We start from the raw sequence: 55,925 nt of genomic DNA, 5'->3' as shown, positions 1-55,925 counted from the left end.
TCGCATTCTTCTCGTCGGCAGCGTCTTTGGGCAGAAGCAGAATCTGGACTTCCTGCTCCAGTGCCTCAATGCGCTTTTCCACTTCCGGCAGCTCTTCCAGCGCCAGCGCGCGCATCTCGGCATCTGTGGCGGCGTCGTCACGCATAGCCGCCAGATCGACCGCTTCCTTGCGGGCGTCGGTCAGTTCGCGAATCTTGCCGACCACCTCCTGCAGCTCGGAATATTCCGATGCAAGCTTCACATAGGTTTCCGAATCCGGATTATTGGCCATCTGGCTCTCGATCATCGAGAACCGCTTCAAGAGCTGGTCCATCCGGTCCTGCGGCAATGCGATCATGTCATGTCCTAAAAATTGTCAGCAACGTGCAAAAATGCAAAACGAGACGCTGCGCAATCCTGCACCGCGACCGTCCAGTCAGGCTAATTTGCTTCGCTATAACGGAATATCGTTGTCTTCGGCAAATCTCATCAGCATTTCACGCAGCGAATGCGCGCTGTTCGGCTTGTCCAGCTCTTCCGCCAGCAAGGCCGTGAGCTTGCCCGCATCCAGCTGATCGAGCATAGCCTTGACCGGGCCGATTGCTGCCGCCGACATCGAGATCGACCGAAACCCGATACCGACCAGCGCCATGGCTGGAAGCGGCCTGCTGGCCATTTCACCGCATAGAGTAACCGATTTGCCGTGGCGATTGCCGGTTTCCACGATGAAGCGCAGTGCCCGCAGGAATGCAGGCGACAGCTGGTCGAAGCGCCCCGACATCAGCGAGTTGCCGCGATCTGTTGCCATCAGAAACTGGAAGAGATCATTCGAACCGACGGAGATGAAATCGACGAGCGACATCAGTTCCTCAAGCTGCCAAAGCAGCGACGGCACCTCGATCATCGCTCCCAGTTTCAGACACATGGGCAACTGATGGGCAAACCGCGACAAATGACGGACCTCACGATCGATGATCTCCCGCGCGGCCTTCACCTCGCTGACTTCCGTGATCATCGGCAGCAGGATTTTCAACTCGCGTCCGCCCGCCGCCTTCAACAGCGCACGCAGCTGGGTACGCAGCAATCCCGGACGATCGAGCGTCAGGCGTATAGCACGCCAGCCGAGTGCTGGATTTTCTTCCTGCACGGTCGAACTGAAATAGGGGAGAACCTTGTCACCGCCGATGTCCAGCGTCCGGAAAGTCACCGGCTTGTCGCCTGCCGCCTCGATAACCGAGCGATAGAGGCGTTCCTGCTGTTCGGCACGCGGAAATGTGGAGGCCACCATGAACTGAAGTTCTGTACGAAACAGGCCGATCCCCGCCGCACCCGAAGCCGACAATTGCGGCAGATCGACGAGAAGCCCGGCATTCATCAGAAGCGAGATATCGACACCGTCCTTCGTGACGGATGGCTTGTCCCGCAACTCACGGTAATGGGCCTGACGCCGCGCCCGGAAACGAACCTTTTCGGCATAAGCTGTTTCCAGATCGGCTTGCGGGCGCAGATGCATGATGCCTTCATCACCATCGACAATTGCCGCATCGTTGTTTTCGGCCATCGAGACAATGCCTTTGGCCTGTCCGACCACGGGAATACCCATCGCGCGGGCGACGATCACCACGTGGCTCGTGGCCGCACCGTCTTCCAGAACCACGCCGCGCAAGCGCTCGCGCGGATAATCCAGAAGTTCGGCAGCTCCCATGGAGCGCGCAACGATGATCGCGTCCTTGACCAGCGATTCGGCGATAGTCTTGATGTCGCGCCCCATCAGCTGGCGTAGCAGACGGTTCGCAAGATCATCGAAATCCGACAGGCGCTCGCGCATATAAGGATCGGTTAGATGCACCATGCGCGCGCGTGTATCGCTCTGCACTTTTTCGACTGCCGCTTCGGCAGTCAGACCGTTGTGAATGGCTTCTTCGAGCCGTCGCACCCAACCGCGATCATGGGCAAACATGCGATAGGCTTCGAGCACTTCGCGATGCTCGCCCTCCACCGCCACATCGCGGCGCGACAGCATGTCATCGATCGATATGCGCAGGCTGCCAAGCGCCTCGTCCAGCCGGTTCAGCTCTGCCTGGCTATCCTCGTTGAAAAGATTGGTGACGACGATGCGCGGCTCATGCAGCACCACATGGCCAAGGCCGATACCGTCGTTGAAAGCCTGTCCTGTCACGCTCATCGGGCGACCGAGATCAAGCTCTATGCCCGGACGGGCCAGACGCAGCCCGTCACCGGTCGCGATGATTTCAGCAAGGACCATGGCGGTGGTTTCAAGTGCTTCGACCTCGTCTTCCCGATAAGCCCGCTTGGTCTTGTTCTGGACGACAAGAACGCCCAAAGTACGGCCAGCGCGCAGGACAGGAACGCCAAGGAAGGAATTATAGGCTTCTTCCCCGGTTTCAGGGAGGTAGGCAAAGGCCGGGTGGCTCTGCGCATCCGTCAGGTTGAGCGGGCGGGCACTTGCGGCAATCGTGCCGACAAGCCCCTGGCCGAGACGAAGCTGGGCAAGGTGGACGGCCTGCGGATTGAGGCCTTCGGTCGCATAGAGTTCGAGAACGCCATCGGCACGTAATATGTAGAAGGAGCAGACTTCCGCGACCATATTCTGGGCGATCTCGCGAACGATCCGGTCAAGGCGCGCCTGCGGTTCCAGCGGCTCCGCCATCAATTCACGCAACCGCTTGAGCAGTACGCGGGGACCAGTTGTCAGCTCACGCATGATCGTCGGGGGCTCCTTTCAGGTTGCTGGCGTGCTTTCGCCAGCCGATTCCCAATACCCGCCCGCGAAGCGTTACGCCAATCCCTTTGTGAGCATTTTTGACACCCGCGTCCAGAACAAATAGTCGCGCCTCGCAAATAGTTGCAGGACCGCGCACCATTTCCGGCACGCGGCCCAATATACAACCATGTTTCAAAACAGGGTGTGAACCGGCTGATTACTTGTCGAGGCCGTAGACCGCGTGCAGCGTGCGCACGGCCAGTTCCGCGTAAGGACCGTCGATCAGGATCGAAATCTTGATTTCAGACGTCGTGATAGCGCGGATATTGATGCCTTTTTCAGCCAGCGCCTTGAAGGCGGTGGCAGCAACGCCTGCATGACTGCGCATGCCGATACCGATGACCGAAATCTTGGCAAGACCGGTTTCGGACTGGATATTGTCGAAGCCGATCTCGCCCTTGACCTTGTCCAGTACCTTCAGTGCCTTTTCGATATCACCGGTCGGAATGGTGAAAGTCATGTCGGTCTTGGAGCCGTCTTCCGACACATTCTGTACGATCATGTCGACATTGATGTACTCTTCGGCAAGAGGTCCGAAAATTGCCGCCGAAACGCCCGGCCGGTCGGCCACACGCCGCAGCGAAATCTGAGCTTCATCCTTCGCAAAGGCGATACCTGTGACGACCTGCTGTTCCACGATTTCATCCTCGTCGCAAATAAGGGTTCCGGGCGGATTGATCGGATCACCCATGCCCGGCGCATCTGGGTCCGTAAAACTCGAGCGCACGAACGTGCGTACCTTGTGCACCATAGCGAGTTCGACCGAACGCACCTGCAGAACCTTGGCGCCGAGCGACGCCATTTCCAGCATTTCCTCGAAGGAAATCTTCGAAAGACGCTTCGCCTTCGGTTCCAGGCGCGGGTCGGTCGTGTAAACGCCATCTACATCCGTATAGATATCGCAGCGATCAGCCTTAACACCAGCGGCAATGGCGACGGCAGACGTATCCGAGCCGCCGCGCCCAAGCGTTGCAACACGATTATCAGGCCCGATGCCCTGGAAACCGGCAACGACGGCAACCTGCCCCATCTCCATACGACGGATGATTTCCGATCCGTCAATGTCCTGAATACGGGCAGCGCCATGAGCGTTGTCGGTCTTGATCGGGATTTGCCAGCCCTGCCACGAACGCGCATCGACGCCGATGGACTGCAGCGCAATCGCCAGAAGGCCGCTCGTCACCTGCTCGCCAGAAGCGACGATGGTATCATATTCGCGGGCATCGTAGAAAGGCGAGCTTGCGCCGCAGACTTTCGGCATATTCTGCACCCAGCCGACCAGCTCGTTGGTCTTGCCTGACATGGCCGAAACGACGACGGCAACCTGATTGCCCGCCTCGACCTCGCGTTTGACGTGGCGCGCCACATTATAGATGCGTTCCAGATCGGCTACCGAAGTGCCGCCGAATTTCATCACGATGCGCGCCATTTAAGGTTACGTCCCGCTGTTTAGAAAAATTACACTCTCACCCGCCCAAACCTTATATTGTTGCGACAGGCAAACCCGGGGTCACATAGCTAAAATGCCGTGCTTCCGCAAGGCCGCGATTCGTATCGGGCCTCCTCAGAGCAAAATTGATTTGTTCCTTGACTTTGGAGTACTACCTTGAGAGCAGAACTGCACGCTTCCGCCGCTGGAGAATGAAATGACCGAGACCGCCCGCACCACCATCGACGCTTCGGAAATTGAGCATTTTTCGCGCATCGCCGCGGAATGGTGGAATCCGCAGGGCAAGTTCCGCCCCTTGCACAAGTTCAATCCGACGCGGCTTGCCTATATCAAGGAAAAAATCTGCGCCAAATTCAACCGTGATCCCAATGCGCCGCGCCCATTCGAAGGCCTGCGCCTGCTCGATATCGGCTGCGGCGGCGGGCTTCTCTGCGAGCCGATGGCGCGCCTCGGCGCAACCGTGATCGGAGCGGATGCCTCCACGACAAACATCGAAGTGGCCAAAATCCACGCCGCACAGAGCGGTCTTGAGATCGATTATCGCGCCACGACCGCAGAAGCACTGGCCGATGCCGGTGAAAAATTTGATGTGGTCCTCAACATGGAAGTGGTCGAGCACGTCTCCGATGTGGACCTGTTCATGTCGGCAACGAGCGAAATGGTGAAGCCCGGCGGACTGATGTTCGTCGCCACAATCAACCGCACGCTGAAGGCTTACGGCCTGGCAATCATCGGCGCAGAATATGTATTGCGCTGGCTACCGCGCGGCACGCATCAATATGAAAAGCTGGTGCGTCCGGAAGAACTGGAAGCAGCACTTGCGAAAGGCGGTCTGCGCCTCATCGACAAGCTTGGCGTGACCTATAATCCGCTGGCCGACAGCTGGAGCCGCTCCCGCGACACCGATGTGAACTATATGGTGCTTGCCGAACGGCCCGCCTGATCTCAACCCCTTTGCGCACGCGTTGTCATGGCAACGCCTGCGCAAATCACCAGCGCACCGATCCAGGTCAGCGGCGGATAATGTTCGCCGAGAAACAGTGTTCCCGAAATAAGCCCCAGTGCGGCTGCGACATAGCCGATCTGGCTGAGATAGACCGGCCCGCCAACCGCCTGCAATCTGAAGAACAGGGCGAACATGCCCGCCGATGCGATAGACTGGGCCAATGCAGCCCATGGGGCGAATGCAAGCGTCTCAATCGGAAACTGGCCAGTGAATATGAGTATTCCCGCAAAAAGCATCAGCGCCGATGCCAGATGGCTTCCAGCAGCAAGCTCGGTCGGATCGGAGTTCTTCGGCCAGTCGAGCGTGCGATAGACATTGCCGATGGCGAGAAATACCGGAATGAGCAATGCCGCGGCGATCCATAATAGATCGGCTGGCTTCCCCACCTCGCCGCGCGTCATCGCCACCATCACTGCACCGATGAACCCCACTACTATACCGCCGATCCCGAGGGCATTGGGACGCCGCAATCCGAACCCCATCGACAGGACAAGCGTGATGACCGGCGACAGTGTGTACATGATGCCGGTAAAGCCTGCGCCAAGGCGCGGAATGGCGGAAAGAATGAGAAGATTGGGCACAGCATAGGAGATGAAGGCGGTGCAGATATAGTAACGCAGCCGCCCGCCCGAAAAGCCGATCTTCTTTCCCTGCAGGCGAAGAACAGCGAACAGAATGATTCCTGCGCTCGCCGAGAACAAAAATGTCCAGATCGCGGGCGGAATACCGGCCTGCGCGGCGATCTTGCCGAGCGGCAGTATGAGGCCCAGCAGGATACCGGTTGCAATCAGCAAAAAAGGCGCAGAATCCGTCAGTTTCATGCGCCTTGTCTCCTATGCGGCAATCAGTTCTTGTCTTCTGGAAATACCGGCAACGGCAGAACGTCGACACCGTCTTCAAGCAGCGAATGCACATCCTCGCGCGACGCTTCGCCGTAGATACCACGTGTTTCGGTCTCGCCGAAATGAATCTTCCGGGCTTCCTCGGCAAATTTGTCGCCGACATAATCCGCATTCTCGCGAACCTTGCGGCTCAATTCCCGCATCTCGTCCAATATCTGCTTCTGGGTATCGCCCAGCGCCATGGCAATCTTTTCCTTGCCCCGGCTTGTCGAAACAGCCGGCGCCATCAGCGACTTCTGAACAGCTTGCGAATTGCACACCGGACACGCGACAAGCTTCATTCCCGACTGCTTGTCGAAATCGGCATTGTCGCGAAACCAGCCCTCGAATTCATGGCCCTGATCGCAATGAAGCGAAAAGCGGATCATGGAACTTACGTATCCTCTTTCTGTTTCGCGGAGCAGGTTCGTACATCGAACTCCCGCGCATTCTTCAGGTTCGGTATCTTGGCACGTGCGGCTGCACTTTCCGTCACGTCGATGTCAGCCAGAATGATGCCCGGTTCATCGTGATCAGCTTCAGCGAGAATCTTTCCCCATGGCGAAACGATGATCGAGTGACCATAGGTTTCCCGCCCGTCCTCATGCAGACCACCCTGCGCGGCAGAAATCAGAAATGCACCATTCTCAATGGCACGCGCACGCTGCAAGATGTGCCAGTGGGCCTCTCCGGTCTGTTTCGTAAAAGCAGCCGGACCGGTAATCACATTGGCACCGGCAAGCGCCTGGGCACGGAATAATTGCGGGAAGCGGATATCGTAACAGATCGCCATGCCGAGACTTGCGAAAGGCAGTTCGGCAACAATGGTTTCCTTGCCCGGCTCATAGGTTGCTGATTCGCGCCAGCTTTCACCATTGTCCAGATCGACATCGAACATGTGGATCTTGTCATAGCTTACGAGCTTCTCGCCCGAAGGCGTGAAAATTCCGGCGCGATTGGCAATCTTTCCGTCTCCGGCATCGATAGCGGTTGAACCGATGTGCAGGAAGATTCCGTGTTTCGCCGCCAATGCCGAAGCGGCCTTGAAAACCAGATCATTGGCTTCGTCACGCAGGCTCGCTTTGAGCGCTGCACGATCGCGCATCATCGCACCGGTCATTTCCGGCGATTGCACGTAAATCGCGCCTTGAGCTGCCGCTTCAGCGACGAGTTTCTCCAAAGCCTCGATATTGCGGACAACATCTGTGCCGGAACGCATCTGTACTGCAGCGGCGCGGAACGTGCTCATCGGCTTCTCCCCTATCCGACAGAATCCTAGGCCAGTTCGCCAGTCTTGAGCAGACTGTCAAGTTTGCCCTGATCTTCCAGTGCGAAAAGATCATCGCATCCGCCGACATGAACGGACCCGACGAAAATCTGCGGGAAGGTATTGCGGCCCGAACGTTCCTGCATCTCAGCGCGCAATTCCGGCGCTGCACCTGCATCGATTTCATGAAACTCCACGCCCTTGCGAGCCAGAAGTGCCTTTGCCCGGGTGCAATAAGGGCAACCGATACGCGTGTAGATCGTTACATCAACCATCATAAACTCCAATCGTTTTGGCCACTATATAAGCGGCAAAGGCGCACTCTGGAAGCCCCGAAGCTTTTCAGGAACCTATGTAAACTTTTGTCGAGCTCAATCCGGGAGAACACGGCTGAACGTCAGCACATCGACGCTTTTTGCGCCGCCGCGCAATAAGGCCCGCGTCACCGCCTTGACCGTAGCGCCGGTCGTATAGACGTCGTCGATCAGCAGAACCCGTCGCCCGCGAACATGAATTTCATGCTCCGGCGGCACACGAAACGCGCCGTCCACATTACGTTTTCGTTCCTTGATACCAAGGCCGATCTGCTGATCTGTCCGGCGCACACGCTTCACGCCTTGCGGCGCAAAGGGTTTCGATTCCAGTTTCGCCAGTGCGCGGGCGAGTTCCGCCGACTGGTTGAAGCGCCGCTGCCAGAACCGCCAGCGATGCAGGGGCACTGGCAGTATCACGTCACATTCATCCAGCAATTCGCGACCCGCGCGCTGCATCCAGCGCGCCATCCAAGGAGCCAGATCGGTCCGGTCATGAAACTTGAGCGAAACCGCCATCCGCTGTGCCGCGCCCCGATGCAGAACCGCAGACCGGAGACGCCGGAAAGGCGGAGGATCGGCAATGGCTTCAGCACTCATGAAATTCTCACCGAAATCATGACTGAAGGGTATGCCCAGCACAGGACAGTAAGGCTTTTCTATAAAGCGCAGCTCCGGCCAGCATTTCGGACACAGCGTCCCGGGTTCGGACACATGCATCCGACAGCCGATACATGTCGGCGGAAACAACATGTCCGCCGACGAGCGAACAGCCCTGCTGGCAAACCGCCGAAGCCTTTCGCCCGCGTTGCGCAAAAAGGTTTGATGCGTTCTATCGTCATCCGCCATTGCATTCGCCCCCGTTCGAATGCATCTATCCCCGCAACGATTGTACTGAACCTTGCTCGAAAGAGAAGACGGATTCCATGCCTGCGCCGACTGATGATAGCGCGATCTTTGATCGCGATCTCCTGCTCTCGTTTCGCCGCCGCGCCTTTGCGCGCGCAGAACCCGGCGCAGATTTCCTGTTACAGCGCATTGCCGACGACCTCGGCGACCGCTTGGACGCCGTGGAGCGCCATTTTCCCATCGCAGTCGATCTGGCTGGCCACACCGGCGCGGCGGCTGCAGCCATCGCACAATCTGGCAAGGCCGACCTGATTGTCCGCATTGAACGCGACAAAGGGTTTTTGCAAGGCCCCTTTCCGGCTATTGTCGGCGATGAGGAAATGTTGCCACTGAAACCCGGCAGTGCCGATCTTATAGTGTCGCTGATGGCACTTCACGCCACCAACGATACGCCGGGCACAATGGTGCAGATCGCCCGCGCCCTGAAGCCGGACGGGCTTTTCCTGGCTGCTCTGAGCGGCAGCGGAACGCTGGGTGAATTGCGCGAAAGTCTTCTTCAGGCCGAAATCGAACTGACGGGCGGCGCCTCCCCGCGCATCTTCCCGTTTCCCGACGTCCGCGACGTGGGCAGCCTTCTGCAGCGCGCAGGCTTCGCCCTGCCTGTAACCGACGTCGATAACATCACGGTGCGCTATGATTCGCTGTTCAATCTGATGGCCGATCTGCGCGCCATGGGCATGCAGAACATATTGCGGGACCGTTCCCGCAAGCCGGTTTCAAAACGGCTTTTCCTGCGCGCTGCCGAAATTTATGCAGAGCGGTTCTCCGATCCGGACGGGCGCATCCGCGCCACTTTCTCCATCATCTGGTTATCGGGCTGGGCGCCACATGAATCGCAGCAAAAGCCATTGAAGCCCGGCTCTGCTAAAGCATCGCTGGCAGAAGCGCTAAAAAAGGCCGAAGAAAAATAATCAACAATCGCCGCTATGGCTGCCGTTTGCCTCAATGATGCAGACGGAATTGGGGCTTGGCTGAAGCACACTCTTGCGCACCGTATAGGTCTGGCCTGCCGCGTGCGGCTGGCTACCGGTATCACGCTTGATCGAACCGGTCATGGTGCGGTCGATCCCGACTGGAAGCACTGACTGAGCTGCAACCCTGTTTGCCTGATCGTTGAGAACCGGCACAATGATGAGAGCCAGAGCAACAACGGCAGAGCCGAACAACAGCACAACGCGCAGTAATCCACGACCGGCCTTTGTTAGCGGCTTGGCCGTATATTCGTTGTGATCGGCACTAAAATAATTGTTGTCGAAACTCATGCTTCAAGACTCCGGGGCAACTCGTAAACGAGAATGCCCCAACGGAGTGAATCATAGATTAACTGGCCAGCGGAATCGTAAGAAATTGCCAACCTTTTTCCACAGTCGTGGACAGAGCTTCCTTTACAGAAGATCCAACAGGAACGGGATCAGCGGTTCGTCGGCCGGCGGCATCGGATAGTCGCGCATATCCTTTGGGCGAACCCATTTGAGCGCTTGCCCTTCAAGCCCCCGCGCGATGCCTTCATAACGACGGCAGACATAGAGCGGCATCAGCAGGTGGAAGTCATCATAGGTGTGGCTGGCGAATGTCAGCGGAGCAAGGCAGGCCACCTTCGTGGTAATGCCGATTTCTTCCTGCAATTCTCGGATCAGCGTTTCTTCCGGTGTTTCGCCCGGTTCCACCTTGCCGCCGGGAAACTCCCACAGGCCGGCAAGCTGCTTGCCTTCCGGGCGCTGCGTCAGCAATACCCGGCCATCCAAATCCACCAATGCGCAAGCCGCGACCAGAAGAATGCGGCGTCCCTTCACCTCGGTCATTTCTCGTTGCTCTCCCGATAGGCATAGCGATAGGCCTCCTGAAAGCCGAAGCTCTCGTAAAGCGCAAGTCCGGCGACATTGTCCGCCTCGATCTGCAGCCATGCCGTCTTTGCACCGAGCTTTGCGGCCCATTTGAGCGCAGAACCCACAATCGCGTGGCCATATCCCTTACGCCTTGCATCGCGCAGGGTTCCGACATCGAACAGACCCGCCATCACGCCATCCTGCACGCAAAGCAGGTTGGATACCGCTCGTCCGCCTTCTTCCAGCACGAACATGCCATTGTTCGGTCGAACGCTATTGAGGAGTTCGGAAAATCCGGGCCGCATGTCCTCTGGTCTTTCATGGATCGAAAGCGAGGCATCCACGAAGCGCCCGATATCCTTCAACGGTATCTGGTCGATGGCGCCCGACAGATCGAGTTCTTCGAGATTCGCCGTCATCACGATGGTTTCGTCCCGGCGCTTCCAGCCAAGCCCTTCGAGATAATCCTCAAGCTCGCGCGGCGCGAGCGGCGAAAGCCTGAAGCAGGGAACACGGCCATAGGCGCGAAAACGCTGTGCTGCCAGCTCTACACGTGTTGGAATATCGCGCGTGTCGCCGGGGTCGAGCGGATTGATCGAGTTGAGGCGCCGGGATGGATGCGCCGCGGTCATGCGTATCGCCCATGTACCGTCATAATGAACCGATGTGGCGGGCCAGGCACGGAAGCCAACGGCTTCAAGCTGACGAACGATGGCAAGACTTGGCACAATAAACTCCTCAAACGATGACGGATTGAGCGCTCAGGCTCGATGAGATTCGGGAAGACAGCGTGCCGAAAATAGTGCTCTTTGAGAACCGGAGCGGAATGTACTTTTGGGTACATGAGCACTGGAAGCACAAAAGAGTGCTATTTGCAGGCCGCTGGAATCCGAATATCGCGAGCCTAGCTTCTGTAATCGCCGTTGATCGCCACATATTCCTTGGTGAGATCGCAGGTCCAGACGGTTGCCTTACCGCGACCGATTCCCAGATCGACGCGAATGCGAATATCCTCGCCCTGCATATAGGCGGAGGTGGCGTCTTCCGAATAGGCCGGATCGCGCTCGCCCTGATGGGCCACACGAATATCGCCGAACCAGATGGCAAGCAGGTCGCGATCGGCAGGCTCGCCTGCCTTGCCGACAGCCATAACCACGCGGCCCCAATTGGCATCCTCACCGGCGACAGCTGTCTTGACCAGCGGCGAATTGGCGATGGAAAGCGCAATCTTCTTGGCGGAAGCTGCGGACTTCGCGCCGGTCACTTCGACCTCCACCATCTTGCGTGCACCCTCGCCGTCACGCACGACCTGCAGCGCCAGCGATTTCAGCAGACGGCCAAGCGCCTTCTTGAACTCACCCAGCCGTTTGTCGGCGGAGTCGGTAATCTCCGGCGCACCGCGTTCCGCCGCCGTGCCGGTGGCGAACAGCATCAGCGTATCCGATGTGGATGTGTCACTATCCACTGTCACAGCATTGAAGGTCGAGCCGACGCCCTTGGAGAGCAGGCTCTGCAACACATCGGCCTTGATCGGCGCATCAGTGACGACGAAGGAAAGCATCGTCGCCATATCCGGCGCAATCATGCCTGCACCCTTGGCGATACCGTTGATCGTGACCGGCACCTGGCCGAGCAGAACCGTTTCGGTCGCAACCTTCGGATAGGTATCCGTGGTCATGATCGCCTTGGCGGCTTCGGTCCAGAAATCCTCGACCGCATCCTTGTTCATATCGCCAAGCAGATGCCCGAACTTGCTTACATCGAGCGGTTCGCCGATCACGCCGGTTGAAGCCAGAAACACATCCGTTGTGGCGCAGCCAACCGCTTTGGCGGCGGCTTCCGCCGTTGCTTCCGTCGCCTCGCGCCCCTTGATACCGGTAAAAGCATTGGCATTGCCGGAATTGACGACGACTGCACGAGCCTTTCCGTGCACAAGATTGCGGCGGCAAAAATCGACCGGCGCCGACGGGCAGAGCGAACGGGTGAAAACGCCTGCGGCTTCTGCCGGTCGGTCGAAGACCATCAGCATCACATCCGTTCGCCCCTTATACTTGATCCCGGCAGCAGCGGTGGCGATGCGTACACCATGAACGACCGGCATTGTGGGGTAGTGTTTAGGAGCGAGCGGAGAAACAGACGCGGACATAAGTGCCTCGAAGGATATTCGGTTTGGTTTGCCGCATTGGAAAGGTTTGCGGCTTAAAATCAAGCGGGAAACGCAAGATCGAAATAAAAAACGCCCCGGCAAGCCGGGGCGTTGATGCTTCAAGCGAAATTTTACTGCTGTGGAGCAGCCTCTTCCGGCGCGTCATCCTTGTCCGCGCCTTCCTGGGCTGCGGCGGCATCCTTCATGGCCTTCTCGACAGCCGGGTCCTTGTAATCGATCTTCATGCCGTCACGCAGCTTCTTGACGGTTTCGACATAACGCTCGCGCATGATGATCGAACGGATCTGGTCCTTGACCTGATCGAATGCCGGCGGCTGCTTGGTGCGACGATCCTCGAGCTGGATCACATGGAAACCGAACTGGGTCTGGACCGGCTCCTTGGTGTATTCACCTGGCTTGAGCGCAAAGGCGGCCTTTTCGAACTCCGGCACCATCTGGCCTTCAGCGAAGTAGCCGAGATCGCCACCATTGGCTGCCGTACCGTCGGTCGAGCTTTCCTTGGCCAGGTCCTCGAACTTGGCTCCGCCTTCAAGCTTCTTGATGATGGCTTCAGCTTCTTCCTTGGTCTTCACGAGGATGTGACGGGCTCGCACCTCAACCTGTGGCGGCATGGCTGCGATTTCCTTGTCGTAGCGCGCACGCACATCGTCATCGCTGATCTTGTCGACAACCTCATCCTTGAAATATTCGTTATGGAGCGCGCGTTCACGCAGGAATTCCATACGATTCTTGAATTCCTGGGACTGGTCGAGCTTTTCTTTTTCGGCTTCACCAGCCATTGCCTTGATATCGATCAGGGCAGCGAGCGCAGCCAGACGACGCTGCTCGGCAGGAAGGCGCGAGAACTGCGGATCGAGATCGCCTGCAGCCTGATCGACTTCACCAACCGTGATGTCCTTGCCGTTGACGGTCGCCAGAACCTTGGACGGATCTTCTTTTTCTGCTGGAGCTGCAGCCGGTGCAGCAGCAGGCTTTTCAGTACCTTGGGTCGCATCCTGTGCGAATGCAGCGCCTGAGTAGCTTGCCAGCGCCACAGAGGCCGCCAGAGACATGCCGACGACAGCGAGAGCCTTGCGATAAGGGGCTTTCAGAATGGCTTTCATATGGAATTCTCTCCTTCGTGACCGCTTACCGGCCCGATGAATGCGGCGGAATTTGGCCCGGATACCTCCAATATTGCAACAAAGGAAAGGTTTTCCAGCCTTTAGAGCAACGTTGACATCGCCCGAAGCCCCTCTTATCTGTCCTTCGGCTTTACGTCCAGTAAGGGGCGGGTGAATTGCGCCGAAAATGCGCCGTATCTGGCAGCTTTCACGATGCAGTTTTCTTGCAATTGTTTCAATACGCGTGAATAAAGCATTCGACGAAGCATTATCAGCAAAAGTGCGAAGCGGTTTTGTGTTCGAAAATGCGATAAAACAAAGAGTTAGCGCCTTTCGAGAATTTCAGTGAAATCGAAAAGGGCTATGGCGCCGGAAGCGCTTCCGGCTGAACGGACAGGAAAGGACCAGTGATGGTCAGCTTTGGCGGCCTCGCCCGCAAGATATTCGGTTCATCCAATGACCGCCGCGTGAAAACCCTGCGTCAGCGGGCCAATCAAATTACTGCTATCGAGAAGAATTACGAAAATCTTACCGATGAGCAATTGCAGGCCAAGACCGCCGAGTTCCGTGCGGCGCTGGCTGACGGCAAAACGCTCGATTCCCTTCTGCCCGACGCTTTCGCCACAGCACGTGAAGCAGCCAAGCGTGTGCTCGGCATGCGTCCGTTCGACGTACAGCTGATTGGCGGCATGGTTCTGCACGAACGCGGCATTGCCGAAATGCGCACCGGTGAAGGCAAGACGCTGATGGCGACCTTGCCGGTCTACCTCAATGCGCTTGACGGCAAGGGCGTACATGTCGTGACGGTGAACGATTATCTCGCCACCCGTGACGCCGAAACCATGGGCAAGCTCTACAATTTCCTCGGTCTGACCGTCGGTGTCATCAAGCACGGCCTTGACGACGATGAGCGCCGTGCAGCCTATGCCTGCGACATCACCTACGGCACCAACAACGAGCTCGGCTTCGACTATCTGCGCGACAATATGAAGTATGAGCGCTCCCAGATGGTGCAGCGCCCGCACAATTACGCCATCGTCGACGAAGTCGATTCGATCCTCATCGACGAAGCGCGCACGCCGCTCATCATTTCCGGCCCGCTGGAAGACCGCTCGGACTTCTACAATCTCATCGACACCTTCATTCCTCCACTGGTGGAAGAAGACTATGAAGTCGACGAGAAGCAGAAGACGGCCATCTTCACCGAAGTCGGTACGGAAAAGGTCGAGAAACTTCTGGAAGAAGCAGGCCATCTCAAGGGTGAAAGCCTCTACGACATTGAGAATGTTGCGGTTGTTCATCATCTGAACAATGCACTTCGTGCACACAAGCTGTTCCAGCGCGACAAAGACTATATCGTCCGCAATGACGAAATCGTCATCATTGACGAGTTTACCGGTCGCATGATGCCAGGTCGCCGTTATTCGGAAGGCCTGCACCAGGCGCTGGAAGCCAAGGAACACGTGACCATCCAGCCGGAAAACCAGACGCTGGCTTCGATCACCTTCCAGAACTACTTCCGCATGTACAACAAGCTGTCGGGCATGACCGGTACAGCTGCAACGGAAGCAGAAGAATTCGGCAATATTTACGGCCTCGAAGTTCTCGAGATTCCGACCAATCTGCCGGTCCAGCGTATCGACGAAGACGATGAAGTCTACCGCTCTGTCGAGGAAAAATACCGTGCCATCGTGCGCGATATCCGCGCCTCGCACGAAAAGGGCCAGCCGATCCTCGTCGGCACGACCTCCATCGAAAAGTCGGAACAGCTGGCCGAACGTCTTCGCAAGGAAGGCATCAAGGACTTCCAGGTCCTGAACGCCCGCTATCACGAGCAGGAAGCCTACATCATCGCACAGGCCGGGGTGCCTGGAACCGTCACCATCGCCACCAACATGGCCGGTCGCGGTACTGACATCCAGCTCGGCGGCAATCTGGAAATGCGCGTCCGTCAGGAACTCGCCGATGTGCCGGAAGGTCCTGAGCGCGACGCCAAGATTGCAGAGATCAAGGCTGACATCGCCCAGCTGAAGGAAAAGGCTCTGGCAGCTGGCGGGCTTTATGTCCTCGCCACCGAACGCCACGAAAGCCGCCGCATCGACAACCAGCTGCGCGGTCGTTCCGGTCGTCAGGGTGATCCGGGCCGCTCGAAGTTCTTCCTGTCGCTACAGGACGATCTGATGCGCATCTTCGGTTCCGATCGTATGGACAGCATGCTGCAGAAGCTCGGCCTCAAGGAAGACGAAGCCATCGTCCATCCGTGGATCAACAAGGCGCTTGAAAAGGCGCAGAAAAAGGTCGAAGCCCGCAACTTCGAAATCCGCAAGAACCTTCTGAAATACGACGATGTCATGAACGATCAGCGCAAGGTGATCTTCGAACAGCGTCTGGAAATGATGGATGAAGAGGACCTGACCGAGACCGTTGGCGAAATGCGCCACGAGGTCATCGAGGACATGGTCGCCCTGCGTATTCCCAAGGACGCCTATGCGGAAAAGTGGGATATTGCAGGCCTCAAGGAAGACATCATCTCCAAGCTCAATCTTGACCTGCCGGTCGAGGACTGGGCCAAGGAAGAAGGCATCGCGGAAGAAGAGTTTGAGAACCGCATCAAGGAAGCCGCCGACAAGGCTGCTGCCGAAAAGGCCGAACGTTTCGGCCCGCAAATCATGACCTATGTTGAGAAGTCGGTCATCATGCAGTCGCTGGATAATCTCTGGCGCGAGCATCTGGTCAATCTTGACCATCTGCGCTCGGTTGTCGGATTCCGCGGTTATGCCCAGCGCGACCCGCTGAACGAATACAAGACCGAAGCTTTCGAGCTGTTCCAGTCGATGCTTGCCAACCTGCGCGAAGTCGTTATCTCGCAGCTGATGCGCGTCGAGATCGTTCGTGAAGCACCACCCGAGCCCGAATTACCGCCAATGACCGGTCGTCACATCGACGGCACGACGGGCGAGAACGATTTCGATGAAGCCGCCTGGTCCGAACATCAGCACGATGAACGCAATGTTCCTGCTGCCGAACGCGACCCGACCGACCCGCGCACTTGGGGCAAGGTCAGCCGCAACGAAGCTTGCCCATGCGGTTCCGGCAAGAAGTACAAGCACTGCCACGGCGCTTTCGAGTGATGTAAGGCCAGCTCGATCATCATAAACAGACCCCGGCAAAGCATTAGCCGGGGTTTTTGTTTTCTACCGCCTGATATGCGCAGATACGTGCCGCGAACAGTTGTCTGGCCCGCTTTATTTTAGATACTTAGAATATAAAAGCCATTTAGAGAATACTCACCATTCCTTGAAGTCTTGCGACCACTTGCAGATTAGACTTTTTCTTTTTCTCTTTATAAAGAACTCCTGTCTAAGGTTTCCATGCAGTCTGAGCGACCAAGCACAGGCACGAAAAAGCAGGCCAGGGAAGGCTTGCAAAGATAGGGTTGGCAAACAGTGCGGTTTTCGGCAGCTGAAACGGCGAGCCGGTTTCTACCCGGCAGGATCGCAGCCAGGCTTCGTCCCGTGACGGAGCGGCTGGATGGCGTGCTTACGGATAGCGGACCGCAGGCAAGCGCACAGCGCTCTTCCCTCGTCGCCTTTTGCGTGCGTGTGGCAAGCGCGGCCATCGCTCTTCTGTCCCAGGTTATTCTGGCCCGCTGGATGGGTGAATTTGAGTACGGCATTTTCGTCCTCGTCTGGCTCACCATGATCATCATCGGCGATCTGGCCTGTTTCGGACTGCACACGACCATCATCCGCTTTGTACCGGAATATGTGCAGCGCCAGCTGTTCGGCCTCGTGCGCGGCATCATCCTCGCCGGGCGCGTCTTCGCTTTCACAGCCGCAACTCTGATCGCGCTTCTGGGCGCGGGCCTGCTGCTTCTGCTCAAGGACCATGTGGCGAGCTATTATCTTGTGCCCTTCATCCTCGGCTTCATCTGCCTGCCGATGATTACACTCGGCAATATGCTGGATGGCATTGCGCGCTCGCGTACCTGGGTGATGATGGCGTTGACGCCAAGCTATATTGTCCGCCCGCTTCTGGTTCTCCTGTTCATGATCATCGCCCATGAAGCAGGGTTGCCTTCCACGGCAACCGTCGCGCTTGCCGTGTCGATCGCCGCGACATGGCTTACCACCATCGGGCAGTTTCTGACCGTGGATCGCTCGCTGGAAAGAGATATTCCCGCCGCCGTGCGTGACCAGCGCCTTGGCGAATGGATGAAAGTGGCCCTTCCGATTTTCCTGGTGGAAGGTTTTTTCTTCCTGCTCATCAATGTCGATGTGTTGATGGTGGGGCATGCGCTCGATCCCGAGCATGTGGCGATCTACTTCGCCGCAACGAAGATCATGGCGCTTGCCCATTTTGTCTATTTCGCCGTGAAGGCCAGCGTTGCCCAACGCTATTCGGATCTGCTGCACAGCGGCGACCGAACCGAATTTGCAAGCTTTGCCGAAGCATCCGTCCGCTGGACATTCTGGCCGACATTGTTGTTGGGCGCCATCATTCTGCTGACGGGCTATCCGCTTCTTCGGCTTTTCGGGCCGGCCTTCACCGCAGGCTATCCGCTTCTGTTCATTCTCATCATCGGAGTGATCGCGCGCGCCAGCGTCGGCCCGGCGGAAAGCCTTCTCAATATGTCGGGCAAGCAGAATATCTGCGCCCTGCTCTATGCCGCGACACTTGCCATCAACGTCATTCTCAATCTGGTTCTGATACCGCGCCTCGGCCTGACGGGCGCCGCCATTTCGACAGCCATTGCCATGCTGATGGAAGCAGCACTCCTTTCAGCAGCCGTATCACGCACCTTGCACATAACCATGTTCATTCTCATTCCACGAGACCGTACCAAGACCTCGGAGGGGACTTTGTAATGGCCGCGAAACCTTTGCTTGAAGAATCGGCAGGCGGAAATGCAGCCCACATCGTTTCGGAGCTTTCCGAAAGCGGAGTGTCCTTTGAAGCTGCCAAGAAACTGGAGGAAAGCCTTCACAGTCGCGAGATACCACGCAAGCTGGCGATCTATGGCGCTGCAGCAGGCTTCGAGTTGCGGGACGAACTCGATCATTTAAGCAACCGGACCGTCGAGCCGAACGTGTTCTTCAATGCACGGTTTCTGGCACCGGCCATGCCGCGCCTTGAAGATCGCGAAGTGCGCTTCATGGTCATGCGTGACGAAAACGAAATCCGCAGCCGCCTGCGCTTCGTCATGCCCTATACGATCGAGCGTCCCGGTTTGCCGCTATCGACGCCGGTGATCCGTGCCTGGTCTACACCATTCGGACCGCAGGGTACGCCGCTGATCGATCACGACGACCCTGTCGGCGTGCTGGAAGATTTGTTCGACATTCTGGCGCGCAGGCATCTCAGATTACCGGATGTGCTTGTTTTGCCAGAAATGCGTGCGAACGGCCCGGCGGCAAAACTGATCCGTTCGGTTGCGGTGGGCCGACAATTGCCTTTGGTTGCCATAGAGCAGAAGGAGCGCCCCTTCCTCCAAAGCGATCTGGACGGCAACGCCTATATCAAAGAGGCAATCGGCGCACATCATCGCCGGGACTATAATCGTCTATGGCGCAGGCTGGCGGAAAAGGGCGAGCTTGCCTATCGCGTCGCTCGCACGCCGGACGAAGTGCGCCATGCCTTCGAACATTTCCTGACGCTCGAAGCGAGCGGTTGGAAGGGTAAGCGCGGCACCGCCATGGCCGTGGACCGGTTTCGCGCGGCTTTCGCCCGCGAGGCAGTCAACAATCTTGCCGAACGTGACTGCGTGCGCGTGCATACACTGGAACTTGATGGCCGGGTCATCGCCATTTTGATCGTCTTTACGGTTTCAGGCGAAGCCTGGACGTGGAAGACGGCCTATGATGAGAGCCTGAACGCATGGTCTCCCGGCGTGCTTCTGATGATTGAGGTCGTGAAGAACCATCTGAACGATCCGAACATCAACCGCACCGATTCCTGCGCCGTTCCGGATCATCCGGTCATGACGCGGCTGTTCGACAGGCGCGAGACAATCGAAACGCTGGTGATCGGGCTCAACCCGTCAGCGGACAAGCTTGTCCGTCAGGCAGCCTCACAGATCCATCTTTATCAACGGACCCGCAATCTGGCCCGCATCGTGCGCAATCGCATCCGCAGTTTCACAGAGAAGAAATAATGCCTAATTTAAACCAACCTTAAAAAAGCCCAGAAATCACTGTCCTGAATCTCCGATCCCGGATTTATCCGGCAAAGAAAGTTGCGATTGCAGTTTTGCGGAAGCCCTGCGAAGCTTCATCCTTAACGGCACTATCGGCCAGTATCGGTCAAATTGGATTTTGAAGGTTCAGGAATGCGATTTCCACGCCCGACCATCGCCAGCGGTACGCTTTGCGTCCTGACCGCGATTTATCTCCTCGCTTTCACCAATACTTCTTTCTGGCAACGTCTGATCGCCTATTTCTCCGACCATCCGCAAAAACTGGTCGTTGCGGCGGCGGCTATTCTTCTCATCCATATTGCCGTTCTGATGGCTTTCTCGGCGAAGTATATCATCAAGCCGGTTCTGATTTTCGCGGTATGGGTCGCCGCGGGCGGCTCCTATTTCACGGATACTTTCGGCACGATCATCGACAGAAACGTTGTCGAGGCAACGCTCACGACGACAAAGGCCGAATCCGGCCACCTGATAACGACGGGCTTTCTGCTGCATATGCTGCTTTATGCCGTCATTCCCTCGTTTCTGATTATCTGGATCCGCGTGAAGCATCGGCCTTTGCTGCAAAAGCTTCTCGTCAATACGGTTTCGATCATCGTCTGCCTGGCCGTTGCCATCGCGCTTATCGGCTCGGATTATGGCAGCTTCTCCTCGATGTATCGCGAGCACCGCTCCGACATCATGGAACGGCTGATGCCCGGCACGCCGCTCAAGAGCACCGTACAGTATATTGCGCGAGATCTTAATGACAGGCAGATCGTGATGCAGCCGCTCGGCCTGGATGCCAAACAGACATTGCCGCCAATTGCATCGGGCAAGAAGCTGCTGACAGTAATCGTTGTGGGAGAAACGGCCCGTGCCCAGAATTTCAGCCTTTACGGCTACCCGCGCGAGACCGATCCCGAACTCAAACAGCAGGATATCGTCACCTTCACAAACACGACAAGCTGCGGGACCGACACATCGGTTTCCGTACCGTGCATGTTCTCGCCCTTTCCACGCAAGGAATATTCAAGCTCTAAATTCCATGGTTCGGAAAATCTCATGGATGTTCTCAATCACGCCGGCATCAAGGTCGCGTGGTATGAAAATAACACCGGCAGCAAAGGCGTTTCGGACCGCATACCGACAGTCGATCTACAGAATTCTAATGATACACGTTACTGTGAAGGCGGTGAATGCCTCGACCAGATTCTGGTCGACCGGCTGCGTGACCACCTGAAAGACGTAAACGGCAACGCGACGATTGTCCTGCACATGACCGGCAGTCACGGTCCATCCTATTATCGCCGCTATCCGCCGGAATTTGCCAAGTTCAAGCCAGAATGCCGCACGAGCGAATTTTCGGATTGTACCAACGACCAGATCGTCAATTCCTATGACAACTCGATCCTCTATACCGACCACATATTGTCGGAGATCATCAACGTGCTCAAAGCGAGCGAAGACCGCTTTGCTCCTGCCATGGTCTACATGTCAGACCATGGAGAATCGCTCGGCGAAGACGGTCTTTATCTTCACGCTGCACCCTATTTCATTGCGCCTGACGAACAGACGCATATTCCCTTCGTCGCGTGGTTTTCGCCGGATTATGCCAATGCAACCCGGCTCGACACGGCCTGCGTCAGGCAAGACGCTGCCGCCCCTTCCTCACACGACAATCTATTCCACACGATCATCGGCATGATGGGCGTGAAAACGTCGGCCTATGACCGGGCGCTAGACCGCTTTGCCAACTGCCGGAAAGCCAATATCGCGACATCGAACTAGGGTATCCGGCACCGCATCTTTTTGGCCGATTCTATCAGCCGAACCAATGATTTGAGCCATACGGCAAAGCGTGATACACTTTGTCTTGGGAGAGCGCATGAACAGGCGGAAGAGGAGGTCCGCACCGGTGCAATCCGGCACTTTGAAAGAGTGCCTATAGCCCCGGGATAAATCATAAAGCTTTCGTCTGGCTCAAACGCTGTCGCGCCCTCCCGGGGAAGGAGATGCGCTATGGAATATTTTCACTATGTCAGCACGCTGGATTATGTCCTGTTGGGTTTCATCGCCCTTCTGGTCTTCTGGAATCTGGTTGAAGCGACCTTGCGCAGATAAAGAGCGGCAGCTTATTTCCAAGCCGTTCTGAACACATAAGGTGTTTTGCCTGACACTGTCAGGAACAGGTCTGTTGACTGAAATACAACCGTTACGGTGGGCGGCTGAGCAGATTACCACGTCATTACTTCTTACCCGTCCAATCTTCTTTTCCAAGAGCGGTGTAAGCTGCGCTTTTGAGCAATTGACCTCGTTTCGTTTAGCCGTTATATCCCAACCCGCAGTCCCTTTGGACCATATCGAACTGCTTCGGCAGAAATGTGCGGGTGTGGTGGAACTGGTAGACGCGCCGGACTCAAAATCCGGTTCCGAAAGGAGTGTCGGTTCGATTCCGACCACCCGCACCATTCATGGCAATCATTCAGATCGCAAAACTGCGAAGGCATTTATTACGCCTCCACAGCAGCTTATCTCAGCGCCTCAGCAATTGCTTCATTTCACTGCCATTCACGCCGTACTTGCTCTCGGCAATGGAACACACCTTCTTATCCGGTACATTCTGATAGCGCAGCTTTGCGCTCTTATAACCGTCCAGCGACCCTGCGATGAAACTCCTCGCAGTTCGCTCTGGATTACATTCCCTGTTGTAAGCCTTGTTTGCCATACAATACACAAATACCGCACGCTCTGCATCAACCGCCTTATATTGAGGACAGCGAGACTGAAAATATCTCGCTTCTCCCATATGATGATCGGTTCTGAACTGTTCTGGAATGCGATTGGTCGTGCAAGCCGTGAGCGCCAGAATTAGTCCGGCACCTAATACAAATTTGCCCCTCATTATCCCTCCAATATGTCTTGAAATGACCCTACTGGATTAGCATCGGGGCCTTCCTAGGGAAAGCACCGACAACCGGTCGCTGCTTTCCGTCACATTGTTATTTCACGCGGCTTCGAGCGCCTGCGCCAGATCGGCAATCAGATCGTCTGGATGCTCGATGCCGATAGAAAGCCGGATCGTTGACTCCAGCACCCCGATACGTTCCCGCACGTCGACGGGAACGCCCGAATGGGTCATCGCAGCAGGATGGCTTGCAAGTGATTCAGTCCCTCCGAGACTGACCGCAAGCTTCAATATCTGAAGCGCATTCAGGAAGCGGAATGCCGCCGCCTGCCCGCCTTTGATATCGAATGAGAAAGTCGAACCCGCACCGGTGCATTGGCGCTTGAACAGCGCGCCAATATCCGAATTCTCATCCTCAAAGGGAAGATAATGCAGTTTCTCCACTTTAGGATGGTCGCGTAGGAATTCCGCGATTGCCTGCGCGTTGCTATTGGCGCGTTCCATGCGCAGCCCGAGCGTTTCGAGCGAGCGGCCCAGCATCCAGCATGAATGCGGATCAAGCTGTGTACCGATAGCCCCGCGCAATGCCTTGACCTGTTTTACAACAGCCTTGGCACCCAACACTGCCCCAGCAATTAGATCCGAATGTCCGCCAACATATTTGGTCAGAGAATAGACAGAAAGATCGGCACCATGATCGAGCGGCTTCTGATAGACGGGACCAAGTAGGGTATTATCGCAGGCAATGATCGGACGATATCCTTGCTTTTGTTCGATTTTTTCCGCGACACGCCGGATGGCCGCAATATCGACGATGCTGTTGGTCGGATTGGCGGGCGTCTCGATCAGGATCACCGAAACACGCCCCCTCGCAACAGCTGCTTCAGCCGCCTGCTCTATCGAGGCTTCATGCACACCATCGGCAAAAGCCACCGCTTCAACGCCGAAATTGAGAAACGTCTTGGCGAGGAGCGTTTCCGTGCCCCCATAAAGCGGCTGCGAATGCAAAATGACATCGCCAGGACGTGCGAAGGCAAACAGCGTCGTAGCAATTGCCGACATGCCCGAAGAAAACAGCGCGCAACTCTCGGTACCTTCATAGACCGCGAGGCGATCTTCAACGATCTCACTGTTGGGGTGATTAAAACGGGAGTAAACGAGACCGGCACCGACACCGACGGGCGGTTCCTTGCGGCCGGAAACGAAATCGAAGAAATCGCGTCCGTCTTCCGCCGTCTTGAATACGAAAGTCGACGTCAGAAATACTGGCGGCTTGACCGCTCCTTCGGAGAGTTCAGGGTCGTAGCCATAATTGAGCATCTGCGTTTCGGGATGCAGCGGATGATTGCCCAACATGGTCTTTGAAGGCCGTGGCGCAGTCATGAATACCTCCTTGAGAAAACTCATCCTGTCCGTAGTCGGACAGGAGGAGCTTAACAGAGGTCTTCAGGAATCTTCTTGCGTTGTTATGCGCTTTAGAGAAATCGCTGTAATGCTGGAAGATGCCAGGAGGCTGGAAATAGCTGTCGATTACTTGATGACCAGTACCGGCACGGTGCTGAGTGACAGAACCTCCGCAGCCTGACTGCCCAATAGCAACTTGTTCACACCGCGACGCCCATGCGATGCAATAACAATCAGATCCACATTCTTGGCATTCGCAGCTTCGACGATGCCCTGCGCCGGAGATTGATTTTCGACATGCACAGCCTCGACGCTGACACCAATCTCCGTTGCTTTGGCTTTGGCCTTTGAAAGGATTTCGGTAGCCGCTTTCGTGATAGCTGCACGATATTCCTGAAACGCCGACGGGCTCGAGGCCCATTCCGCCGCAACCACAATACCGTAGGATGGTAGAAGTTCTGTTACGGAAACAAAGGTAACCTTCGCACCTGTTTCCTTTGCCAGCGCGATACCTTGGTCGACGCCCTTTTCAGCAAGTTCCGAACCATCGGTTGCGATCAGTATGTTCTTGTACATTCGTGTTCTCCTGGCTGCCTGATACCCGATGATGCGCGCCTTCCCGTCAGAACGCATTGACGCGGATCAATCAAGCTTTACTCCAAGCTAATATGCAGCATCCCAATTATGATGGAATTTACTTCTAATTTATATGATTATAAAGAATAAATTTCTAAACTTGATACGACAAGCGCACGTACCCAACTATGCTTTTGCGCAGTTTCCTCTTAAACTTTGCGCAACACAAGGAAGATCACGCCATGAACAAGCCCCTGAACGAACCGCAAGCCAGTAAAACCGCAGGCCGTGGCCGCGTTTACGATTCCATCCTCGACACAATCGGTAACACCCCGCTTGTGCGCATCGACAAGTTCGCCAAGGAAAAGGGCGTGGAGGCCAATCTTCTCGCCAAGCTGGAGTTCTTCAATCCCCTGGCAAGCGTGAAGGATCGCATCGGTCTAGCGCTGATCGAAGCGCTAGAACGCGACGGTCGGGCCGTACCGGGCAAGACGGTCTTCGTGGAGCCGACTTCCGGCAATACCGGTATTGCGCTGGCCTTTGCCGCTGCAGCCAAGGGCTATCGCCTTGTCCTCACCATGCCGGAAACCATGTCGGTGGAACGCCGCAAGCTGCTCAAGCTTCTCGGTGCCGAACTGGTGCTGACCGAAGGCGCAAAAGGCATGAAGGGCGCCATCGCGGAAGCAGAAGCCATCGCAGAAGGCAATCCGAACGCGATTATCCCGCAGCAGTTCGAAAACCCTGCCAACCCCGAAATTCATCGCCTGACAACAGCGGAAGAAATCTGGAACGACACCAATGGCGAAGCGGATATCCTGATCTCAGGCATCGGCACCGGCGGCACGATCACCGGCGTCGGCCAGGTCATCAAGGGGCGTAAGCCATCCTTCAAGGTGATTGCCGTGGAACCGAAAGATTCACCCGTTCTTTCAGGCGGCACACCCGGCCCGCACAAGATTCAGGGCATCGGAGCAGGCTTTGCCCCGAAGACGCTCGATACCAGCATCTATGACGAGGTCGTTCAGGTTTCCAACGAAGACGCTTTTGCCAATGCCCGTCTGATTGCCCGGCTTGAAGGCATTCCGGTCGGGATTTCTTCCGGCGCAGCCCTGGCCGCTGCTGTCGAAATCGGCAAGCGCCCGGAAAATGCCGGCAAGAACATCGTCATCATCATTCCGTCCTTTGCCGAGCGCTATCTTTCGACCGCATTGTTCGAGGGACTTGAATAGGCCACCGCACACACAAATCCTCAAAAGACAAAAGCCAGAGCGGACAACCGTTCTGGCTTTACTTTTTTACAATGCCAATCCGTTCGCCAAGCAAACGGAGCCTTCATGCGCTCATATCAATGGTGCGTGCGCGCCGCGCAAGCCGGGCCTGGCCCGCGCATATAATGGCGCTCGGGCCTGTAGCTTGGTGCGACGAACTCGCGGATGACATTAACGCTGTCACGCAGCTGAACAAGAATGCTCATCGTCTTAACCTTCGTCAAAAACACGCTATTCGGAATGGATGCCCATCATGTCCCGACCATCAATTAATTAGGACCATGAAACGTTGTTCATTTCCGAACATCTTAATGAAAACTTTAACAATCAAAGATGAATAAGCTCTGAACCCATATGGTTAACAGTAAGTTAATGGTAAGGATGTTCGCGCTTTTCCACAGCCCGCAATTTGTCGCCACAATTGAAAAAGGCCGGTTTGAACCGGCCTTTTTCATGAAAACGATTGCACGTCTTAGCGCGTCGGAACCGGATGTTCGCCACGATAATCGTAAAAGCCACGGCCCGCCTTGCGCCCCAGCCAGCCTGCTTCGACATATTTGACCAGAAGCGGGCACGGGCGATATTTGGAATCCGCCAGCCCGTCGTGCAGAACCTGCATGATGGAAAGGCATGTATCCAGACCGATGAAATCGGCAAGCTGGAGCGGTCCCATCGGGTGATTAGCTCCAAGCTTCATAGCAGTATCGATAGCTTCAACACTGCCAACACCTTCATAAAGCGTATAGATGGCCTCATTGATCATCGGCAACAGGATACGGTTGACGATGAAGGCCGGGAAATCTTCGGCCACGGTCACCGTCTTGCCAAGCGCAGTCACGAAATCGTTCGACTTGCGGAAGGTTTCCTCATCCGTGGCAATGCCGCGCACCAGTTCGACAAGCTTCATAACCGGCACGGGATTCATGAAATGAATGCCGATGAAGCGCTCCGGACGATCGGTCGTGGATGCAAGACGCGTGATCGAGATCGACGACGTGTTGGTCGCGAGGATCGCTTCCGGGTTCAAAGCCGAGCAAAGCTGCGCGAAGATCTTGCGCTTGACGGTCTCATCTTCCGTTGCAGCTTCAATGGCCAGATCGACACCGGCTAAATCCTCCATGGAATTTGCCGGCCGGATAAGCTTCATCGCTGCAGCGCGCTGATCTTCCAGCAGTTTGCCTGAAGCAACCTGACGCGCCATATTGCCATTGATGGTGGCGATGCCTTTTTCCAGCCGGTCCGCCGCCGCATCGTGAAGAAGCACATCGAATCCGGCCAGTGCGCATACATGTGCAATACCGCTGCCCATTTGTCCTGCGCCGACCACCCCTACCGTCTTGATTGCCACAGTTATAACTCCTTCATTCAGCCGCCCATTGCCGGGCCAGAGCCGAGTATATCAATTCTGTCCGAGACAGATACAGCCCTCATTCATCATTCAGTGAAAGGCAAAAACAGCGCTTCCGTATGTGATGGTTCTCAAAGAAAAAGCGGCGGGACATGCCCGCCGCTTTGTGATCGATTAAAGCGCTTTTTGCAGTTCCGGCAGAACGGTAAAGAGATCGCCGACGAGGCCGTAATCGGCAACCTGGAAGATCGGCGCTTCTTCGTCCTTGTTGATGGCGACGATGACGCGACTGTCCTTCATGCCAGCCAGATGCTGGATCGCGCCGGAGATGCCGACCGCGATGTAGAGATCCGGTGCAACCACCTTGCCCGTCTGGCCAACCTGCCAGTCGTTCGGCGCATAGCCTGCATCGACGGCCGCACGGCTTGCACCGACCGCTGCACCAAGCTTGTCGGCAACAGGCAGGATCACTTCCTGGAACTTTTCAGCCGAACCAAGCGCACGCCCGCCGGAGATGATGATCTTGGCCGAAGTCAGTTCCGGACGATCCGAATCCGACAGTGCATTACCGACGAAGCTCGACAGCGCCGGATCGGCAGCCGCATTGACGCTTTCAACAGCAGCCGAACCGCCTTCGCCCGTTGCCTGGAAAGAGGCCGTACGTACGGTGATAACCTTCTTCGCGTCGGTCGACTGGACGGTCTGGATTGCGTTGCCCGCATAGATCGGGCGCTTGAACGTATCAGCCGATACCACTTCCATGATTTCCGAAAGCTGCATCACATCAAGAAGCGCTGCCACGCGCGGCAGGATGTTCTTGGCCGAGGTCGTTGCCGGAGCGATGATCGTGTCGTAATTGCCTGCCTGTTCCACGATGAGAGCTGCCATTGGCTCGGCCAGACGATTTTCCAGTGCGTCGCTTTCAGCCAGCAGAACTTTACGCACGCCCTTGAGCTTGGCGGCGGCATCGGCTGCAGCCTTCGCGCCCTTGCCTGCAACCAGAACATCCACGTCGCCGCCGATCTGGGCAGCCGCCGTCAGCGCCTTTGCGGTCTGGTCGGAAAGGGTTGCATTGTCATGTTCGGCAATAAGAAGAATAGCCATTTATCTCGTCCCTTCCGATTTCTTTACAGTACGCCGTCAGCTTTCAACTTCTCGACCAGTTCTGCGACGGAACCAACCTTCACGCCAGCCTTGCGACCACCCGGCTCTTCGGTCTTCAGAACCTTGAGACGCGGTGCAATGTCGGCTCCGAAATCGGCAGGCGACTTTTCGTCGAGCGGCTTTTTCTTGGCCTTCATGATGTTCGGCAGCGACGCATAACGCGGCTGGTTCAAACGAAGATCGACCGTGACGATGGTCGGAAGCTTCACGTCGATGGTCTGGAGGCCACCATCAACTTCGCGCGTTACCTTGGCCGAACCGTCACCCAGTTCCACCTTGGAGGCGAAGGTTGCCTGGCTCCAGTTGAGGAGCGCTGACAGCATCTGGCCGGTCTGGTTCGAATCGTCGTCGATGGCCTGCTTGCCGAGGAAGACGAGGTCCGGCTTTTCGGCCTCGACAACGCCCTTCAGAACCTTGGCGACGCCAAGCGGTTCGACGGGTTCATCGGCCTTCACGAGAATTGCGCGGTCAGCCCCCATGGCAAGTGCGGTACGCAGCGTTTCCTGTGCCTGTGCCGGGCCGACCGAAACTGCAACAATTTCCGTCACCTTGCCCGCTTCCTTCAAACGGATCGCTTCTTCAACCGCGATCTCGTCAAAAGGGTTCATCGACATCTTGACGTTCGCAAGCTCAACGCCCGAACCGTCTCCCTTTACACGGATCTTCACGTTGTAATCGACAACCCGTTTTACTGCGACAAGGACTTTCATCCGCGATTACCTCTTCAATGACTCTTGCAGCACGACTATGCCGCCGTGAACTCCCACCCGCATGTCAAAATCCGACATGAAAGCGACACCAGCGCAACTTGGGTTATGACGCAAACGCGCTGCCTATCCGCCGGGAACCGGCACGAAACCTAAAGACGGTTGACGTGCACGTCAATCATGCACAGGCCGCTATATCGATTAAAATCAATTTATTCTGACAAGAGGTCATTCCAAAACTGAGCAACTCGATGCCTCCCGTTTTCATGTCGTTTACAAGCGGCCCGGCATGCTTTACGTAACACCCCGCAATCCGGTCGCAGCCTACCCGGTCAAAACAAGGAACCCTGACTTATGAAAACGCTCGTCGTCTGCTCCGGCGGACTCGATTCTGTTTCGCTTGCTTACAGAATAGCAGCCGAACACCAACTCACCGCCCTCCTCTCCTTCGACTATGGCCAGCGCCACAGAAAAGAACTGGATTCGGCCAGAGCCTGTGCCGAAAGGCTGGGCGCCCCTCATCAGATCATCGATATACGATCTATCGGCGCTAGCCTGATCGGCTCTGCCCTGACCGATGATGTCGATGTGCCGGACGGGCACTATGCCGAAGAAACGATGAAGATGACCGTCGTTCCCAACCGCAACGCGATCATGCTGGCGATCGCATTCGGTGTGGCGGCGGCGCAAAAGGCAGAAGCCGTAGCCCTTGCTGTCCACGGCGGCGATCACTTCATCTATCCAGACTGCCGCCCCGGCTTCATCGACGCTTTCCAGACGATGCAGAACCATGCATTGGACGGTTATGCGAACATAAAGCTGCTAGCGCCTTATGTGCGCGCATCGAAAGCCGATATCGTGATTGACGGCGCAAAATATGGAACGCCCTTTACAGCGACATGGTCCTGCTACAAAGGAGGCGAACATCATTGCGGACGCTGCGGCACCTGTGTCGAACGGCGCGAGGCTTTCCATCTCGCCGGCATCGAAGACCCGACGCTCTATGAGGACCCGGATTTCTGGTGCGACGCCGTGGCGCGGAGGAACGCCTGATGTTTCGCATCACCAAGGAATTCCACTTCTCCGCCTCACATCAGTTGACCGGCCTGCCAGCGGATCATCAATGCGCCCGGCTGCATGGTCACAACTACATCGTCGAGGTCGAGCTTTCCGCTCCTGAACTGAACCAGCACGGTTTTGTCCGCGATTATCATGAGCTGGCGCCGTTCAAGCGCTATATCGATGATTGTTTCGACCATCGCCATCTCAATGATGTTCTGGGGCACGACCGCAGCACGGCTGAAACGCTTGCCCGGCATTTTTTCGAATGGTGCCATGCGCGCTGGCCGGAGATCTCCGCCGTGCGGGTCAGCGAAACGCCCAAGACATGGGCCGAGTACAGACCGTGACACAGATACGCATCGCGGAAATTTTCGGACCCACGATCCAGGGCGAAGGTGTGCTGATCGGCGAGCCGACGGTTTTCGTACGGACCGGCGGCTGCGATTATCGCTGCATCTGGTGCGACAGCCTCCATGCCGTCGAAAGCCGCTTTCGCCATGAGTGGAAAGCGATGAGCGTCGAGGCGATTTGGGATGAAGTGACGGCACTTTCGCGAAACAAGCCTATAACAGTGTCACTTTCTGGCGGCAATCCCGCCATTCAGCCATTGGGACCGTTGATCGAGCATGGCAAGGCGGAGGGCTATCGTTTCGCGCTGGAAACGCAAGGTTCGGTTGCGCAAGGCTGGTTTTCAGCGCTCGACACGCTGGTCGTGAGCCCAAAGCCGCCTTCAAGCGGCATGAGCACTGATTTCGATTTGCTGGCGGCCTGTGTCGAGGCTGCGGGTACAGCGCCACGCACCGTGCTGAAATTCGTCATCTTCGACGATGAGGATTATGCCTTCACCAAAGCTGTGGCCAGTCGACACCCGCAATTGCCGGTCTATCTCCAGCCCGGCAATCACACGCCACCGCCACCCGAGGCGCATGACGCCGCAATCGATATGGATGGCATCATGCGGCGGATGGAATGGCTGGCGGACAAGGTGATAGCGGATGGCTGGTACGAAGCGCATGTCCTGCCTCAGCTTCACGTGCTGATCTGGGGCAACAGGCGCGGCGTCTGATTATCTGTTTTGGCCGGGCACCCAGAGCACGTCCTGCGCGCCATTATCATTGACGGTTCGCGACGCTACGAACAGGAAGTCGGAAAGGCGGTTGATATATTGCAGGGCCTCCGCCGACACGACCTCTCCTTCGACGCGGGCAAGCGCAACCATCAGCCGCTCTGCCCGACGTGAAACCGTGCGCGCAAGATGCAGCGCAGCCGATGTCGCCGAACCGCCGGGAAGAATGAATGAGCGCAGCGGCTGCAAATCGGCATTGAGGAGGTCGATATCGGCTTCCACGCGCGCGACCTGCGATGCGACGATGCGCAACGGTTCATAAGCGAGCGGCTTGCCGTCGTCCGGCGTTGAAAGATCGGCACCCAGGTCGAAAAGATCGTTCTGGATGCGGCCCAGCATGGCATCGATTTGCGCATGAGGATTATCTTCGCCGCCTGTGTGAAGACGCGCCATGCCGATGCAGGCATTGGTTTCATCCACCGTACCATAGGCTTCGACACGCAGGTCAGACTTCAGCCGGCGCGGTCCGCTGGCGAGTCCGGTTGTGCCCTTGTCGCCTGTCCGGGTATAGATCTTGTTGAGCTTGACCATATTTACTGACCGTTTTTCACACGGGCGTAATAAATCGCCCCGACAATCAGAAGCACGGCAATGAACTGCAGGAAAACGCGCAGCTGCATCATCTTGTTCGAGAAATTGCCGTCGCCGCCGCGCATCATGTTGCGCAGGCCGATAATCAGAACGACAGCCACGGCAAACATGGCCACCATTGCTGCGCCCTTGAACAGAACGTCCATTTTATTTCCTTCCCAGCGCTATTCCGAACCTCATGACTGGTCGGACAGCATTCGGTAGAGCCAGCGCGCAGGCATCAAGCGCCGCGCCAGTGACCCCAGTTTCGCCGGTCTCGTCACGACATAGTGCGGACGGGGACGCGGCGCCTCCAATGCATGAAGCAGTACAGCATAGACGGCCTCCGGTCCAAGCTTGTTCTTGGATTTTGTACCGCCACTTTCCAGTTTCGCCATCTGGCGCTGATAGAGTTCGCGATGCACCGAAGCTTCCATGTCGATATTGGCCTTAGCGTGACTGGCGGCATTATAGGTAAAGCGCGAAGCAATCGGGCCAGGCTCGATCAGCGACACATCGATACCGGAGCCTTCCAGCTCCATGCGTTGCGCAAGCATCAGCCCTTCAAGCGCAAATTTGGACGCCACATAAGCGCCGCGCCATTTCATCGGCACCAGCCCCAGAATCGACGAACAATGCACAATACGCCCGTGCCCTTGACCGCGCATGACCGGAATCACGCGCCGGGTGAGATCATGCCAGCCGAAGAAATTGGCCTCGAACTGCTGGCGCAGGGCCTCGACCGGCAAGTCCTCTATCGCACCGGGCTGGGCATAAGCGCCATTGTTGAACAGGGCATCAAGCTTGCCGTCGGTCTGGCGCAGAACCTCGTCGGCAAAGGCTGTTATCGACTGCGGCTCCGCATAGTCGAGATAATGCGCCTCCATTCCCTTTGCCTTGAGCGCCGCAATATCCGCATCCTTGCGGGCGGTCGCAAAGACGCGCCAGCCACGTTTATAAAGCGCTTCGGCACAATAGGCACCGATACCGGAGGAGCAGCCGGTGATGATAATGCTGCGCTGTCGTTTTTGACCGGGTTCTGCCGGAGCCATATGCCTGTTTCCCGCTGCCATTTCGCCAAGACTGCTTGATTCGGCCCCGTTTTAAAACGGACCTGCCCTTGCAATCCTCAGACCGATGCTAGATTTAAGGCCTTGAAACACAGACTGAACGCGTATCGGACGCCAATCGCGACTTTGGGGACAAATCTGCGGATGCGAAAAATCAAACGTTTTCTCCGTCAGATTACCTATGATGTCATCGGTCATTTCAGTTCGGACGACGGCTGGGCTTTCGCCAGCCATATTGCGCTTTCCGGCCTGATGGCGCTGTTCCCGTTCCTGATCTTCGCCACGACGCTTGCGAGTTTTCTCGGCACCAAGGAATTTGCTGACACGGCGGTGCATGTCATCTTCGACATGTGGCCGTCGAATATAGCGGCTCCCATCGCCAATGAGGTGATGAACGTGCTGACCGTGCAACGCAGCGGGCTTCTGACCCTCAGCGTCATCGCGGCAGCCTATTTTGCCTCCAACGGCGTCGAGGCGCTGCGCATCGCGCTCAACCGCGCCTATCGCGTAACCGACCAGCGCTCGATTATTTTCTGCCGCCTGCAAAGCTTAGGATTCGTTCTCGTCGGCACGCTGAGCCTGATGGCGATCAGCTTCCTGCTGGTTCTGGCACCGCTTGCCGTGCGAATTGCCGAACAATGGTTTCCGGACATTGCGCCATTCACCGGCACGATTGCCTTTTGGCGCTATACGGTGGCCGTGGCGGTTCTGGTTCTGGCACTGTTCATGGTGCATATCTGGCTTCCGGCCGGGCGCCGCAGCCTTGGAGACATTCTGCCCGGCATCTTGCTCACGCTCATCGCCTGGCTAGCTGCCGCCATGGCCTTTGCAAAATATCTGGAAACCTTCGCCAATTACGTGACGACCTATGCAGGACTGGCCTCGATCATGGTGGCGATTGTCTTTCTCTATATGCTGTCGGCAATCTTCATCATCGGTGCGGAAATAAATGCTGCGATCATGATTTTTCGCAAGCGCGAGCAACAGCCTGAGCTTAACGACGCAAAGTAGTCAGTGCAACACCGAGCGTGGTCACCACCATGCCTGCGATCTGGATTGCCGACAGCGTCTCGCCGAAAATCAGATAGGCCATGACCGCGGCAGCTCCGGGCACCAGATAAAACAGCGACGCGACTTTCGACATTGCACCTTCGCGGATCATGACGAGAAGCGCCAGAATGGCGCCGATGGAAATGGCGAGCGTCAGCCAGACCAGCGCAAGGATCAGCGATGGCGACCAGATCATCACGCGCGTTTCGAAAGCGAATGCGCAGATTGCGGTCAAAATGGCGGCGGCAATATATTGCACCGCCGTCCCCGCCTTGAGGTCGCCAGCCGTGCCGAATCGCTTCTGCCAGACCGTGCCGGCGCTGATTGCAACCACGGCCAAGAAAGCCGCAGCCAGACTCTTCGGATCGACGCCGCTGCCCGCCGCAAACTTCGGCCAGACGACCATCGCCACACCGCAAAAGCCAATCAGCAGGCCTGTCCATTGGCGTCCGCTTGCCCTTTCGCCGAGAAGCATGGCGGCGATCAATGTGGTCAGCATCGGCTGAAGACCTGCCACCAGACCCGACATTCCCGCAGGCAGACCATGATGAACGGCCCAGAACAAGGCGGAAAGATAGACGCCATGGATAAGACATCCGGCAATCGCCGCATGAAGGAGTACATCGCCTTTCGGCCAGATGCTCCGGCTTGCCAGCGCCCAAAGCGTCATGATGGCGGCCGCGATGGAAAAACGCACCGCCATGAATGTGAACGGTTCCGCATAAGGCATGGAAAGCCCCGCACCGATAAAGCCGGTGGCCCAAAGCAGAACAAACATGATGGGAAAGAAACGGGCGGCCATGGCGGAAATCTCACTTTCGCGGCTCGCCTTATACCGGTTTGCAACGAACGCCTATCGCATAAAACTGATCGCAGCGTTGAATTTGCCAAACAGCCACCCGCATTTTATGAAGCGGCATGAACACTGAACCCGAAACGATCCGCATTCTCGTCGATGCCGACGCCTGCCCGGTGAAAGCTGAAATCTACCGCGTGGCGGAAAGGCACCATCTGCCGGTCATGCTGGTGGCCAACAGTTTCATCGCCATCCCGCGTGATGCGGAGCGCGTGGAACGGGTTATCGTGTCGGACAAGCTTGATGCCGCCGACGACTGGATCGCCGAAAATTCACGACCAGGCGCAATCGTGATTACCGCCGACATTCCTTTGGCCAGCCGCTCGCTCGAAAAAGGTGCTTCGGTCATCGCCCCGAATGGGCGCGTTCACACCCAAAGCACCATCGGCAACACGCTGGCGACACGCAACCTGATGGACAGTCTGCGCTCCGCAGGCGAAATCACAGGCGGACCAGCACCCTTTTCGCCCAAGGACCGCTCGGCATTTCTCTCAGCGCTTGATCTCGCCATTGTCCGGCTGAAGCGTGCCGGATTTACGGCCTAAAGCGCTTTCGCTGCCTCTATCAGTTTCACGGCTTCCGGACTGTCCCACGGTGCTGGACCGTTCATGGATGCGATCTGGCAACCGTCCTTGTCGACCAGGAGCGTGACCGGAAGGCCAAAGGCCAAATTCTTGCGTTTCAGTTCGTTGAAGCTCGACATTGAAGCGTCGCGGTGCAGCGTCAAATTCTTGATGCCGATCTCGCTCAGGAAGCCCTTGGGTTTGTCATCCGAGCCGGTATCGATATTGATCGCGACGACCTCGAAATCAGCCCCGCCTTTTTCAGCCTCCAGCTTGTCGAGTGCGGGCATTTCCTCGCGGCATGGCGCACACCATGTCGCCCAGAGATTGACCAGCAGCGTCTTGCCCTTGAAATCGCCGAGCGTCATCTGCTTGTCGTCCGGGCCTGTAAAGGCAATATGCGAGACGGAAATTGGCTTTTCGGCAGCGCGCATCGCAGCCACGCCACCGGTCGCGGCCGCATCGAGCGCCTTCAGGGAATCCGCTTTCAACACACATTGCGCAGAGGCTTTGTCATTTTCGGACGAAACATTAGCGGCTACCACATTGCCAGAGGGGCGCTCCATCACGTATACCGCCCCAATACCGGCAATGACACCGGCAAGAGCTGCAAGAAGGACGATCTTGCGATTTCCCGATTTCGCCTTTTCGTTGTCTTCTGCCATGTCGCGTCACTTCTTTCTAATATCCGGCCAAATCGTCACTCGGGGCATATGAGCATGAGCGAACAAAAATCAAGCAATCAGATGTGGGGCGGCCGTTTTGCCTCAGGACCCGATGCGATCATGGAAGAGATCAATGCATCGATCGGCTTCGACCGCAAGCTCTACGCGCAAGACATTCAAGGCTCGCTCGCCCATGCAGCCATGCTCGCAAAGACGGGCATCATTACGGCAGACGATCACAAACAGATCGAGGACGGCCTGAAAACCATCCTCAAGGAGATTGAGGACGGCAAGTTCACCTTCTCGCGCAAGCTCGAAGACATTCACATGAATATCGAGGCGCGACTGGCCGATCTGATTGGTCCATCAGCCGGACGCCTGCACACTGCCCGCTCACGCAACGATCAGGTGGCTGTCGATTTCCGTCTCTGGGTCAAGCAGGAACTGGAAAAGACCGCCGCTGCCCTGAAAAACCTGATCGAAGCCTTCCTTGAGCGCGCCGAAGAACACGCGGCGACCGTCATGCCGGGCTTCACCCATCTCCAGACCGCGCAGCCCGTCACCTTCGGCCATCATTGCATGGCCTATGTGGAAATGTTCGGCCGCGACCTGTCGCGCGTGCGCGATGCAATCGAGCGCATGGACGAATCGCCCTTGGGTGCAGCAGCCCTTGCAGGCACCGGCTTCCCGGTCGATCGTCACATGACGGCAAAGGCGCTCGGCTTCCGCGAGCCGACCCGCAATTCGCTCGACAGCGTTTCCGACCGTGACTATGCACTGGAATTCCTGTCGCTCGCGGCCATCTGCGCCGGTCATCTGTCGCGGCTTGCAGAAGAAATCGTTATCTGGTCGACACCGCAGTTCAACTTCGTGCGCCTTTCCGACGCCTTCTCCACCGGCTCGTCGATCATGCCGCAGAAGAAGAACCCGGATGCCGCCGAGCTGGTTCGCGCCAAGACGGGCCGCATAAACGGTTCGCTGGTTGCGCTTTTGACCATCATGAAGGGCCTGCCGCTCGCCTATTCCAAGGACATGCAGGAAGATAAGGAACAGGTCTTCGATGCTGCCGAAAATCTGGAACTCGCCATCGCCGCAATGGCTGGCATGGTGCGCGACCTGACCATCAATGTCGCATCCATGAAGAAGGCTGCCGGTTCAGGCTATTCCACGGCAACGGACCTTGCCGACTGGCTGGTGCGGGAACTGGGCCTGCCCTTCCGCGAAGCGCATCACGTCACGGGCCGCGCTGTGGCGCTTGCCGAAAGCCGCAAGGTCGATCTGTCAAAACTTTCGCTTGAAGAACTCCAGTCAATCCATCCCGGCATCACCGATGCGATCTTCGGCTATCTGACGGTCGAAAAGTCCGTCAAGAGCCGTCAGTCCTTCGGCGGCACCGCCCCGCAGGAAGTGCGCCGCCAGATCCGTTACTGGAAAAAGCGGATCGCAAAAACGTGATGGCCAAACAACATGACATCATGTGGAATCATCTGTCGAACTGATGATTCCACTTTTGGACATTATGCGTTAGACCTATCACAAGAGTATATATTTCGGGAACCTAAGCTGATGACAGGCCGCTCCACCATTTCTTCCGTGCTTCTGATCGCCGCGCTTGCGGCCACGCTCGCTGCTTGCGGTCGCAAGGGTCCGCTGGAACCGCCGCCATCGTCGCTGATCACCGACGATCAGGGACACACCAAGCCGAAACCGAAGGAAGACAAGCCGATCATCCTCGACAAGCTGTTGTAAGTTTCTGCTGCAGGGCCTTCCCGTGAATCATTTCGAATATCACAACGGCGTTCTTCACGCCGAAAATGTCAGTCTGCCTGAAATCGCTCAGGCCGTCGGCACACCTTTCTACGTATATTCCCGCGCGACTATCGAGCGCCATTTCCGCGTTTTCAGCGAAGCCTTTGCAGACATGGAAACGCTGGTAACCTACGCACTGAAGGCCAATTCCAACCAGGCCGTACTGAGAACGCTGGCGAAGCTTGGCGCTGGTGCCGATACCGTTTCGGAAGGCGAGATTCGACGGGCGCTTGCCGCGGGTATCCCGGCCAATAAAATCGTCTTTTCCGGCGTTGGCAAGACGCCGCACGAAATGGATTTTGCGCTTGAGGCGGGCATCTATTGCTTCAATGTTGAATCCGAGCCGGAACTGGAAATTCTTTCAGCGCGCGCCGTCAAGGCAGGCAAGGTCGCATCCGTATCGCTGCGCATCAATCCCGATGTGGACGCGAAGACACATGCCAAGATTTCAACCGGCAAGTCCGAAAACAAGTTCGGCATACCGCGCGTCAAGGCGCGCGAGGCCTATGCCCGCGCGAAAAGCCTGCCCGGTCTCGACGTGGTCGGCATCGACATGCATATCGGCAGCCAGATCATCGACCTCGAACCGTTCGACAATGCTTTCGCGCTGATGGCGGAACTGGTGAAGGAATTGCAGGCCGACGGTCACAACATCCGCCACGTCGATGTGGGCGGGGGGCTCGGCATTCCTTACCGTACTGACAATACGCCTCCACCGCTGCCCGTCGCATACGCGGAAATCGTTGCAAAACACATCAAGCCGCTGGGCCTGAAAACGGTGTTCGAACCGGGCCGCCTGATCGTCGGCAATGCCGGGCTTCTGGTAACGGAAGTGGTCTTCGTCAAGGAAGGCGACGCCAAGAACTTCGTCATCGTGGATGCGGCAATGAACGATTTGATTCGTCCGACGCTTTATGATGCGTTCCACGACATCAAGCCTGTCACTTTGCCGAAGGATGATGCGCCGCGTATTCGCGCAGACTTCGTCGGTCCAGTCTGTGAAACCGGCGATTATCTCGGCATCGACCGGGAAGTGGCGAAACCTGTACCGGGCGACCTGATCGCCGTTTGCACCACCGGCGCTTATGGCGCCGTGCTTTCCAGCACCTATAACAGCCGCCTGCTCATTCCCGAAGTGCTGGTCGATGGCGACCGCTATCATGTCGTGCGCCCGCGCCGCACCTATGAAGAACTGCTGGCGCTCGATTCCGTGCCGGAGTGGTTATAAATCCCACAAGTACAATTATCATGGCAAAGCCTCGCCTTTGCCATGATGCGTGTTATCCTGTTGCAAGATGAAACGCGATACACGCCAGAAAGCCCTTATGACGGATCGTAGCAACGACAGGAAAGACAGGCTGCGCGCCGCGCGGGATGCCTTCCTACGGCTCTTTTCCGGGGAAGGTGCTGTTCTGCGCCGTTTGCGTCTGCGCACCTTTCTTTCGATCGGCTTCGAGCGCTTCTGGCCGCTCATCCTGCCGCTCATCCTTCTTGTCGGCCTGTTTGCCAGTCTGAGCTGGTTCGGCCTGTTCGGCATGATGCCGCGATGGCTGCATATCGGCGTGTTGGCGCTCTTCGGTCTTGCAGGCCTCATTACGCTTTACCTGCCGTTCCGGTTCCGACCGCCAACCGAAAGTGACGCCACAAGCCGCATCGAGGCGATCAACGGTCTGGTTCACGAACCGCTCGCCGTCCAGACTAGCCATATGGCAACCGGAGAACACGATCCGTTCGCCGTCGCCTTGTGGCAGGAACACCAGCGCCGCATGGCGGACCGCCTCCAGAACCTGCAGTCCGGCCTGCCTTATACGCGTGTTCCCGAACACGACCCGTTTGGCATTCGTGCGGTGGTCGCGCTGCTCTTCGTGACCGCCTTCGCCTACAGCCTCAGTCCGAACAGCGGACGCATTGCCGATGCCTTTGATATTCGTCCAGGCGACGGCACCGCCGTTGCGCGCATTGATGCCTGGGTGACGCCGCCGCGCTATACCGGTCGTGCTCCAATCTTCCTGACCACCACGAATGACAATGAACAAGCCGCAATCAACGTACCACAGGGCAGTATTCTGTCGGTCCGCGTGATCGGTGGCGGTTCTGAACGTCTGACTGCAACTGACGCGACGGGCGAGCGCCGCGACATACAGCCGATAAGCGTGAAGGAAGACCAGAAAGAACCTACAGAACAGGCCGTCGTCGATGGAAGCCACAACTTCCGCTATGATTTGCAGCAGGACGAGACTTTGGCACTTTCCGGTGCCGATACGCGCTGGAAATTTTCCGTCACGCCGGACACTCCACCGACGATCCGCTTCACGAAAGAACCGGGACACGCGCTGAATGGTACGTTGCAACTTTCCTATCAGATCGAGGACGACTACGCGCCGCTAAAGGCCGAAGCTGAGATTATCCCGCTCAACAATGATGAGGATGAGGAAGCCGCACCGCTTTACGATGCGCCGGAACTGCCGCTTGCACTGCCCCGCCGCGGCATAAAGGACGCTACGACGTCGAAGGACCTGACTGAACATCCTTGGGCGGGCGAAAAAGTTGCGCTCACACTGGTCGTAACCGACGCCGCCGGACAAACAGGTCGCAGCGAAACCAAGATCATTACCTTGCCCGAGCGCCCTTTCAGCAATCCGCTTGCCCGTGCCATCGCAGAGCAGCGCCGCATCCTCGCGCTCGATGCGACGCAGCGCGACCACGTGCTGGACATGCTGTCGGCAATCACGCTTCGCCCGGAAGAAACCATCAAGAACGCAGCCCATTATCTGGGTCTGGTCACGATTGGCACACGTCTTCGTCTCGCCAGAAGTGATGATGCCCTGCGCGATACGGTCGACTATATGTGGCAGGTGGCACTTGGCATTGAGGACGGAAACCTGTCGGCAGCCGAAAAGCGTCTGCGCCAGGCCCAAGAAGCCCTGAAAAATGCGCTTCAGAACGGTGCCTCGCAAGAAGAAATCGAAAAGCTTTCGGCAGAGCTGCGCAAGGCGATGCAGGATTTCCTGCGGGAATTCGCCCAGCGCCAGCAGCAGAACCCAAATGCACGCCGCGCAGCACCCGATCCCAATGCGCGAATGCTGACGGAAAAAGACCTGCAGCGCATGATGGACCAGATCGAAAATCTGGCGCGTCAGGGCTCACGCGATCAGGCTGAACAATTGTTGTCGCAATTGCAGAATCTGATGAACAATCTCCAGATGGGGCAGGCACAGCAAGGTCAGGGGCAAGGCCAGCAGGGCCAGATGCAGCAGCAGATGAACAAGCTCGGCGAACTGATGCAGCGCCAGCAAAAGACGATGAACGAAACTTTCGATCTCGATCAGAAGATGCAGCGCCAATTTGGTGGCAGCGATGGTGAGGACGAGTTTGGCGACAACATTTTCCCCGGCGATGACGGTTCCCGCGGCGGCGGACACCCCGGCGGTGAAGCCGACAACGGACAGAGCGAGAACGGTCAGGGCGGGAAAGGCGATATTCCGCCTGATATGGCTGAAGCCATGCGCAAGCTTCAACAACAGCAGAAGAATCTCCAGTCCGATCTACAAAAATTGATGGACGATCTGAAGAGCATGGGCATCGAGCCCGGCAAGGATTTTTCGGATGCCGGAAAATCAATGGGCAATGCCACGGATGCGCTGGGCCGCAGCGAAGGTGCGGAAGCAAGCGACCAGCAAGGCAGTGCGCTTGATGCGCTGCGGCGCGGCGGACGCGACATGATGCAGAAAATGCAGCAGGCGATGGGCCAGCAAGGCCAGGGCCAGAATGGCGCGAATGGCAATCGCGGAAAGGACCCGCTTGGACGCCAGCAGGGCACCGGCGACAGCGGCCTCAATGATGACGTCAAGATTCCCGGCGAAATCGATATCCAGCGCGCGCGTGAAATTCTCGACGAAATCCGCCGCAAGCTCGGCAATGCGCTGACGCCGCAGATGGAAAAGGAATATCTGCAGCGACTGCTGAAATTCGATTGATCTGATAGCACAGACGCCGGGCGGGGTTACTCCATCACCCGCCCTACATAAGGCAGCTGGCGGAAGGCGTGTCCGACATCCATGCCATAACCGACGACAAAATAATCCGGGCATTCGAAAGCCACGAAATCGGCATCGAGATCAACTTTGCGGCGGACGCTCTTGTCGAGAAGAACGGCAATGCTGACGCTGCGCGCTCCGCGTTCCAGCATGAGTTCGCGCACGAATTTCAATGTCTTGCCGGATTCCAGAATATCGTCGATCAGCAGCACATCGCGGTCACGCACATCGCTGTCGATATCACGCAGCAGACGAACTTCCGTGCTGGTCGTGCCCTTGCCATAGCTTGAAACGGTGATGAATTCGACGTCAGGTTCTACGCCTGCATCGTGCATCGCGCGGATGAGGTCGGCTGCAAAGATGAAGGAACCCTTCAGGATCGAAATCGTCAGCAGATTGTGGAACTTGCGTTCAGCAATAGCCTTGGCGAGCTCAAGATTACGACCGGCAATCTCATCCGGGCTAAAGAGAACTTCGATTGTCTTGCCACCGACTTCGGGCATCTGCTGCTTCTCCTGATCGTTCGCTTCCGCGCAGATTTCGGCGCCCATCAAAGGCACCGGAAAGGCACGCTCTATAGCACGGTTTGAAGAAATTGCACCCCATCACATGAAGATGCTCCGGCTTCTCCATTTCCCAGCGTCGAGATTTCATATAGCTTGATTTGCATGCATCCAGACATCATCGAACTGCGATCATTTTACGACACGACACTGGGCCATCTCGCGGAGCGCGCGATCCGCATGGCGCTCGCTGGGCTATGGGAGCACGTGCCGGGAGAGAGGCTTGTCGGCATGGGCTACAGCCTGCCCTATCTCGAGCGCTTCAGTGTCGACACCGAGCGCACATTCGCCTTCATGCCGGCCGGTCAGGGAGCCATCGCCTGGCCCTCGGTTGAGAAAACGGCGACAGCGCTTGTTTTCGATGAGGAGCTGCCGCTTCCCGATTCCTCGATTGACCGCGTGCTTATGGTGCATGCGCTGGAATATGCGGAAAACCCGACGGAAACGCTGAAGGAGATGTGGCGCGTGCTGGCCCCCAATGGACGTCTCGTCATTGTCGTGCCTAACCGGCGCGGCGTTTGGGCCCGCTTCGAACATACACCTTTCGGCAGCGGGCGGCCTTACAGCCGGACGCAGCTGACGACCTTGCTACGCGAAGCCAATTTCACCGTCAGCATGGTCAGCGACGCCCTGCATTTTCCACCCGCCACGCGCCGATGGATGATGCGGCCATGTCTCGCGCTGGAAGGCATGGGGCGGCGGCTATGGCCGGTTTTTTCAGGCGTTCTGGTTGTCGAGGCGCAGAAACGGCTTTATCAGGGATTGCCTGTCGCCCAGCGTTCTTCGCGCCGCGTCTTTGTTCCGGTTCTGGCACCGCAAGGAACACCCGTCGGCGGATTGCGGAAAGTCCCGGCACGATCCAATAACCCAGATCATAGAAATTAGGACATTTGCGCATCAAACCCTGCAAAAACGTACAGTCGCAGCGATCCACACCCGTCACCGAACAAGGTTTTTCTCGACTTGAACGCAATGGCGGGATATGCCGCCAGCGTAGTTTTAACATTGACCTTTTGGCGGAGCCAAAATCATGACCGATACGCAAAACCTTACCCGTCCCCAGCCCAAGGCAGGACTGCTCGACATCGCAGCCTACGTACCCGGCAAGGAACACGTGGAGGGCGTTGCCAAGGTCTATAAACTCTCCTCCAACGAAACGCCTATTGGCCCAAGCCCGCATGCTGTCGAGGCCTATCGACATGCAGGCGAAAAACTGGAGCTTTATCCCGATGGGCAGGCGCTGGCGCTGCGCGAGGCAATTGCGGAATCACAGGGGCTCAATATGGCCAACATCCTGTGCGGCAACGGTTCCGACGAACTGCTCGGCCTGATCTGCCAGACCTATCTTGCTCCGAATGATGAAGCCATCATCACCGAACACGGTTTTGCCGTCTACAAGATCCAGACACTAGGTGCCGGTGCAACGCCGGTTACGGTCAAGGAGACAAACGAACGGATAGACGTGGATGCCATTCTGGCTGCCCTGTCGCCGCGCACGAAGATTGTCTTCATCGCCAATCCGGCCAACCCGACCGGAACCTATCTGCCTTTCGAGGAAGTCCGGCGCCTTCATGCCGGATTACCCAAGCACGTGCTTCTGGTTCTTGATGCGGCCTATGCCGAATATGTCCGTCGCAACGACTATGAATCCGGCCTCGAACTCGTTTCGTCCAACGAGAACGTCGTCATGACGCGCACCTTCTCGAAAATCCACGGGTTGCCGGGCCTGCGTATCGGCTGGATGTATGCGCCGCTGCACGTGGTTGATGCGCTCAACCGCATCCGCGGGCCGTTCAACATGAACTCAGCCGCCATTGCCGCTGGCGCGGCTGCGATCCGTGATCGCGCCCATATCGAAAAGTCGGTCGCCTACAATGACAAATGGCTTGGCTGGTTGACAGAGGAGTTCACCAAGCTCGGCCTCCGGGTAACACCCTCGGTCACGAACTTCCTGCTGATTCATTTTCCCGATGATACCGCACACTCGGCTGATAAGGCTGACGAATGGCTTTCCAGACGCGGCTATATTCTGCGTCGTGTCGGCGGTTACGGCTTCCCCAACGCCTTGCGCATGACGGTCGGACCGGAAGAAGCCAATCGCGGCGTAGTCGCCGCCCTGACTGAATTTTTGAAGTAGAACAATGTCCACGGTCCATTTCGACAAGATCGCCCTCATCGGCATCGGCCTTATCGGTTCATCGCTGGCGCGCGTTATTCGGCGCGAAAAGCTCGCAGACCACATCGCCATTGCCACACGCAGCGGTGAAACGCTGAAACGCGCCGAAGAACTCGCACTCGGTGACAGCTACACCACCGATAGCGCTGAGGCCGTCAAGGATGCCGATCTCGTCATCGTGTCTGTGCCGGTCGGCTCGTCAGGTACCGTCGCGCGCCAGATCGCTGCAAATCTCAAACCCGGCGCCATCGTAACCGACGTTGGCTCCACCAAGGCGTCCGTGATTGCCCAGATGCAGCCGGAATTGCCCGACACCGTGCACTTCATTCCCGGCCACCCGCTGGCGGGAACGGAATATTCCGGCCCGGACGCGGGCTTTGCAGAGCTCTTCATCAATCGCTGGTGCATTCTGACCCCCCTGCCCGATACGGATGAAGCGGCGCTGGAAAAGCTGAGCGATTTCTGGAGCGCCTGCGGCTCGCGCCTTGATCGCATGGACCCGCAGCACCACGATCTGGTGCTGGCCATCGTCTCGCATCTGCCGCACATCATTGCCTACAACATCGTCGGTACGGCCAGCGATCTGGAACAGGTGACGAAGTCGGAAGTCATCAAATATTCCGCTTCCGGTTTCCGTGATTTCACCCGCCTTGCTGCGTCCGACCCGACGATGTGGCGCGACGTCTGCCTGCACAACAAGGATGCGATTCTCGAAATGCTCGGGCGTTTTTCAGAAGATCTGGCCTCGCTACAGCGCTCGATACGCTGGGGCGACGGCGAAGCGCTGTTCGATCTTTTCACGCGCACGCGCGCTGTCCGCCGCGGCATCATCGATGCGGGTCAAGAAGTGGATGCGCCCGATTTCGGCCGTCAGGCCGCGACACGAACGAGTGAAAAGAAGTAGGAAACGCATAGGGCAGCAAACATACTGCCCTACTGCCTTACCCCCTAAAGCGCCGGCAGGCGCCCCAGCGGGATAAATCCGGCACTGACTTTGCCCTTTCGAACGGCAATCTCCATCACGGGATTGCCGTTTTCATCTTTCGGCATGGCCGAGAGAGCAAATAGAACAGTCGCGATATTGCCACTCTGTTCGGGGAATAAGGTCTGCCCTGCCTGCGCCAGCGATTGCGGATTGACGAGCGTCAGTTTCACATCGGCATTGATCAGCCCGTCCGCATCGATCGAAAACGGTCCCGCAACGGAAACCATGGCTCCATTGGGCATGGACAGGAAAGCCTGATTGACCATACCGGAATGTCCGCGCAGCCGTTCATGAAAAGGCGCATCGCTCCTTGCAAGCAGCGTCGCAGCATCTGCTACATCAATATCCGCCACACCGTCGATTTCAGGGCTGGTGGCACTACCGATCACTGCCTTGGCAAGCTTCAATCCAGCAAAGCGGCCATTGATCTTCAAAGTTCCGTCCGCTTGGCTCATGCGGAAATCCATCTGCTCGAGCGTGCTGAGCGGCTCCGTCTTGGTGGTTTCTGTGCGAAGACCGACCGCGACCTCACGTGCAGCCAGTTCGATTTCGGTCGGGAACGGACGCGCCAGCCGGGTATTGGAGGTAAACTTGCTCCAGTTGACTTCCAGCGGCTCCAGCCCCGGAAACTCAATAAAGGCTGGACCTGTCAGATCGTTCGAAAGCGAACGTGGCGCATAGACCGGAGATCCCGAAGTGAAACGCCCGGCGCGGAACGACATACCCTCAGAAGGACGCTGCCAGGAAATGCTGTCGCAGACGACATTGACCCGCAAAGGATAACCGCCCATGCGCAGGTCTTCACATTTAACGCCTATGCCCTGGGCAACAAGCTTGGCCATGTCGGCCTTGGCGCGCGTTTCAAGCTTATTTGCGATATAGAACCAGCCCGCCGTATAGCCTACGATCAAGACAACGAGAATGGCGATGAGCGCTATGGGACGCTTTCTGGCTTTCGGTGCGTTCATTCCAGTGTGCGCCATTTCAAAAGCCTTACATTCATCAGACGGTTGTCTCGACAAGCCTCACTCCGGGTTCAGACCGAATATCGAACCCCGATATGTTTTGCTCCTCCCGACTGTTGGCCATATTATGGCAGGAATGTGCCCTGTGAAGCGATGGAGATGAAAAATCAAAGGATATCCGTTGATTACCAGTGGAAATCGGCGTTCACTAAATCATTATGCATACTCTCATGACCACACCTTTCGATGATAGGCGGATGAACGATTTCTGGGTTTTCGGCTACGGTTCGCTGATGTGGCGGCCGGGTTTTGCGCATGTGGAGACCATGCGCGCGCGCCTTTACGGCTACAGGCGCAGTCTGTGCATCTACTCGCATGTTCATCGTGGGACTCCCGATCAACCGGGGCTGGTTCTCGGGCTCGATGCCGGTGGTTCGTGTCTCGGCATCGCTTTTCGCGTACCCGGCGATATGGCCGGTGAAGTGATGACCTATCTGCGCGAACGCGAAATGTCGAACCATGTTTACCACGAAAAGCATCTCCGCCTGCGTCTCGCCGACGGGCGCAATGTCAACGCCGTCACCTACGTGGCCGACCGCCGCCACCTGCAATATGCAGGCTCGTTGAAAGCCGAGGAAGCCGCTGCAATCGTCGCATCCGCTCGCGGAGATTCCGGCGCCAATCTGGATTATGTCGCCAATACACTCCAGCATCTGCGCAATATGCGTGTCCGTGACCACTGGCTGGAGCACGTCAACGATCTCATTCACCGCAATACTCAACGTCAATCCGGCGGTTCGGGCGGCTGAAAGCGCTTGCTGCACTTCTCAAAAATTCCGGCGCTCAAGCGCTCAGCTCTTGTTCTTGCCCGATGCAACCGCTACATCTCGGCCAATTGCCAAGGAGGCCTCCATGATCGCATTGTTCCGCACCATTGATTTGGCGCTCGATATTTACACCTATATTATTATTGCGAGTGCCATTTTCTCATGGCTCTATGCGTTCAATGTCGTCAATTCCGGCAACCGCTTCGTGGCCTCGATCGGTGAGTTTCTGTACAAGGTGACCGAACCCGTTTTGCGTCCGATCCGAAATATTCTGCCCAATCTCGGCGGCATCGATATTTCGCCGATCATCCTGTTGTTGATCATCTTCTTCATCCGTCAGTTCATGTGGACGACGCTGCTGCCGCTTTTCCTTTAAGCGCATCCAGAAAATCGGAAGCATAAAACAAAAGCGCCCGGACATTACCGGGCGCTTTTGTTTTAGAACTGATTGGATAGCTGTCGCCTACTTGCCTTTGGCGCGTTCGATAGCTTCGACGATGAATTTGCGGGCGTAATCTTCATCACCCCAGTCACCGATCTTAACCCACTTGCCGGGTTCCAGATCCTTGTAGTGCTCGAAGAAGTGCGCGATCTGCTTCAGAGTGATCTCCGGCATATCGGTATAATCGTGGATCTTCTCGTAGCGGCGCGTCAGGTGCGGCGACGGAACGGCGATGATCTTCTCGTCCTTGCCGGAATTGTCTTCCATGACCAGAACGCCGATCGGGCGCACGTTGATGACGCAGCCGGGAACCAGCGGGCGGGTGTTGCAGACGAGAACGTCGATCGGATCGCCATCTTCCGAAAGCGTATGCGGCACGAAGCCGTAATTGCCCGGATAGGTCATTGGCGTATAGAGAAAGCGGTCGACGATGAGGGCGCCGGCCTTCTTGTCCATCTCGTACTTGATCGGCTGGCCGCCGACAGGCACTTCAATGATGACGTTGACGTCTTCAGGAGGATTGGAGCCGATGGAGATGGCATCAATATTCATGATGTGTCCTTTCGTGTCGGGCTCTGATAACGGGTTTCAAGGTTGCGCGCAAGAAAAACGAAAGTTGAAGAAAACGCGGCGAATTGTCGTTCTCGCAACGCAATTGAACGTGATCAGGCCGTTAACATGCTGTGAAGTTAAACGCCGAGCTCGTTCAGTCTTTGAACGGCGGTCGGTGGCATGGGTGGTGGATTGGGATCGTGGCTGGCGGCGACCAGAAATTCGTCACAGGCCGTTTCGGTGGATTCGATGAGCCGCTTCAGGAATTCTTCCTTCGGAAGCCCCGCCGGAATTGGCGGCAGAATACGGGCGCGAATGGTTCCGGGATAGCGTAGAAACTTCCGGCGTGGCCAGTAGAGGCCTGCATTATGCGCTATTGGTACAACCGGGAGATTGAGCGCTTCATAGAGATGGACGATGCCATATTTGTACTGTGGTGGTGCACCCGGGGCCCGGCGCGTTCCTTCGGGATAGATGAGAATCTGACGTCCCTCCGCAATCGCCTTCTCCGCTCCCTTGGTGATTGAATGCAGCGCTTTGACGCGGGAGCCCCGATCAACCGGTATCATCTGCATCTTGGCGATATACCAGCCGAAAAGCGGAATGCGCATCAGTTCCCGTTTCAGGATCAGTACGGGATCGTCGAGATAAGGCAGGAAAGCATAGGTATCCCAGGCAGACTGGTGCTTTGGCGCACAGATATAGGCCCCTTCGGGAATGTTCTCCAATCCCTCGACCACACAGTCGGTGCCTGCGATATGCTTTTGAAGCCAGAGATTGACCCGGGCCCACAGCTTCGGCACGATCCAAGCCTTCTTGCGGGGCAACAGGAAATAAAAGGGCGTATAAACGATCATCTGAACCAGTGTGCAGATATAGAACGCCGCATTGAATAGGATAGAGCGCAGGTAGAGAAGCATCTGTCGGCGAAGATCCTGGCTAGGGCCTGTAGCGTATTTCGTGGACTTTCTTCAGAAAGTGACGGCACCGATATATCAGGAAGATCGACCATTTCCATCAGGAAATTATAAACCGGTAGCGGGATCAGCTCTCGGTCGTTGCACCTTGCTCAGACTGCTTACCAAACAGTTCGGTCGTGCCGACGCGGACGGCGGCACCCAGATATTTCACATACTCGGTGAAGAGCACGCGCAATGTGTCGCCTTCGGCAACCCAGCTATGTTCGCGGCGTTCCCCGTTCACGACGGGATAGGGAATGAACTCGACATCCTTCATGCGATAAGACATTTCCAGCGTGCTGCGCGGAATATGGTAGTTGTTGGTAACCAGGATCACACGGCGAAAATTGTTGGCGCGGATCCAGCGTTCGCTTTCAGTCGCATTGCCAATGGTGTTGAGCGCCGACCGGTCGAGATCGACGCAGCAATCGAACAGACTCTGATCGGCATGCGTCGCGCGTTGCAGCGTTTTTTCATTGGTCGCCGGATGAACACCACTGATCAGTAGACGCTTCCCCCGCTTGTCCTTCAGGAGATCGACGGCAGCCTGAATTCTGGACTGGCCACCAGTCAGAACGATGATGGCATCAGCAGGCTTGTCGATAACCGGGGGCTGCATGCTGGTGACCTTTTCACCGAACACGACGAAGCCGACGAGAAACGCCAGAAGGATAACAAACAGAACGATGGAAACTGGTTGGAAACGTCTGAACATGCGCATCATGACAGACCATAGGAAATTGCCGGACGCAAGTGCAAAGGATTGCAGGTGAACGCCATTCCGGTTACGGCGCCAGACCACATCCCCCGTGGAAAATCCGTTTGCTGTCTGCTTCTGTGCCACTGCATCGTCACTCGACCGGTGCCCGCCCGATAGCGTTTGCTGGATTCGCGTACCATCTCTTCTTCCATCATAGCCAGCATTGCGGCGAGAAGTCGGAGAAGCAGTCGAAAATCTTGTCTTGAAAGCACCTGTATCGGCGAAGGTTCTCATTCGGAGCGCACTCCTGGACCGTCTATGGTGGCAAGCTGGCGGATCACCGTCAGGCGGCTGGTCAACATGGTCAGGAAACTGACCAGAATAATGATGACGGCAGCGCCAATATATCCATCGCGCCCAATGGCGAAATTGCCGAACATAGCTGCCGCCTGATCGCCTTCAGGCGTCGCCATATGGCTTGATGCCCACCAGGAAAACATCAGGAACACAAGCATTGCAGCTGCTCCACCGCATAGCGCGCCTTTCAGTGCCGTACGGAAGAAATGCCATTCAAACTCGCGCGCCACGAATTTCGATTCCGCACCGATAAAATGCAGCACTTCAATAATGTGGCCGTTACCGGACATCGCGCCGCGCGTGGCAAAAATAACGGTCAAAACGGTTGCGGCGATCACAAGCGAAAGAACGGCGGTTCCAACCAGCACCGTCGTATGCGCCATGGAGACGAGCCGGTCGACCCAGGTGCGATGATCGTCAAAGGTCGCGGCCGGAATAGCACGTGTGATTTCAGCACGCATGGTTTCAAAATCAGGCGGAGCATTTTCATCGATCGTCACCACGACGAGCCGCGGTACGGGCAGTTCATCGATATTGAGACCACTTCCCAGCCACGGTTCGAGCAGCCGCGCCGTCGCAGCCTTGTCGATAATGCTGGTGCCTTTCACACCGGCAAAACCGCGCGCGATCTCGCTTGCCTGAGCCAGCGCCTTTTCCATGTCCTGCCCGTCCACAGGACGGATCTGGATCGTGGCCTCGCGAGCGATCTGGCTCTGCCAGGCAGCAGCCGAGGCGCGAACGAGCGTCACGCCGCCCATCGTCAGACACGCTAGAAAGGTCATGATCGCAATCACGATGACAAGCGCGGTGCCCGTAACGCTGCCATCGGGAACGATGGGGCTCGGTCCCTGACGTTTCCGGCGCTTGCCTATACGGACAAGCAGCATGTCCTTGAGGTCTTCAAGTCGGACCCGGATATCATCCAGCGTGCGCTGCCAGGCGTTCTTTGCATCAATCATAGATGTCGAGCCGCCCATGTTCGAGAATCATGCGCCGCGCATCAACCTGATCCATCAGGGAAAGGTCGTGGGTCGCGATAATCACGGCAGTGCCCGAACGGTTCAGCTCGGTGAAAAGGCGCAGGAGGCGCTTTGCAAGCGGTGGATCGACATTGCCGGTCGGTTCGTCGGCCAGAAGCAGTTCCGGCTGATCGATAAGCGCCCGCGCAATTGCAGCACGCTGCTTTTCACCACCTGAAAGAACAGGCGGCAACACATTCATGCGATCGCCAAGCCCAACCCAATGCAGAAGCTCCTCCACCTCGTGACGGTAGGTGGCCTCTTCCTTTCCGCGCACACGCAGCGGAAGCGCCACATTCTCATAGGTGGTCATATGGTCGAGCAGGCGGAAATCCTGAAACACGATACCGATGCGGCGGCGCAAAAGCGGAATTTCCGCATGATTGAGCCTTGCCACATCCTTGCCAAAAATATTGATAAGGCCGCGCGTCGGCTTCAGCGCCATGAAGAGAAGGCGCATGAGCGAAGTCTTTCCCGCCCCGGAAGGGCCGGTCAAAAACTGGAATGAACGCGGCGGAATATGGAAACTGACATCGCGCAGGATCTCAGGCCCCATTCCATATCGCAGGCCGACATTCTCAAAACGTATCACCGGCTGTTTCTCTTAAATTGTCCGCGCGTTTGAAGACGAACGGATGACATCGATATCAGATTGACCTTTATCCTCCATGGTTAACGTTGCGTTAAATTCGGGCGCACGCACTTCAAAAAAATACGTGAATGAAGCCGCGCTTCGGGAGAATTAAGCTTAGCATTAACCATTATGAGCCAGTGTGTGGCACCGGTCGAACGGCGAAAAACGCAGAGGAAGATGAGGTCATGATGGCGAAACAACCATCGGCAGCGCAGATACCGCGCACGCGTGAACGGAACCCCGCTGCATGGTTTGCTTCCAATGAAGGGATGATCGAGGACGCCGAGTTCGAAACCATTCTCCCGGTCTCTGCGTCCCGAAAATCTTTCTCACTCAGCATTTCGAAAAAAACGCCCATCATGGGAAAATGTGCGTCTGAAACACATCTCACCAACGAATGGCCGGGTTTCGGATATTGGGTTTTCGTCGCTCTTTGCGCGACAACGGCTTTTTGGATAGCAGGCGGATATACATTGCTTGCCGACAGGAAGCCTGCCCTCTCCGTCAGACAAGCGACACTGCCCCTCATTTCGGCACTTCAGCTCACCGAGCTGAAAACCAGCGTCGGGGTGCGCGACAAAGGCGACGTTTTAAGTGTTGCTGGACGCATTCAAAATAACACATCCGAAGATCACATCGCACCGCCATTGATCGTCATGATTACCTATGGCGACGGCAGCAAACGCGAGCGCCGTCTGGCTTCGGGAGAAGCAACGCTGAAACCAGGCGAGTATATTGACTTCGAAACAATGCTGCCTGCTCTTCGCGGCACAATCGAGAAAGTCGACGTCCGGCTGGCCAGTTCCGCCTGATGCGCCAACTACTGCCAACAGCCTAAATTACGGCCCTTGAGATTGTGCGAATCGATTTCGACGACAAGACGCGGGTCTTCCCGCAAAAGAACCAAAGTCGTGCGCTGCTTGAGATCGATCTTCTGCCAGCCCGCGCACTCGGTCGGCATTGGCGTGCTGTCGATCTTCACCTTTTCCGTCCATGCCGTCGCCGTGCAGCCGGACAAGACTGCGAGAATCGGAACAACTTTGACGGCCCCCAAAACAAGCCTTTGTGCTTTCGTCCCAGGATGAGTGTTCAAGGCTGACAACTCCTATCTGCCCCGCGAAAATCACCTGCCAACTGCATTTGCACTGGCCAGCGTCGCCCATTCGACAGTTGCGCTTATAACGTGCCGTCCCCTCTCTCCGCAATATGGCTGAACGGGTCCGGCACCTTTAAAAAGGCAGATCGACCAACTCTAACTGCCACCAGAACCCAATTTAGAAGAGATATAAAAGCAACCTCGAATATACTAAGAATAGCATTTTTATTTACTGAAATGATAGGAAAAGCCCCAAGAGAACAAAAGCCGTCAATAAAGTTAAACGTGATTGTCCGAAGAAAAAGACGATTATATGCTTCTTGCTAAATGATTCGCATATGACATTTTCACTACACCAACCCTGGGGATTTCCATGCTGAACAAATTGTCGGCTGAATTTTTCGGAACATTCTGGCTCGTTTTCGGGGGGTGCGGCAGCGCGATCTTGGCCGCAGCCTTCCCTGAACTGGGCATCGGTTTTCTTGGCGTCGCCCTCGCTTTCGGCTTGACTGTCCTGACCATGGCCTATGCTGTGGGCGGCATTTCCGGCGGTCATTTCAACCCAGCCGTTTCCTTGGGTCTCATGGTAGCTGGCCGTCTCCCGGCCAAAGACCTGATCCCTTACTGGGTCGCGCAGGTTCTTGGCGCCATCGCAGCCGCAGCCGTGCTCTTCCTCATCGCTTCGGGCAAGGATGGCTTTTCAGCGGGTGGCCTCGCCTCGAACGGCTATGGCGAACTTTCTCCCGGCGGCTACAGCATGATGGCAGGCCTGCTCATTGAAATCATCCTGACGGCCTTCTTCCTCATCATCATTCTGGGCTCCACCTCGTCGCTGGCTCCGGCTGGCTTTGCTCCAATTGCCATCGGTCTCGGTCTGACCTTGATCCATCTGATTTCGATCCCGGTCACCAATACGTCGGTCAACCCCGCTCGTTCGACCGGTGTGGCGCTCTTCGCAGAGACAGCCGCGCTCAGCCAGCTCTGGCTGTTCTGGGTAGCACCACTCGTCGGCGCCGCGATCGGTGCGATCATCTGGAAAGGCTTGCTCGGCAAGGATTAATCCAGAGAAACTACACCCGAAAGGCCGGTCCAATCCGGCCTTTCTCGTTTTCGAAACCACCCTGTATTTAGCCCGGCCACCAGTCACAAAAAATGGTTCCGATCATGGGAAGGATACTGTAAATAACATCTACCTTCCTGTTGTCGCGCATATCCAACGCAGAATCGCTTTTGCTGGAGATGCTTTAGATGTTGTGAGCAATGCCCCCTTCCACCGACGCTTCTTCTGCGGATCGTTATGCCGCATTCCGGCACTCTGCCTTCAAAAAATATTGGGGTGCCCGCTTCCTGAGCGCATTTGCGGTCCAGATCGTAAGCGTTTCGGTGGGCTGGCAGATTTATGACCTCACCCGCGATGCGTTCAATCTGGGCATGGTCGGGCTGGTGCAGTTTCTGCCCGCCCTGTTGCTGGTTCTGGTCACCGGGGCCACTGCCGACCGTTTCGGCAGACGCTTCATTATGGGCCTCTCGCTCATTCTGGAAAGCATAGTGACGGCATTACTGCTCTGTCTGACCCTTACAGGTCTGTTCGAGCCCCTGACCGTTTTTGCTGCACTGACACTTTTTGGCGTGGCACGCGCATTTCTCGGACCTTCTTCCGCTTCGCTGGTCGTCAATCTCGTGCCGACTGAAGACTTTGCCAACGCCGTTTCATGGAATTCATCTGCTTGGCAGGTCGCGACAATTGTTGGCCCGGTTGCAGGTGGATTGCTTTATGGCATTTCGCCGGTTGCTGCCTATTCCGTGGCAACGGTTTTCCTGCTGATCGGTTCGTTCCTGATCTTTTCCATTCCAAAGCCCAAGCAGCATACACTTGCCGAACATCGTTCGCTGACGAGCATGTTGGCCGGTTTCCGCTACATCTGGAGGGAAAAGATCGTCCTTGGCGCGATTTCGCTCGATCTCTTTGCCGTTCTCCTCGGCGGAACAGTGGCTCTGCTCCCCATTTATGCACGCGACATCCTTGATCTCGGCCCCTGGGGCCTGGGACTGCTACGCTCCGCTCCGGGCATCGGCGCTGTTCTGACAGCAATCTGGCTGGCGGGACACCCGATCCGCGACCATGCGGGGCGCGTGATGTTCGTCTTCGTCGGCCTCTTCGGCTTCTTCAATATTATTTTCGGTGTCTCAACTCTGACATGGTTGTCCGTCGTTGCCCTGGCACTTGCGGGTGCCGCTGACATGATCAGCGTCTATATCCGCGAGACGCTTATGCAGCTTTGGACGCCCGATCACGTACGCGGTCGCGTCAATGCCGTCAACATGGTCTTTGTCGGCGCATCGAACGAGCTGGGCGAATTCCGCGCTGGCCTGATGGCGGCTGCTATCGGCGCTGTTCCCGCCGTCGTCATCGGCGGTTTGGGATCGATCGCCGTTGCGATTGCCTGGGCGGCCATGTTCCCGCAATTGCGCAAAGCCCGTCATTTGCAAGGACGGACCTGATCGTCCGAAATATAGGAATCCGTCAGGAAGCGGAGGTGCTGCGGTCCACCTTGTCCATACGATCCTGAATGGCATTACGGTCATCTTGCCGGATGCCGACGAGTTCGGC

The 55,925-nt window shown here is 56.7% G+C and carries 58 protein-coding genes and 1 tRNA gene (2 of these 59 only partly in view); 25 read left to right on the top strand and 34 right to left on the bottom strand.

Annotated features, from left to right (window positions below; all coding sequences use genetic code 11):
• From prfA to JNC70_RS06260, 3 genes are all read right to left on the bottom strand, one after another.
• Positions 1-337: the 5' end (the start) of a peptide chain release factor 1 gene (gene prfA, locus JNC70_RS06270; protein WP_104754957.1), read on the bottom strand. 737 nt of this gene lie to the left of the window's left edge; the window shows 337 of its 1,074 coding nt (coding positions 1-337); its start codon is at positions 335-337; its stop codon lies off the left edge, out of view.
• 96 nt (positions 338-433) lie between these two features.
• A complete protein-coding gene (gene ptsP, locus JNC70_RS06265; RefSeq protein WP_104754958.1) occupies positions 434-2,704 on the bottom strand; it encodes a phosphoenolpyruvate--protein phosphotransferase in 2,271 nt (756 codons plus the stop codon).
• 217 nt (positions 2,705-2,921) lie between these two features.
• Positions 2,922-4,193 (bottom strand): aspartate kinase, encoded by a 1,272-nt coding sequence (locus JNC70_RS06260; protein ID WP_104754959.1) that lies wholly within the window; start codon positions 4,191-4,193, stop codon positions 2,922-2,924.
• A gap of 217 nt (positions 4,194-4,410) precedes the next feature.
• Here JNC70_RS06260 and ubiG point away from each other — a divergent pair, with 217 nt between their 5' ends.
• Positions 4,411-5,157, top strand: coding sequence for a bifunctional 2-polyprenyl-6-hydroxyphenol methylase/3-demethylubiquinol 3-O-methyltransferase UbiG (gene ubiG, locus JNC70_RS06255; protein ID WP_104754960.1), 747 nt, complete (start codon positions 4,411-4,413; stop codon positions 5,155-5,157).
• A gap of 2 nt (positions 5,158-5,159) precedes the next feature.
• Here the strand turns inward: ubiG and JNC70_RS06250 are convergent, their stop codons facing one another.
• The 5 genes from JNC70_RS06250 to JNC70_RS06230 form a co-directional block, all read right to left on the bottom strand.
• A complete protein-coding gene (locus JNC70_RS06250) occupies positions 5,160-6,041 on the bottom strand; it encodes a DMT family transporter (protein WP_104754961.1) in 882 nt (293 codons plus the stop codon).
• Positions 6,042-6,064: 23 nt separating this feature from the next.
• Positions 6,065-6,490 carry a DUF1178 family protein gene (locus tag JNC70_RS06245; RefSeq protein WP_104754962.1) on the bottom strand — a complete coding sequence of 142 codons (426 nt, stop codon included), beginning with the start codon at positions 6,488-6,490 and terminating at the stop codon, positions 6,065-6,067.
• Between the two features lie 5 nt (positions 6,491-6,495).
• Positions 6,496-7,350, bottom strand: coding sequence for a carbon-nitrogen hydrolase family protein (locus JNC70_RS06240; RefSeq protein WP_104754963.1), 855 nt, complete (start codon positions 7,348-7,350; stop codon positions 6,496-6,498).
• 26 nt (positions 7,351-7,376) lie between these two features.
• Positions 7,377-7,643, bottom strand: a complete 267-nt coding sequence (grxC, locus tag JNC70_RS06235) for a glutaredoxin 3 (RefSeq protein WP_104754964.1) — start codon at positions 7,641-7,643, stop codon at positions 7,377-7,379.
• A 96-nt stretch (positions 7,644-7,739) separates the two neighbouring features.
• Positions 7,740-8,528, bottom strand: coding sequence for a ComF family protein (locus tag JNC70_RS06230; protein ID WP_104754965.1), 789 nt, complete (start codon positions 8,526-8,528; stop codon positions 7,740-7,742).
• 77 nt (positions 8,529-8,605) lie between these two features.
• Between JNC70_RS06230 and JNC70_RS06225 the strand changes: the two genes are divergently transcribed.
• Positions 8,606-9,499, top strand: coding sequence for a methyltransferase domain-containing protein (locus JNC70_RS06225; protein ID WP_104754966.1), 894 nt, complete (start codon positions 8,606-8,608; stop codon positions 9,497-9,499).
• On the opposite strand, the gene JNC70_RS06220 is transcribed toward JNC70_RS06225, so the two are convergent.
• From JNC70_RS06220 to JNC70_RS06200, 5 genes are all read right to left on the bottom strand, one after another.
• Positions 9,500-9,850, bottom strand: coding sequence for a hypothetical protein (locus JNC70_RS06220; protein WP_104754967.1), 351 nt, complete (start codon positions 9,848-9,850; stop codon positions 9,500-9,502). It abuts the gene before it with no gap.
• Between the two features lie 123 nt (positions 9,851-9,973).
• Positions 9,974-10,390, bottom strand: a complete 417-nt coding sequence (gene mutT / locus JNC70_RS06215) for an 8-oxo-dGTP diphosphatase MutT (RefSeq protein WP_104754968.1) — start codon at positions 10,388-10,390, stop codon at positions 9,974-9,976.
• Positions 10,387-11,145: a GNAT family N-acetyltransferase gene (locus JNC70_RS06210; RefSeq protein ID WP_104754969.1), complete on the bottom strand. Its 759-nt coding sequence runs from the start codon at positions 11,143-11,145 to the stop codon at positions 10,387-10,389. The genes mutT and JNC70_RS06210 overlap by 4 nt, the downstream gene beginning before the upstream one ends.
• A 173-nt stretch (positions 11,146-11,318) precedes the next feature.
• On the bottom strand, positions 11,319-12,560 hold the full coding sequence (argJ, locus tag JNC70_RS06205; RefSeq protein WP_104754970.1) for a bifunctional glutamate N-acetyltransferase/amino-acid acetyltransferase ArgJ: 1,242 nt from the start codon (positions 12,558-12,560) through the stop codon (positions 11,319-11,321).
• A gap of 131 nt (positions 12,561-12,691) precedes the next feature.
• A complete protein-coding gene (locus JNC70_RS06200; protein ID WP_104754971.1) occupies positions 12,692-13,684 on the bottom strand; it encodes a peptidylprolyl isomerase in 993 nt (330 codons plus the stop codon).
• A 410-nt stretch (positions 13,685-14,094) separates the two neighbouring features.
• Between JNC70_RS06200 and secA the strand changes: the two genes are divergently transcribed.
• From secA to JNC70_RS06175, 5 genes are all read left to right on the top strand, one after another.
• Entirely contained in the window at positions 14,095-16,815 is a 2,721-nt protein-coding gene (secA, locus tag JNC70_RS06195; protein WP_104754972.1) for a preprotein translocase subunit SecA, read from the top strand.
• Between the two features lie 315 nt (positions 16,816-17,130).
• Positions 17,131-18,552, top strand: coding sequence for a lipopolysaccharide biosynthesis protein (locus JNC70_RS06190; protein ID WP_167394037.1), 1,422 nt, complete (start codon positions 17,131-17,133; stop codon positions 18,550-18,552).
• Positions 18,552-19,838, top strand: a complete 1,287-nt coding sequence (gene bspF / locus JNC70_RS06185; RefSeq protein ID WP_104754973.1) for a type IV secretion system effector crotonyl transferase BspF — start codon at positions 18,552-18,554, stop codon at positions 19,836-19,838. Before JNC70_RS06190 ends, bspF begins: the two co-directional genes overlap by 1 nt.
• Before the next feature lie 174 nt (positions 19,839-20,012).
• The gene (locus JNC70_RS06180) at positions 20,013-21,647 is read left to right on the top strand and encodes a phosphoethanolamine transferase (RefSeq protein WP_104754974.1); all 1,635 of its coding nucleotides are present in this window, start codon (positions 20,013-20,015) and stop codon (positions 21,645-21,647) included.
• Between the two features lie 595 nt (positions 21,648-22,242).
• Positions 22,243-22,327, top strand: a tRNA-Leu gene (locus tag JNC70_RS06175).
• Between the two features lie 65 nt (positions 22,328-22,392).
• On the opposite strand, the gene JNC70_RS06170 is transcribed toward JNC70_RS06175, so the two are convergent.
• From JNC70_RS06170 to JNC70_RS06160, 3 genes are all read right to left on the bottom strand, one after another.
• Entirely contained in the window at positions 22,393-22,761 is a 369-nt protein-coding gene (locus JNC70_RS06170; RefSeq protein WP_104754975.1) for a hypothetical protein, read from the bottom strand.
• A 102-nt stretch (positions 22,762-22,863) separates the two neighbouring features.
• The gene (locus tag JNC70_RS06165) at positions 22,864-24,147 is read right to left on the bottom strand and encodes a cystathionine gamma-synthase family protein (RefSeq protein WP_104754976.1); all 1,284 of its coding nucleotides are present in this window, start codon (positions 24,145-24,147) and stop codon (positions 22,864-22,866) included.
• Positions 24,148-24,294: 147 nt separating this feature from the next.
• Positions 24,295-24,744: a universal stress protein gene (locus JNC70_RS06160; RefSeq protein ID WP_104754977.1), complete on the bottom strand. Its 450-nt coding sequence runs from the start codon at positions 24,742-24,744 to the stop codon at positions 24,295-24,297.
• 242 nt (positions 24,745-24,986) lie between these two features.
• Here JNC70_RS06160 and cysK point away from each other — a divergent pair, with 242 nt between their 5' ends.
• Entirely contained in the window at positions 24,987-25,973 is a 987-nt protein-coding gene (gene cysK, locus JNC70_RS06155; protein ID WP_104754978.1) for a cysteine synthase A, read from the top strand.
• Between the two features lie 116 nt (positions 25,974-26,089).
• On the opposite strand, the gene JNC70_RS06150 is transcribed toward cysK, so the two are convergent.
• From JNC70_RS06150 to JNC70_RS06135, 4 genes are all read right to left on the bottom strand, one after another.
• Positions 26,090-26,218 (bottom strand): hypothetical protein, encoded by a 129-nt coding sequence (locus JNC70_RS06150; RefSeq protein ID WP_255362115.1) that lies wholly within the window; start codon positions 26,216-26,218, stop codon positions 26,090-26,092.
• A gap of 266 nt (positions 26,219-26,484) precedes the next feature.
• Positions 26,485-27,360, bottom strand: a complete 876-nt coding sequence (locus tag JNC70_RS06145) for a 3-hydroxybutyryl-CoA dehydrogenase (protein ID WP_104754979.1) — start codon at positions 27,358-27,360, stop codon at positions 26,485-26,487.
• Between the two features lie 174 nt (positions 27,361-27,534).
• Positions 27,535-28,464 carry an electron transfer flavoprotein subunit alpha/FixB family protein gene (locus JNC70_RS06140; RefSeq protein ID WP_104754980.1) on the bottom strand — a complete coding sequence of 310 codons (930 nt, stop codon included), beginning with the start codon at positions 28,462-28,464 and terminating at the stop codon, positions 27,535-27,537.
• 23 nt (positions 28,465-28,487) lie between these two features.
• Complete coding sequence (locus JNC70_RS06135; RefSeq protein WP_374788556.1) at positions 28,488-29,234, bottom strand: electron transfer flavoprotein subunit beta/FixA family protein; 747 nt, start codon at positions 29,232-29,234, stop codon at positions 28,488-28,490.
• A gap of 351 nt (positions 29,235-29,585) precedes the next feature.
• Here JNC70_RS06135 and queC point away from each other — a divergent pair, with 351 nt between their 5' ends.
• The 3 genes from queC to queE are packed head-to-tail and all read left to right on the top strand — an operon-like array spanning position 29,586 to position 31,359.
• Entirely contained in the window at positions 29,586-30,284 is a 699-nt protein-coding gene (queC, locus tag JNC70_RS06130; protein WP_104754982.1) for a 7-cyano-7-deazaguanine synthase QueC, read from the top strand.
• Entirely contained in the window at positions 30,284-30,640 is a 357-nt protein-coding gene (gene queD / locus JNC70_RS06125; RefSeq protein ID WP_104754983.1) for a 6-carboxytetrahydropterin synthase QueD, read from the top strand. The genes queC and queD overlap by 1 nt, the downstream gene beginning before the upstream one ends.
• Entirely contained in the window at positions 30,619-31,359 is a 741-nt protein-coding gene (gene queE, locus JNC70_RS06120; RefSeq protein WP_104754984.1) for a 7-carboxy-7-deazaguanine synthase QueE, read from the top strand. The genes queD and queE overlap by 22 nt, the downstream gene beginning before the upstream one ends.
• Here the strand turns inward: queE and JNC70_RS06115 are convergent, their stop codons facing one another.
• The 3 genes from JNC70_RS06115 to JNC70_RS06105 are packed head-to-tail and all read right to left on the bottom strand — an operon-like array spanning position 31,360 to position 33,041.
• A complete protein-coding gene (locus JNC70_RS06115) occupies positions 31,360-31,950 on the bottom strand; it encodes a cob(I)yrinic acid a,c-diamide adenosyltransferase (RefSeq protein ID WP_104754985.1) in 591 nt (196 codons plus the stop codon). It abuts the gene before it with no gap.
• Positions 31,951-31,952: 2 nt separating this feature from the next.
• Positions 31,953-32,156, bottom strand: coding sequence for a twin transmembrane helix small protein (locus JNC70_RS06110; protein WP_104754986.1), 204 nt, complete (start codon positions 32,154-32,156; stop codon positions 31,953-31,955).
• 30 nt (positions 32,157-32,186) lie between these two features.
• Positions 32,187-33,041 carry an SDR family oxidoreductase gene (locus JNC70_RS06105; RefSeq protein ID WP_104754987.1) on the bottom strand — a complete coding sequence of 285 codons (855 nt, stop codon included), beginning with the start codon at positions 33,039-33,041 and terminating at the stop codon, positions 32,187-32,189.
• A 162-nt stretch (positions 33,042-33,203) separates the two neighbouring features.
• On the opposite strand from JNC70_RS06105, the gene JNC70_RS06100 reads away from it, so the two are divergent.
• Positions 33,204-34,070 (top strand): YihY/virulence factor BrkB family protein, encoded by an 867-nt coding sequence (locus JNC70_RS06100; RefSeq protein WP_104754988.1) that lies wholly within the window; start codon positions 33,204-33,206, stop codon positions 34,068-34,070.
• On the opposite strand, the gene JNC70_RS06095 is transcribed toward JNC70_RS06100, so the two are convergent.
• Positions 34,054-34,911, bottom strand: coding sequence for a DMT family transporter (locus JNC70_RS06095; protein WP_104754989.1), 858 nt, complete (start codon positions 34,909-34,911; stop codon positions 34,054-34,056). The two genes, JNC70_RS06100 and JNC70_RS06095, sit on opposite strands and share 17 nt — an antisense overlap.
• A gap of 116 nt (positions 34,912-35,027) precedes the next feature.
• Here JNC70_RS06095 and JNC70_RS06090 point away from each other — a divergent pair, with 116 nt between their 5' ends.
• A complete protein-coding gene (locus tag JNC70_RS06090) occupies positions 35,028-35,510 on the top strand; it encodes a YaiI/YqxD family protein (RefSeq protein WP_104754990.1) in 483 nt (160 codons plus the stop codon).
• Here the strand turns inward: JNC70_RS06090 and tlpA are convergent.
• Complete coding sequence (gene tlpA, locus JNC70_RS06085) at positions 35,507-36,193, bottom strand: thiol:disulfide interchange protein TlpA (protein ID WP_104754991.1); 687 nt, start codon at positions 36,191-36,193, stop codon at positions 35,507-35,509. The two genes, JNC70_RS06090 and tlpA, sit on opposite strands and share 4 nt — an antisense overlap.
• Before the next feature lie 54 nt (positions 36,194-36,247).
• Between tlpA and argH the strand changes: the two genes are divergently transcribed.
• The 4 genes from argH (at position 36,248) to JNC70_RS06065 (ending at position 41,979) form a co-directional block, all read left to right on the top strand.
• Positions 36,248-37,648 carry an argininosuccinate lyase gene (gene argH, locus JNC70_RS06080; RefSeq protein ID WP_104754992.1) on the top strand — a complete coding sequence of 467 codons (1,401 nt, stop codon included), beginning with the start codon at positions 36,248-36,250 and terminating at the stop codon, positions 37,646-37,648.
• Positions 37,649-37,759: 111 nt separating this feature from the next.
• The gene (lptM, locus tag JNC70_RS06075) at positions 37,760-37,942 is read left to right on the top strand and encodes an LPS translocon maturation chaperone LptM (RefSeq protein ID WP_104754993.1); all 183 of its coding nucleotides are present in this window, start codon (positions 37,760-37,762) and stop codon (positions 37,940-37,942) included.
• Positions 37,943-37,964: 22 nt separating this feature from the next.
• On the top strand, positions 37,965-39,230 hold the full coding sequence (gene lysA, locus JNC70_RS06070) for a diaminopimelate decarboxylase (RefSeq protein ID WP_104754994.1): 1,266 nt from the start codon (positions 37,965-37,967) through the stop codon (positions 39,228-39,230).
• 97 nt (positions 39,231-39,327) lie between these two features.
• Positions 39,328-41,979, top strand: a complete 2,652-nt coding sequence (locus JNC70_RS06065; RefSeq protein ID WP_104754995.1) for a TIGR02302 family protein — start codon at positions 39,328-39,330, stop codon at positions 41,977-41,979.
• Positions 41,980-42,005: 26 nt separating this feature from the next.
• Here JNC70_RS06065 and hpt read toward each other — a convergent pair whose 3' ends face one another.
• Positions 42,006-42,542 (bottom strand): hypoxanthine phosphoribosyltransferase, encoded by a 537-nt coding sequence (gene hpt / locus JNC70_RS06060; protein WP_006467925.1) that lies wholly within the window; start codon positions 42,540-42,542, stop codon positions 42,006-42,008.
• 165 nt (positions 42,543-42,707) lie between these two features.
• Here hpt and JNC70_RS06055 point away from each other — a divergent pair, with 165 nt between their 5' ends.
• The 3 genes from JNC70_RS06055 (at position 42,708) to JNC70_RS06045 (ending at position 45,682) form a co-directional block, all read left to right on the top strand.
• The gene (locus JNC70_RS06055) at positions 42,708-43,487 is read left to right on the top strand and encodes a class I SAM-dependent methyltransferase (protein WP_104754996.1); all 780 of its coding nucleotides are present in this window, start codon (positions 42,708-42,710) and stop codon (positions 43,485-43,487) included.
• Positions 43,488-43,632: 145 nt separating this feature from the next.
• The gene (gene hisC / locus JNC70_RS06050; RefSeq protein ID WP_104754997.1) at positions 43,633-44,739 is read left to right on the top strand and encodes a histidinol-phosphate transaminase; all 1,107 of its coding nucleotides are present in this window, start codon (positions 43,633-43,635) and stop codon (positions 44,737-44,739) included.
• 4 nt (positions 44,740-44,743) lie between these two features.
• Positions 44,744-45,682: a prephenate/arogenate dehydrogenase family protein gene (locus tag JNC70_RS06045; RefSeq protein ID WP_104754998.1), complete on the top strand. Its 939-nt coding sequence runs from the start codon at positions 44,744-44,746 to the stop codon at positions 45,680-45,682.
• A 44-nt stretch (positions 45,683-45,726) separates the two neighbouring features.
• Here JNC70_RS06045 and JNC70_RS06040 read toward each other — a convergent pair whose 3' ends face one another.
• Positions 45,727-46,746, bottom strand: coding sequence for a DUF2125 domain-containing protein (locus tag JNC70_RS06040; protein ID WP_104754999.1), 1,020 nt, complete (start codon positions 46,744-46,746; stop codon positions 45,727-45,729).
• A gap of 212 nt (positions 46,747-46,958) precedes the next feature.
• On the opposite strand from JNC70_RS06040, the gene JNC70_RS06035 reads away from it, so the two are divergent.
• A complete protein-coding gene (locus JNC70_RS06035) occupies positions 46,959-47,537 on the top strand; it encodes a gamma-glutamylcyclotransferase (protein ID WP_104755000.1) in 579 nt (192 codons plus the stop codon).
• A 103-nt stretch (positions 47,538-47,640) separates the two neighbouring features.
• Positions 47,641-47,931 (top strand): YggT family protein, encoded by a 291-nt coding sequence (locus JNC70_RS06030; protein WP_061344492.1) that lies wholly within the window; start codon positions 47,641-47,643, stop codon positions 47,929-47,931.
• Between the two features lie 87 nt (positions 47,932-48,018).
• On the opposite strand, the gene ppa is transcribed toward JNC70_RS06030, so the two are convergent.
• The 5 genes from ppa to ftsE all read right to left on the bottom strand — a co-directional run bounded on the left by ppa (position 48,019) and on the right by ftsE (position 52,140).
• Entirely contained in the window at positions 48,019-48,549 is a 531-nt protein-coding gene (gene ppa, locus JNC70_RS06025) for an inorganic diphosphatase (protein WP_010657539.1), read from the bottom strand.
• Positions 48,550-48,686: 137 nt separating this feature from the next.
• On the bottom strand, positions 48,687-49,469 hold the full coding sequence (locus JNC70_RS06020) for a lysophospholipid acyltransferase family protein (protein ID WP_104755001.1): 783 nt from the start codon (positions 49,467-49,469) through the stop codon (positions 48,687-48,689).
• Between the two features lie 124 nt (positions 49,470-49,593).
• Entirely contained in the window at positions 49,594-50,502 is a 909-nt protein-coding gene (locus JNC70_RS06015) for a YdcF family protein (protein WP_104755002.1), read from the bottom strand.
• Positions 50,499-51,524 (bottom strand): cell division protein FtsX, encoded by a 1,026-nt coding sequence (locus JNC70_RS06010; RefSeq protein WP_374788555.1) that lies wholly within the window; start codon positions 51,522-51,524, stop codon positions 50,499-50,501. The genes JNC70_RS06015 and JNC70_RS06010 overlap by 4 nt, the downstream gene beginning before the upstream one ends.
• Positions 51,517-52,140, bottom strand: a complete 624-nt coding sequence (gene ftsE / locus JNC70_RS06005; protein WP_235925422.1) for a cell division ATP-binding protein FtsE — start codon at positions 52,138-52,140, stop codon at positions 51,517-51,519. The genes JNC70_RS06010 and ftsE overlap by 8 nt, the downstream gene beginning before the upstream one ends.
• Positions 52,141-52,403: 263 nt before the next feature.
• Here ftsE and JNC70_RS06000 point away from each other — a divergent pair, with 263 nt between their 5' ends.
• Positions 52,404-53,030, top strand: a complete 627-nt coding sequence (locus JNC70_RS06000; protein WP_245414732.1) for a hypothetical protein — start codon at positions 52,404-52,406, stop codon at positions 53,028-53,030.
• Positions 53,031-53,038: 8 nt separating this feature from the next.
• On the opposite strand, the gene JNC70_RS05995 is transcribed toward JNC70_RS06000, so the two are convergent.
• Positions 53,039-53,311, bottom strand: coding sequence for a hypothetical protein (locus JNC70_RS05995; protein ID WP_104755006.1), 273 nt, complete (start codon positions 53,309-53,311; stop codon positions 53,039-53,041).
• A 376-nt stretch (positions 53,312-53,687) separates the two neighbouring features.
• Here JNC70_RS05995 and aqpZ point away from each other — a divergent pair, with 376 nt between their 5' ends.
• Entirely contained in the window at positions 53,688-54,374 is a 687-nt protein-coding gene (aqpZ, locus tag JNC70_RS05990; RefSeq protein ID WP_104755007.1) for an aquaporin Z, read from the top strand.
• A gap of 200 nt (positions 54,375-54,574) precedes the next feature.
• Positions 54,575-55,816, top strand: a complete 1,242-nt coding sequence (locus JNC70_RS05985) for an MFS transporter (protein ID WP_104755008.1) — start codon at positions 54,575-54,577, stop codon at positions 55,814-55,816.
• 22 nt (positions 55,817-55,838) lie between these two features.
• Here the strand turns inward: JNC70_RS05985 and JNC70_RS05980 are convergent, their stop codons facing one another.
• A protein-coding gene (locus JNC70_RS05980) for a tellurite resistance TerB family protein (protein WP_104755009.1) crosses the window boundary here: on the bottom strand, positions 55,839-55,925 show its end. Its footprint extends 393 nt past the window's final position; only the last 87 of its 480 coding nucleotides appear in the window; its start codon lies off the right edge, out of view; its stop codon occupies positions 55,839-55,841.

The organism is Brucella oryzae (assembly GCF_041929965.1).
GTDB lineage: Bacteria > Pseudomonadota > Alphaproteobacteria > Rhizobiales > Rhizobiaceae > Brucella > Brucella oryzae.
Note: the sequence above shows the minus strand (reverse complement) of the source record. Positions and strands in the feature narration are given on the sequence as shown.

Bases quoted from the DNA above. Each gene is read 5' to 3' on its own strand.
- JNC70_RS06040 (WP_104754999.1), bottom strand. From the start codon at position 46,746: ATGGCGCACACTGGAATGAACGCACCGAAAGCCAGAAAGCGTCCCATA.
- JNC70_RS06170 (WP_104754975.1), bottom strand. From the start codon at position 22,761: ATGAGGGGCAAATTTGTATTAGGTGCCGGACTAATTCTGGCGCTCACG.
- JNC70_RS06165 (WP_104754976.1), bottom strand. From the start codon at position 24,147: ATGACTGCGCCACGGCCTTCAAAGACCATGTTGGGCAATCATCCGCTG.
- JNC70_RS06230 (WP_104754965.1), bottom strand. From the start codon at position 8,528: ATGGCGGATGACGATAGAACGCATCAAACCTTTTTGCGCAACGCGGGC.
- JNC70_RS06045 (WP_104754998.1), top strand. From the start codon at position 44,744: ATGTCCACGGTCCATTTCGACAAGATCGCCCTCATCGGCATCGGCCTT.
- JNC70_RS06220 (WP_104754967.1), bottom strand. From the start codon at position 9,850: ATGAGTTTCGACAACAATTATTTTAGTGCCGATCACAACGAATATACG.
- JNC70_RS06055 (WP_104754996.1), top strand. From the start codon at position 42,708: ATGCATCCAGACATCATCGAACTGCGATCATTTTACGACACGACACTG.
- hpt (WP_006467925.1), bottom strand. From the start codon at position 42,542: ATGCCCGAAGTCGGTGGCAAGACAATCGAAGTTCTCTTTAGCCCGGAT.
- queD (WP_104754983.1), top strand. From the start codon at position 30,284: ATGTTTCGCATCACCAAGGAATTCCACTTCTCCGCCTCACATCAGTTG.
- hisC (WP_104754997.1), top strand. From the start codon at position 43,633: ATGACCGATACGCAAAACCTTACCCGTCCCCAGCCCAAGGCAGGACTG.
- ubiG (WP_104754960.1), top strand. From the start codon at position 4,411: ATGACCGAGACCGCCCGCACCACCATCGACGCTTCGGAAATTGAGCAT.
- JNC70_RS06090 (WP_104754990.1), top strand. From the start codon at position 35,028: ATGAACACTGAACCCGAAACGATCCGCATTCTCGTCGATGCCGACGCC.
- cysK (WP_104754978.1), top strand. From the start codon at position 24,987: ATGAACAAGCCCCTGAACGAACCGCAAGCCAGTAAAACCGCAGGCCGT.
- JNC70_RS06105 (WP_104754987.1), bottom strand. From the start codon at position 33,041: ATGGCTCCGGCAGAACCCGGTCAAAAACGACAGCGCAGCATTATCATC.
- JNC70_RS06200 (WP_104754971.1), bottom strand. From the start codon at position 13,684: ATGAAAGCCATTCTGAAAGCCCCTTATCGCAAGGCTCTCGCTGTCGTC.
- JNC70_RS06030 (WP_061344492.1), top strand. From the start codon at position 47,641: ATGATCGCATTGTTCCGCACCATTGATTTGGCGCTCGATATTTACACC.
- JNC70_RS06135 (WP_374788556.1), bottom strand. From the start codon at position 29,234: ATGAAAGTCCTTGTCGCAGTAAAACGGGTTGTCGATTACAACGTGAAG.
- ftsE (WP_235925422.1), bottom strand. From the start codon at position 52,140: ATGGGGCCTGAGATCCTGCGCGATGTCAGTTTCCATATTCCGCCGCGT.
- JNC70_RS06160 (WP_104754977.1), bottom strand. From the start codon at position 24,744: ATGTACAAGAACATACTGATCGCAACCGATGGTTCGGAACTTGCTGAA.
- ppa (WP_010657539.1), bottom strand. From the start codon at position 48,549: ATGAATATTGATGCCATCTCCATCGGCTCCAATCCTCCTGAAGACGTC.
- JNC70_RS06020 (WP_104755001.1), bottom strand. From the start codon at position 49,469: ATGCTTCTCTACCTGCGCTCTATCCTATTCAATGCGGCGTTCTATATC.
- JNC70_RS06065 (WP_104754995.1), top strand. From the start codon at position 39,328: ATGACGGATCGTAGCAACGACAGGAAAGACAGGCTGCGCGCCGCGCGG.
- JNC70_RS06245 (WP_104754962.1), bottom strand. From the start codon at position 6,490: ATGATCCGCTTTTCGCTTCATTGCGATCAGGGCCATGAATTCGAGGGC.
- queE (WP_104754984.1), top strand. From the start codon at position 30,619: ATGGGCCGAGTACAGACCGTGACACAGATACGCATCGCGGAAATTTTC.
- JNC70_RS06110 (WP_104754986.1), bottom strand. From the start codon at position 32,156: ATGGACGTTCTGTTCAAGGGCGCAGCAATGGTGGCCATGTTTGCCGTG.
- aqpZ (WP_104755007.1), top strand. From the start codon at position 53,688: ATGCTGAACAAATTGTCGGCTGAATTTTTCGGAACATTCTGGCTCGTT.
- tlpA (WP_104754991.1), bottom strand. From the start codon at position 36,193: ATGGCAGAAGACAACGAAAAGGCGAAATCGGGAAATCGCAAGATCGTC.
- JNC70_RS05985 (WP_104755008.1), top strand. From the start codon at position 54,575: ATGCCCCCTTCCACCGACGCTTCTTCTGCGGATCGTTATGCCGCATTC.
- JNC70_RS06225 (WP_104754966.1), top strand. From the start codon at position 8,606: ATGCCTGCGCCGACTGATGATAGCGCGATCTTTGATCGCGATCTCCTG.
- JNC70_RS06015 (WP_104755002.1), bottom strand. From the start codon at position 50,502: ATGAGAACCTTCGCCGATACAGGTGCTTTCAAGACAAGATTTTCGACT.
- JNC70_RS06035 (WP_104755000.1), top strand. From the start codon at position 46,959: ATGACCACACCTTTCGATGATAGGCGGATGAACGATTTCTGGGTTTTC.
- JNC70_RS06000 (WP_245414732.1), top strand. From the start codon at position 52,404: ATGATGGCGAAACAACCATCGGCAGCGCAGATACCGCGCACGCGTGAA.
- secA (WP_104754972.1), top strand. From the start codon at position 14,095: ATGGTCAGCTTTGGCGGCCTCGCCCGCAAGATATTCGGTTCATCCAAT.
- JNC70_RS06240 (WP_104754963.1), bottom strand. From the start codon at position 7,350: ATGAGCACGTTCCGCGCCGCTGCAGTACAGATGCGTTCCGGCACAGAT.
- JNC70_RS06180 (WP_104754974.1), top strand. From the start codon at position 20,013: ATGCGATTTCCACGCCCGACCATCGCCAGCGGTACGCTTTGCGTCCTG.
- ptsP (WP_104754958.1), bottom strand. From the start codon at position 2,704: ATGCGTGAGCTGACAACTGGTCCCCGCGTACTGCTCAAGCGGTTGCGT.
- JNC70_RS06260 (WP_104754959.1), bottom strand. From the start codon at position 4,193: ATGGCGCGCATCGTGATGAAATTCGGCGGCACTTCGGTAGCCGATCTG.
- JNC70_RS06250 (WP_104754961.1), bottom strand. From the start codon at position 6,041: ATGAAACTGACGGATTCTGCGCCTTTTTTGCTGATTGCAACCGGTATC.
- lptM (WP_104754993.1), top strand. From the start codon at position 37,760: ATGACAGGCCGCTCCACCATTTCTTCCGTGCTTCTGATCGCCGCGCTT.
- bspF (WP_104754973.1), top strand. From the start codon at position 18,552: ATGGCCGCGAAACCTTTGCTTGAAGAATCGGCAGGCGGAAATGCAGCC.
- JNC70_RS06150 (WP_255362115.1), bottom strand. From the start codon at position 26,218: ATGAGCATTCTTGTTCAGCTGCGTGACAGCGTTAATGTCATCCGCGAG.
- JNC70_RS06010 (WP_374788555.1), bottom strand. From the start codon at position 51,524: ATGATTGATGCAAAGAACGCCTGGCAGCGCACGCTGGATGATATCCGG.
- JNC70_RS06095 (WP_104754989.1), bottom strand. From the start codon at position 34,911: ATGGCCGCCCGTTTCTTTCCCATCATGTTTGTTCTGCTTTGGGCCACC.
- mutT (WP_104754968.1), bottom strand. From the start codon at position 10,390: ATGACCGAGGTGAAGGGACGCCGCATTCTTCTGGTCGCGGCTTGCGCA.
- grxC (WP_104754964.1), bottom strand. From the start codon at position 7,643: ATGGTTGATGTAACGATCTACACGCGTATCGGTTGCCCTTATTGCACC.
- JNC70_RS06140 (WP_104754980.1), bottom strand. From the start codon at position 28,464: ATGGCTATTCTTCTTATTGCCGAACATGACAATGCAACCCTTTCCGAC.
- JNC70_RS06115 (WP_104754985.1), bottom strand. From the start codon at position 31,950: ATGGTCAAGCTCAACAAGATCTATACCCGGACAGGCGACAAGGGCACA.
- queC (WP_104754982.1), top strand. From the start codon at position 29,586: ATGAAAACGCTCGTCGTCTGCTCCGGCGGACTCGATTCTGTTTCGCTT.
- argH (WP_104754992.1), top strand. From the start codon at position 36,248: ATGAGCGAACAAAAATCAAGCAATCAGATGTGGGGCGGCCGTTTTGCC.
- JNC70_RS06100 (WP_104754988.1), top strand. From the start codon at position 33,204: ATGCGAAAAATCAAACGTTTTCTCCGTCAGATTACCTATGATGTCATC.
- argJ (WP_104754970.1), bottom strand. From the start codon at position 12,560: ATGTCCGCGTCTGTTTCTCCGCTCGCTCCTAAACACTACCCCACAATG.